This window comes from Paeniclostridium hominis, assembly GCF_014306135.1.
GTDB lineage: Bacteria > Bacillota > Clostridia > Peptostreptococcales > Peptostreptococcaceae > Paraclostridium > Paraclostridium hominis.
Genome location: NZ_JACRWD010000003.1, coordinates 115,343 through 173,013 on the forward strand (window position 1 = coordinate 115,343; position 57,671 = coordinate 173,013).

The 57,671-nt window shown below is 28.3% G+C and carries 48 protein-coding genes (1 of these 48 cut by a window edge); 10 read left to right on the top strand and 38 right to left on the bottom strand.

Annotated elements, in window-relative coordinates:
* A protein-coding gene (gene feoB, locus H8891_RS10280; RefSeq protein ID WP_187006386.1) for a ferrous iron transport protein B crosses the window boundary here: on the top strand, window positions 1–896 show its 3' portion. The gene continues 1,033 nt to the left of window position 1, outside the view; the window shows 896 of its 1,929 coding nt (coding positions 1,034–1,929); the start codon falls outside the window, past its left edge; it ends in the stop codon at window positions 894–896.
* Window positions 897–937: 41 nt separating this feature from the next.
* Here feoB and htrA read toward each other — a convergent pair whose 3' ends face one another.
* The 16 genes from htrA to lon all read right to left on the bottom strand — a co-directional run bounded on the left by htrA (window position 938) and on the right by lon (window position 18,665).
* Window positions 938–2,029 carry a serine protease HtrA gene (gene htrA / locus H8891_RS10285; RefSeq protein ID WP_243207833.1) on the bottom strand — a complete coding sequence of 364 codons (1,092 nt, stop codon included), beginning with the start codon at window positions 2,027–2,029 and terminating at the stop codon, window positions 938–940.
* A 158-nt stretch (window positions 2,030–2,187) separates the two neighbouring features.
* On the bottom strand, window positions 2,188–3,537 hold the full coding sequence (locus tag H8891_RS10290) for a glucose-6-phosphate isomerase (RefSeq protein ID WP_187006387.1): 1,350 nt from the start codon (window positions 3,535–3,537) through the stop codon (window positions 2,188–2,190).
* 180 nt (window positions 3,538–3,717) lie between these two features.
* Entirely contained in the window at window positions 3,718–5,340 is a 1,623-nt protein-coding gene (locus tag H8891_RS10295) for a Na/Pi cotransporter family protein (protein ID WP_187006388.1), read from the bottom strand.
* 135 nt (window positions 5,341–5,475) lie between these two features.
* Entirely contained in the window at window positions 5,476–7,080 is a 1,605-nt protein-coding gene (locus H8891_RS10300) for an NAD(P)/FAD-dependent oxidoreductase (RefSeq protein WP_187006389.1), read from the bottom strand.
* Between the two features lie 94 nt (window positions 7,081–7,174).
* Window positions 7,175–7,552, bottom strand: coding sequence for a hypothetical protein (locus tag H8891_RS10305; RefSeq protein ID WP_147546819.1), 378 nt, complete (start codon window positions 7,550–7,552; stop codon window positions 7,175–7,177).
* A gap of 41 nt (window positions 7,553–7,593) precedes the next feature.
* On the bottom strand, window positions 7,594–8,631 hold the full coding sequence (locus H8891_RS15505; RefSeq protein ID WP_187006390.1) for an SEC-C metal-binding domain-containing protein: 1,038 nt from the start codon (window positions 8,629–8,631) through the stop codon (window positions 7,594–7,596).
* Window positions 8,632–8,706: 75 nt separating this feature from the next.
* Window positions 8,707–9,369: a hypothetical protein gene (locus H8891_RS10315; protein WP_187006391.1), complete on the bottom strand. Its 663-nt coding sequence runs from the start codon at window positions 9,367–9,369 to the stop codon at window positions 8,707–8,709.
* An 80-nt stretch (window positions 9,370–9,449) separates the two neighbouring features.
* The gene (locus H8891_RS10320; protein ID WP_187006392.1) at window positions 9,450–9,878 is read right to left on the bottom strand and encodes a hypothetical protein; all 429 of its coding nucleotides are present in this window, start codon (window positions 9,876–9,878) and stop codon (window positions 9,450–9,452) included.
* Window positions 9,868–10,335, bottom strand: a complete 468-nt coding sequence (locus tag H8891_RS10325; protein WP_187006393.1) for a PilN domain-containing protein — start codon at window positions 10,333–10,335, stop codon at window positions 9,868–9,870. The genes H8891_RS10320 and H8891_RS10325 overlap by 11 nt, the downstream gene beginning before the upstream one ends.
* Window positions 10,335–11,141 (bottom strand): pilus assembly protein PilM, encoded by an 807-nt coding sequence (locus H8891_RS10330; protein WP_187006394.1) that lies wholly within the window; start codon window positions 11,139–11,141, stop codon window positions 10,335–10,337. Before H8891_RS10330 ends, H8891_RS10325 begins: the two co-directional genes overlap by 1 nt.
* 44 nt (window positions 11,142–11,185) lie before the next feature.
* Complete coding sequence (locus H8891_RS10335) at window positions 11,186–11,563, bottom strand: pilus assembly FimT family protein (protein WP_187006395.1); 378 nt, start codon at window positions 11,561–11,563, stop codon at window positions 11,186–11,188.
* Window positions 11,564–11,587: 24 nt separating this feature from the next.
* Window positions 11,588–12,772: a type II secretion system F family protein gene (locus H8891_RS10340; RefSeq protein WP_187006396.1), complete on the bottom strand. Its 1,185-nt coding sequence runs from the start codon at window positions 12,770–12,772 to the stop codon at window positions 11,588–11,590.
* Between the two features lie 10 nt (window positions 12,773–12,782).
* A complete protein-coding gene (locus H8891_RS10345; RefSeq protein ID WP_187006397.1) occupies window positions 12,783–14,147 on the bottom strand; it encodes a GspE/PulE family protein in 1,365 nt (454 codons plus the stop codon).
* Between the two features lie 267 nt (window positions 14,148–14,414).
* Entirely contained in the window at window positions 14,415–15,491 is a 1,077-nt protein-coding gene (locus H8891_RS10350; protein WP_187006398.1) for an ATP-binding protein, read from the bottom strand.
* 215 nt (window positions 15,492–15,706) lie between these two features.
* Window positions 15,707–16,318 (bottom strand): ribosome biogenesis GTP-binding protein YihA/YsxC, encoded by a 612-nt coding sequence (gene yihA / locus H8891_RS10355; protein WP_187006399.1) that lies wholly within the window; start codon window positions 16,316–16,318, stop codon window positions 15,707–15,709.
* A complete protein-coding gene (gene lon / locus H8891_RS10360; protein ID WP_187006400.1) occupies window positions 16,308–18,665 on the bottom strand; it encodes an endopeptidase La in 2,358 nt (785 codons plus the stop codon). The genes yihA and lon overlap by 11 nt, the downstream gene beginning before the upstream one ends.
* A 168-nt stretch (window positions 18,666–18,833) precedes the next feature.
* On the opposite strand from lon, the gene H8891_RS10365 reads away from it, so the two are divergent.
* Entirely contained in the window at window positions 18,834–19,349 is a 516-nt protein-coding gene (locus tag H8891_RS10365) for a chromate transporter (protein ID WP_147546846.1), read from the top strand.
* Window positions 19,334–19,861: a chromate transporter gene (locus H8891_RS10370; protein ID WP_187006401.1), complete on the top strand. Its 528-nt coding sequence runs from the start codon at window positions 19,334–19,336 to the stop codon at window positions 19,859–19,861. The genes H8891_RS10365 and H8891_RS10370 overlap by 16 nt, the downstream gene beginning before the upstream one ends.
* Before the next feature lie 41 nt (window positions 19,862–19,902).
* Here the strand turns inward: H8891_RS10370 and clpX are convergent, their stop codons facing one another.
* From clpX to ligA, 7 genes are all read right to left on the bottom strand, one after another.
* Window positions 19,903–21,153: an ATP-dependent Clp protease ATP-binding subunit ClpX gene (gene clpX / locus H8891_RS10375; RefSeq protein ID WP_147546850.1), complete on the bottom strand. Its 1,251-nt coding sequence runs from the start codon at window positions 21,151–21,153 to the stop codon at window positions 19,903–19,905.
* A gap of 17 nt (window positions 21,154–21,170) precedes the next feature.
* Entirely contained in the window at window positions 21,171–21,755 is a 585-nt protein-coding gene (gene clpP, locus H8891_RS10380; protein WP_147546853.1) for an ATP-dependent Clp endopeptidase proteolytic subunit ClpP, read from the bottom strand.
* A gap of 81 nt (window positions 21,756–21,836) precedes the next feature.
* Window positions 21,837–23,123: a trigger factor gene (gene tig, locus H8891_RS10385; protein WP_147546855.1), complete on the bottom strand. Its 1,287-nt coding sequence runs from the start codon at window positions 23,121–23,123 to the stop codon at window positions 21,837–21,839.
* A gap of 145 nt (window positions 23,124–23,268) precedes the next feature.
* Window positions 23,269–23,790: a DUF2179 domain-containing protein gene (locus H8891_RS10390; protein ID WP_147546857.1), complete on the bottom strand. Its 522-nt coding sequence runs from the start codon at window positions 23,788–23,790 to the stop codon at window positions 23,269–23,271.
* Between the two features lie 24 nt (window positions 23,791–23,814).
* Window positions 23,815–24,285: a metallophosphoesterase family protein gene (locus tag H8891_RS10395; RefSeq protein ID WP_147546860.1), complete on the bottom strand. Its 471-nt coding sequence runs from the start codon at window positions 24,283–24,285 to the stop codon at window positions 23,815–23,817.
* Window positions 24,285–25,634, bottom strand: a complete 1,350-nt coding sequence (rph, locus tag H8891_RS10400) for a ribonuclease PH (RefSeq protein WP_187006402.1) — start codon at window positions 25,632–25,634, stop codon at window positions 24,285–24,287. The genes H8891_RS10395 and rph overlap by 1 nt, the downstream gene beginning before the upstream one ends.
* 150 nt (window positions 25,635–25,784) lie before the next feature.
* Window positions 25,785–27,806 (bottom strand): NAD-dependent DNA ligase LigA, encoded by a 2,022-nt coding sequence (gene ligA / locus H8891_RS10405; RefSeq protein ID WP_187006403.1) that lies wholly within the window; start codon window positions 27,804–27,806, stop codon window positions 25,785–25,787.
* 378 nt (window positions 27,807–28,184) lie between these two features.
* Here ligA and H8891_RS10410 point away from each other — a divergent pair, with 378 nt between their 5' ends.
* Together H8891_RS10410 and H8891_RS10415 are read left to right on the top strand one after the other, a co-directional pair.
* Window positions 28,185–28,646 (top strand): cyclic nucleotide-binding domain-containing protein, encoded by a 462-nt coding sequence (locus H8891_RS10410; RefSeq protein WP_187006404.1) that lies wholly within the window; start codon window positions 28,185–28,187, stop codon window positions 28,644–28,646.
* Between the two features lie 934 nt (window positions 28,647–29,580).
* Window positions 29,581–29,739: a hypothetical protein gene (locus H8891_RS10415; RefSeq protein WP_187006405.1), complete on the top strand. Its 159-nt coding sequence runs from the start codon at window positions 29,581–29,583 to the stop codon at window positions 29,737–29,739.
* Between the two features lie 261 nt (window positions 29,740–30,000).
* Here H8891_RS10415 and H8891_RS10420 read toward each other — a convergent pair whose 3' ends face one another.
* The 12 genes from H8891_RS10420 to H8891_RS10475 form a co-directional block, all read right to left on the bottom strand.
* Window positions 30,001–30,852 carry a 2-oxo acid dehydrogenase subunit E2 gene (locus H8891_RS10420; RefSeq protein ID WP_187006406.1) on the bottom strand — a complete coding sequence of 284 codons (852 nt, stop codon included), beginning with the start codon at window positions 30,850–30,852 and terminating at the stop codon, window positions 30,001–30,003.
* A 1,056-nt stretch (window positions 30,853–31,908) separates the two neighbouring features.
* Complete coding sequence (gene rlmD / locus H8891_RS10425) at window positions 31,909–33,267, bottom strand: 23S rRNA (uracil(1939)-C(5))-methyltransferase RlmD (RefSeq protein WP_187006407.1); 1,359 nt, start codon at window positions 33,265–33,267, stop codon at window positions 31,909–31,911.
* Window positions 33,268–33,379: 112 nt separating this feature from the next.
* On the bottom strand, window positions 33,380–35,140 hold the full coding sequence (gene pyk, locus H8891_RS10430) for a pyruvate kinase (protein WP_187006408.1): 1,761 nt from the start codon (window positions 35,138–35,140) through the stop codon (window positions 33,380–33,382).
* A gap of 16 nt (window positions 35,141–35,156) precedes the next feature.
* On the bottom strand, window positions 35,157–36,116 hold the full coding sequence (pfkA, locus tag H8891_RS10435; RefSeq protein WP_147546874.1) for a 6-phosphofructokinase: 960 nt from the start codon (window positions 36,114–36,116) through the stop codon (window positions 35,157–35,159).
* A 177-nt stretch (window positions 36,117–36,293) separates the two neighbouring features.
* On the bottom strand, window positions 36,294–39,779 hold the full coding sequence (locus H8891_RS10440; protein ID WP_187006409.1) for a DNA polymerase III subunit alpha: 3,486 nt from the start codon (window positions 39,777–39,779) through the stop codon (window positions 36,294–36,296).
* Window positions 39,780–39,892: 113 nt separating this feature from the next.
* Window positions 39,893–40,843, bottom strand: a complete 951-nt coding sequence (whiA, locus tag H8891_RS10445; protein WP_147546879.1) for a DNA-binding protein WhiA — start codon at window positions 40,841–40,843, stop codon at window positions 39,893–39,895.
* A 16-nt stretch (window positions 40,844–40,859) separates the two neighbouring features.
* A complete protein-coding gene (locus H8891_RS10450) occupies window positions 40,860–41,285 on the bottom strand; it encodes an NUDIX hydrolase (protein WP_147546881.1) in 426 nt (141 codons plus the stop codon).
* 64 nt (window positions 41,286–41,349) lie between these two features.
* Entirely contained in the window at window positions 41,350–42,459 is a 1,110-nt protein-coding gene (locus H8891_RS10455) for a gluconeogenesis factor YvcK family protein (protein ID WP_187006410.1), read from the bottom strand.
* A gap of 15 nt (window positions 42,460–42,474) precedes the next feature.
* A complete protein-coding gene (rapZ, locus tag H8891_RS10460) occupies window positions 42,475–43,332 on the bottom strand; it encodes an RNase adapter RapZ (protein ID WP_147546885.1) in 858 nt (285 codons plus the stop codon).
* Between the two features lie 15 nt (window positions 43,333–43,347).
* Window positions 43,348–44,061 carry a PHP domain-containing protein gene (locus H8891_RS10465; protein ID WP_187006411.1) on the bottom strand — a complete coding sequence of 238 codons (714 nt, stop codon included), beginning with the start codon at window positions 44,059–44,061 and terminating at the stop codon, window positions 43,348–43,350.
* A gap of 4 nt (window positions 44,062–44,065) precedes the next feature.
* Complete coding sequence (gene murB, locus H8891_RS10470) at window positions 44,066–44,980, bottom strand: UDP-N-acetylmuramate dehydrogenase (protein ID WP_187006412.1); 915 nt, start codon at window positions 44,978–44,980, stop codon at window positions 44,066–44,068.
* A 170-nt stretch (window positions 44,981–45,150) separates the two neighbouring features.
* Complete coding sequence (locus H8891_RS10475; RefSeq protein ID WP_187006413.1) at window positions 45,151–45,924, bottom strand: formate/nitrite transporter family protein; 774 nt, start codon at window positions 45,922–45,924, stop codon at window positions 45,151–45,153.
* A 234-nt stretch (window positions 45,925–46,158) separates the two neighbouring features.
* Here H8891_RS10475 and H8891_RS10480 point away from each other — a divergent pair, with 234 nt between their 5' ends.
* The 5 genes from H8891_RS10480 to H8891_RS10500 all read left to right on the top strand — a co-directional run bounded on the left by H8891_RS10480 (window position 46,159) and on the right by H8891_RS10500 (window position 52,979).
* Complete coding sequence (locus H8891_RS10480; RefSeq protein ID WP_187006414.1) at window positions 46,159–47,001, top strand: formate/nitrite transporter family protein; 843 nt, start codon at window positions 46,159–46,161, stop codon at window positions 46,999–47,001.
* 177 nt (window positions 47,002–47,178) lie between these two features.
* Window positions 47,179–48,597 (top strand): cardiolipin synthase, encoded by a 1,419-nt coding sequence (gene cls, locus H8891_RS10485; protein ID WP_330606237.1) that lies wholly within the window; start codon window positions 47,179–47,181, stop codon window positions 48,595–48,597.
* Window positions 48,598–48,800: 203 nt separating this feature from the next.
* The gene (locus H8891_RS10490) at window positions 48,801–49,298 is read left to right on the top strand and encodes an NADH-quinone oxidoreductase subunit NuoE family protein (protein WP_147546898.1); all 498 of its coding nucleotides are present in this window, start codon (window positions 48,801–48,803) and stop codon (window positions 49,296–49,298) included.
* A 21-nt stretch (window positions 49,299–49,319) separates the two neighbouring features.
* Window positions 49,320–51,194 (top strand): NADH-quinone oxidoreductase subunit NuoF, encoded by a 1,875-nt coding sequence (locus tag H8891_RS10495; RefSeq protein ID WP_187006416.1) that lies wholly within the window; start codon window positions 49,320–49,322, stop codon window positions 51,192–51,194.
* Between the two features lie 12 nt (window positions 51,195–51,206).
* Window positions 51,207–52,979 (top strand): NADH-dependent [FeFe] hydrogenase, group A6, encoded by a 1,773-nt coding sequence (locus H8891_RS10500; RefSeq protein WP_187006417.1) that lies wholly within the window; start codon window positions 51,207–51,209, stop codon window positions 52,977–52,979.
* Window positions 52,980–53,012: 33 nt separating this feature from the next.
* On the opposite strand, the gene hprK is transcribed toward H8891_RS10500, so the two are convergent.
* The 3 genes from hprK to H8891_RS10515 all read right to left on the bottom strand — a co-directional run bounded on the left by hprK (window position 53,013) and on the right by H8891_RS10515 (window position 57,572).
* Entirely contained in the window at window positions 53,013–53,957 is a 945-nt protein-coding gene (gene hprK, locus H8891_RS10505) for an HPr(Ser) kinase/phosphatase (protein WP_187006418.1), read from the bottom strand.
* 29 nt (window positions 53,958–53,986) lie between these two features.
* Entirely contained in the window at window positions 53,987–55,795 is a 1,809-nt protein-coding gene (uvrC, locus tag H8891_RS10510; protein ID WP_187006419.1) for an excinuclease ABC subunit UvrC, read from the bottom strand.
* A 118-nt stretch (window positions 55,796–55,913) separates the two neighbouring features.
* The gene (locus H8891_RS10515) at window positions 55,914–57,572 is read right to left on the bottom strand and encodes an ABC transporter substrate-binding protein (RefSeq protein ID WP_187006420.1); all 1,659 of its coding nucleotides are present in this window, start codon (window positions 57,570–57,572) and stop codon (window positions 55,914–55,916) included.
* Window positions 57,573–57,671: the final 99 nt, after the last annotated feature.

Below are 57,671 nucleotides of genomic sequence, written 5' to 3' on the forward strand. Positions count from 1 at the left end.
GAAAAATAACTGCACTTATCGCACCTCTTATGACTTGTGGTGCTAAATTACCAGTTTATGCATTATTTGTTTCTATATTCTTCCGTAAAAATGCAGCAATTGTAACTACATCACTTTATTTATTAGGTATAGTAGTTGCTATAATAATAGCATTAGTATTAAATAAAACAGTTTATAAAACTGAAATAGAGCCTTTTGTTCTTGAACTTCCAGAATATAAAATGCCAACACTTAATGCATTACTTAAAAATACTTGGAATAAAGCTAAAGGTTTCTTAATAAAAGTTTGTACAATAATGTTTGCTATGTCTGTTGTTATATGGGCATTATCATCATTTAATTTCTCAGGTTTTACTGAAAATATAAATGAAAGTTTCTTAGCTTCATTAGGTCACTTAATAGCTCCTATATTTGCTCCTTTAGGATTTGGTGATTGGAGAGCCGGAGTTTCTATATTAACTGGTATAAGCGCAAAAGAAGTTGTTATAAGTACAATGGAAATAGTTTACGGTAATTTAAATACTACTTTACCTCAATCATTTACAAGTGTAACTGCTTATGGTTTCCTAGTATTCTCTGCATTATACACTCCATGTATAGCAGCTCTTTCTACAATGAGAAAAGAATACGGTAGTAAAATGATGTTTATATCTGCAACTTATCAATTTGCAGTAGCTTGGGTTGCTGCTTTCATAGTTAAGATTGTAGGTTCATTAATATTTGAAGGTTCATCTATATCTTCATTATTAGAATTAGTTATAGGTGGTATAATAGTACTTACAGCACTTATAATACTTTATAAAAATATGAAAGCTAAAAGCAATGGATGCTCTGGTTGTTCAGGATGTTCTAGTCAAGGATCTTGTCCTAGCAGCAAAAGTAAAATTGCAGACTAAAAAAGATGGGAATTAATTCCCATCTTTTTTTTATGTCAATATTAGAATTTAACATTTACACTTATATCTTTTCCACCTCTATTTATTGAAACTTTTGCAGTATTTCCTACAGAGTATTTGTATAAAGCTTTATTTAAATCACTCATTGATGTTATATTTGTATCTCCTACTTTAGTTATAACATCTCCTGCTTGTATCTTAGCTTTTTGAGCTGGTGTATTATCTAAAACTTCTGCTACATAAACACCTTCATTTGCTTCTAAATCTGTACCAGTCATAGCTTCAAATGTTTGAACATCTATTCCTTTAATTCCTAATGTTACTTTTTCAAATTTACCACCTTTTATTATTTGATCCACTATAGGTTTTGCTGTATTTATTGGAATTGCAAATCCTAAACCTTCAGCCCCTGATGCTTTAGCTGTATTTATTCCTATTACTTGCCCTTTATCATTTAATAATGGTCCTCCACTATTTCCAGGATTTATACTTGCATCAGTTTGTATAAGACCTGTCATACTAGTTCCTTTACCTGTATCAATGCTTCTATCAAGTCCACTTATTATACCTTGAGTTACACTTTTTTGGAATTCTAATCCTAAAGGATTTCCAATAGCTATAGATATATCTCCAGTTCTCACCTTATCACTATTTCCTAAATCAGCTGCAGTAAGTCCTGTTTTATCTACTTTTACAATAGCTAAATCTATAGTTGGGTCGTTCCATAAAACCTTACCTTTTGTAGTCGATCCATCATTAAATAATACATTTACATCAGAAGCTTTCCCATCTGAAACAACATGTGAGTTAGTTAATATGTATCCTTTTGAATCTACAATAAATCCAGTCCCTACTCCTTGTGATTCTTGTGGTATTGCAAACATATTGTTTGTATCTACAGTAGTTGTAGTTATTCCCACTACTGAAGGCATGGCTTTATCTGTAACCGCATGATATACATTTTGACTCTTACCACTTTCATTAACAACTATATTTTGTTTACTAGCTTCACTTTGTTCTTTTCCAATTCTATCTCCAAGTACAAATACTGTCATAAAACTTCCGATCATTGCACTTATTATACTCACAATTACAATCAGCGCTATGCTCGTCTTCTTTCCATTTTCGCTCATATTCTTCCCTCCTGATTTTTATTTCTTTTTAAGTTATACCCAAATTTTAATGATATTATTTGATAATTATTACTTCAATATACCTAAAATAAAAACACTATATAGGAATTACTCTATATAGTGTTAATTATATTATACTATCCTTAATTAAACCTTAACTATTTTAATCTTTTTTCAAGCTCTTCTTTTTCTTTTTCAAATCCTGGTTTACCTAAAAGTGCAAACATGTTTTTCTTGTATGCTTCTACTCCTGGTTGGTTAAATGGATTTACACCTAATAAATATCCACTTAAAGCACATGCTTTTTCAAAGAAATATACTAAGTATCCAAAGTTATACTCATTTAATTTTGGTATATTTACTATTAAGTTTGGAACTGACCCATCTGTATGTGCTAATAGAGTTCCTTGAAATGCTTTTTTATTTACAAAATCTACTGTTTTATTAGCTAAATAATTTAATCCATCTAAATCTATTTTTTCTTCATTTATAGTTATTTCTCTTCTAGGTTCTTCAACATTTAAAACTGTCTCAAATAATATTCTTTTTCCTTCTTGAATATATTGTCCCATAGAATGTAAGTCTGTTGAAAAATCTACTGAAGCTGGATATATACCTTTATTATCTTTTCCTTCACTTTCTCCATATAATTGTTTCCACCATTCACCAACATAATGTAAGCTTGGTTCATAGTTAACCATTAATTCTACATCTTTGCCTTTTCTATGAAGTATATTTCTAGTTACTGCATATTGGTAGCTATAGTTTTCACATAAATTAGGATTATTAAAATCATCCATAGAATCTTTAGCACCTTGCATAATAGCATCTATGTCTATATCCGCTACAGCTATTGGTAATAATCCAACTGGAGTTAACACAGAGAAGCGTCCACCTACATCATCAGGTATTATAAATGTTTCATATCCTTCTTCATCAGCTAACATTCTTAATGCGCCTTTTTTAGCATCAGTTGTAGCATATATTCTTTTACTAGCTTCTTCTTTTCCATATTTTTTTTCTAAGAAATCCTTAAATATTCTAAATGCTATAGCAGGTTCTGTAGTAGTTCCTGATTTTGATATAACATTTATAGATACATCTTTATCTTTTATAACATCTAATAAATCAAGCATATAAGTAGAACTTATATTTTGACCTACAAAATATATTTCTGGAGATTTTCTATCTTCTTTAGCTAAGTTATTTCTAAAAGAATGACCTAACATTTCTATAGCAGCTCTCGCTCCTAGATAAGACCCACCTATACCTATAACTAATAATACATCTGAATCTTTTTTTATTTTCTGAGCAGCAGCTTTAATTCTACTAAACTCTTCTTTATCATAATCATTAGGCAAATTGACCCATCCTAAGAAATCGTTACCTTCCCCACTTTTATTATGTATCATGTTATGTGCAACTTTTACATATTCACTCATACAATCGATTTCTTGTTGATTAAAGAAACCAATAGAATTGCTATAATCAAAACTTAACTTTTTCATAGTATATCCCTTCCTCATTGTTAAAATTTTATTATACAATAAAAATTATATCAAACAATAAAACTTTTTCCAATTAATTGTAAGTATTTTTTATAATATAATTATAATATTTTCATTTAAATAATTATATATACAAAACTCCTGTATATTTTTTATACAGGAGTTTTGTCACTTATCATATTATTTTGAATCTGTTCTATTAGCTATGACTTGTTGAGCTATATTAACAGCATGATCTGAAACTCTTTCTAAATTAGATATTAAGTCTAAGAAAATTATTCCAGTATCGATGCTACATAAATTGTTATTTAACCTATGCATATGATTAGCTCTACATGATTTTTCCATCGCATCAACTTGTTCTTCCATCTTTATAACTCTATAAGCTAAATCTAAATCATTATTTTTCATAGCTTCAAGAGCATATGAATATGTTGATATAACTTTGTTATATAACTCTTTAACTTCTTCTTTTCCTTGCTCTGATAATTTTAAATCAACATCTATTATATCTTGAGCTAACTCTGCGATGTTTTCCGCATGATCTCCAATTCTTTCTATATCATTAACTGTATTGAATAGTGAATCAATTAGATCTCTAGAATCATCATCTAATTTAGCTTTTGATAATTTTAATAAATAATTTAATATACCTTTTTGTAATTCATTTATAGTCTTTTCTCTTTTAAATGATTTATCAATTTTTTCTTGAGATTTTTCCATAATCCCTTGCATTGCATAATCTAAACTTTCTTTAGCTTTTTTACCCATTCTTAAAGTTTCTTTTAATGTACTTGCAACTGCTATAGATGGAGTCTCAACCATTCTATCATCAAGGTATTTTATAGCCTTATGATCATCATCTTCACCTTGCTTTTCTGGAACAAGTTTTATTGCAAGTTTTATTATAAATTTAGTAAATGGTAATAAAATTATAACTGATATTATATTAAATAATGTATGTGTATTTGCTATTTGTCTTGCTACATCTCCTGGATTCATACTAGTTACAAAACTAACCACAGGTTTATTTAATACTAATAAGAATACTATTGTTCCTAAAACATTAAAAATTAAATGCATTACTGCAGCTCTTTTTGCATTACTAGATGCTCCAACACTTGATATTAGTGATGTAACACAAGTTCCTATATTTTGTCCATATAGTATAGGTAACCCTGCACTTAAAGGTATTAAACCTTGAGATGCTAATGCTATAAGCATACCCATAGATGCACTTGAACTTTGAACTATAGCTGTTATTCCAAATCCTAGTAAAAGTCCAAGTAATGGATAATCTCCAAAAGTTACTAACATATCTGTGAATCCTTGATATTTTGATAGAGGTTCAACTGCTTCCTTCATAAAATCCATACCAGTAAATAATATACCAAAACCTATAAGTATTTCTGCTATATTCTTAGTCTTTGGCTTAGATGCAAATAAATATAAAATTATACCAATTCCTAATGCAACTGGTGCCATTCCATCTAAATTAAATGATACAAGTTGTGCTGTTACAGTTGTTCCTATATTAGCACCCATTATAACTCCAATTGCTTGTGTTAAATTCATTATACCTGCATTAACAAATCCAACTACCATTACAGTAGTCGCACTACTACTTTGTATAATGGCCGTAACAAATGCCCCTACAAGTACACCCATAAATATATTACTAGTAAGAAGCTCAACTATCTTTTTAAGTCTAGAGCCTGCTGATTTTTCTAGGCCTTCTGCCATTAAGTTCATTCCATATAAGAACAAACCTAGCCCTCCCATAAGGCTAATTACTATATCCAATTTCATTTCCTCCTTGAATATTTATAATATTAGTCTTTAAATATATTGCCTTAATCATTTTATCAAACTATCGTCATATTTTTGTTAAATTCGTGTTAAATATTAAAAATATATTAAATTTTTATTAAATTTGTGTTAAATATTTATTTCAGAATATTTCGTAATTATCCTTTCAGCACACTTGATTCCATCTACCGCCGCTGTTACTATTCCCCCTGCATATCCTGCTCCTTCTCCACTAGGATAAAGACCTTTTACGTTAGCAGATTCTAAAGTCTCCTCATCCCTAACTATTCTTATAGGTGCAGATGATCTTGTTTCAACTCCTGTTAAAATTGCATCTTCCATAGCAAATCCTTTTAATTTATTATCTAATAAAATTAGTCCTTCTTTCATAGTTTCACATACAAATTCAGGTAAACACTGTCTTAAATCAACAAATTTGTATCCAGGCTTATATGACGGATTTACACTTCCTAGCTTAGTACTTACTCTATTATTTAGGAAGTCTCCAACTAATTGAATTGGAGCTTTATAATTTCTTCCACCACATTCAAAAGCTAACTTTTCATATTTTTCTTGGAAGTAAATACCTGCTAATGGATGTTCACTGCCAAAATCTTCTGGAGTAACATTTACTAATACAGCACTATTTGCATTTTCTTTATCCCTTGCATGTTCACTCATACCATTTGTAACAACTTGTCCTTCTTCTGATGCAGAAGCTATCACACTACCTCCTGGACACATACAAAACGTATATATAGTTCTTCCATTTGAAGTATGTTCAACTAATCTATAATCAGCTGCACCTAGTCTAGGATGATTATAAAACTCTTTATACTGAGATTTATTTATTAAGCTTTGAGGATGTTCAATTCTAGCACCTATTGCAAAAGGTTTTTGAATAACTTTAACTCCTCTTTCATAAAGCATTTTATAAGTATCTCTCGCACTATGACCTATAGCAAGTATAACTACTTCTGTTTTTAATATTTCTTTATCATTTATAGTTATAGATTCTATTTTTTCATTATTTATACTTATGTCTGTAACTTTAGAGTCAAATTTAACTTCTCCACCTAATCTAATTATTTCTTTTCTTATATTCTTGACTACTTCTTTTAATATATCAGTTCCTACATGCGGCTTATGTGAATACAATATTTCTTCTGGAGCACCAAAGTTTACAAGTTCCTCAAGAACTTTTCTACATCTAATATCTTTTATTCTAGTTGTTAATTTTCCATCAGAAAAAGTTCCTGCTCCACCTTCACCAAATTGTACATTTGATTTAGGATTAAACTTACCATCTTCCCAAAACTTTCTTATATCTTCAGTTCTTGTATCTACATCTAATCCTCTCTCTAATAAAATAGGATTATATCCTCTTTGAGCTAATAATAAAGATGCAAATAATCCAGCAGGTCCACTACCTACTATAACTGGTCTATTACATAACTTTTCATCGCCACTTTTAATATCTTTATATTTATTTTGCTTAACTTCAACAACATCTTTTAATCTTGATTTTTTTAATATATTTTTTTCATTTTTTAATTCAACATCTACAGTGTAAACAAAATCTATCTTTCCTTTTTTTCTAGCATCTATAGATTCTTTGTATATATTGTAACTTACTAACTCTTTTTCACTTATTTTTAATTTCTTTAATAATAAGCTTTTTATATTGTCTATGTTTTCATTTATATCTAATTTTATATTAGAAACTCTTAACATCTTTATGTCCCTTTCATAATTAAAATTTTATTTAAAACAAAAGCTAGGCTTTATAGGGCCTAGCTTTATAGTTAAATTCTAATTTTATTGTTACTTAATCTCTTTGAGTTATTAACCCTCTTATAACTTTCATGTTGTTAAATACTTTTTCTAAGAAATTCTCTGCCTCTTCATTATCTAGTAATGCTATTTGAGTTTGCTCATCATCTTTTATACCATTTTGTTCACAGTATTTTTTAGCTACATCCACTAACTCAGCCTTGGCACTATCACATAATTCAAACTCTTTATAATCTATTATTATGTATTGCATTGCCTTTTCTAAACTTTTTTCATTATACCCTATCTCAATATGGTATATTACTGCATATAAGTTTTCTGGAGTTTCCTCCCCCTTATATACTGGTACTGCTGGATTAGATTTTATATAACTTGTTGATACAGCAATTGCTTTTCCTAAATTAAGACCCATGTGTATACCTCTTTCTGTATATTTTAAAATTAAGTTTTATACTACATTTTTAAGTCTTTATGTCTCTTACCTAAAGTACTTGGACTTATATCGTATTTTTTAGATATTTGAGATTGAGTTACAGCTTGTCCATTTTCTTTTTTAATATGATATTCCACAGCTGCAGCCCATCCATTTTCAGAACCTTTTATTTCATTATTATTTGATTTGTAAGTGTTCCAGAAATCTAAACATTTTTCTAAGATATCACTTTCAACTTGAGATTTAAGTAAAGCTGATACTTTGCATTCATCTTCAGCTATCATTTCTTTTACTTCTTCTTGCTTTTTAGCGCTAGCTTCTTTTTGATTTTTAAGATATTCAGCAATCTTTGGATCTAATAATTGTTGAATATACTTGTATAATATGTGAGTATGATATATTAAGAAAGTTTTTATATCTTTATATAAATCTTCATATTGGTTAAAGAAGTGATTTATATCATTTACTATTATATCCTTTACAGCTTCTGATATGCTTACTGTAACATCTAATAATAAATGTGAACCTCCTACTTCAACTATTCTAGCTATTATACAATCACCTTGATTAAATCCATTTAATAGATTTATATCTTCAGTGTATATCTCATCACCTGTTATAGCATCCTTTAATAAAATTTTGTCTTCTAATTTTTCTTTTATAACATATACACTTACATAAGATTCAAATAAACTCTTTAATGTATCTACTTCTGCTTTAGTTAAGCTATTTTTATTTTCTTCAAAAAAGTCAACAGTTATAACTTTTTTGTTTTCCATTATATGATCTTGTATAAAGTATGTATTAAAGAAACTTTCAAACTTGCTATTTATATTTTGATCTTCTAATATATAAAACATTTCTTGTGCTTTTTTATACTCTTCATTAAATTTTGGCTGTCTTGAATATTCATACAGTTTTGAGTACAGTTGTGAATATTGTTTTTGTGAAAGTACAATTTTTCTACTAGCTCTCTCCGACACAACATCTTTATTTAAACAGCATTTTTTATATTTCTTCCCACTTCCGCATGGGCATAACTCGTTTCTCCCTAACACTGTTACTTTCACTCCTTTATTTCTAAATTTAAATACAATTTATAATTATATCATCTTTTTTTCAATCATTCTATACTATATGTTCATTTTATCGTTTTTCCACGCTTTTTTATTAATTTTCTGTGTTATCCCGTGTAAAATACCTTCATTATATTTATTTATTACATCTTTTTCCATTAATTCTTTGGTAATACTTAATATTTTGTACTTATCATTCTCAGAACTTATATTTAATAATTTATTTTCAATAGATTTAAGATAATAAATTTCAATATTTTGTATTAATAGTTTTATACTTTCTTTATTTAATTCACTTTCTCTTATAATATTTAGATATTTATCTATATCTTTGTTTTCTTTTAAGTCATCATTAGATATGGATTTTATATTATCATTAAGCATGATGCTTTTTATCTCTTTTACCAACCTATAATTATTGTATCCAAATACATGTCCCTTTAAATATGCATATAAAACTAATTTTTTCCTATCTTCTTTTACTAATTCATATATTTCTTTTGATATTACTTTTATATTATGTATATTTTCACAATTTTTTATTATATTATCTCTGAATTGATCCATGATATGCAATGTCCAAATATATATACTTATTTTTTCTAGATTAGCTCCATAAAACTTTTTACATATATCTATATATTTTTTATCTCCAGTTTCAAGGAAATTTTTTTCAATATCATCAATATATTTATTAATACATAATATATTATTGTTCATTAAAATCCTCCTTAAGAATATGTAGAATAAATCAATATATCAATTTATTCTACATACATTTCAGGAAAACCTTTTAATTATCAATTCATATTAAGCTCTAAACTACACTCTATGTTATTTTCATCTATTCTATTTATGTTTATTTCTTGTAAAAATGTATTTTTACTTAAATCATCTATATTTTTTAATTTTTCTGATATTGAATTTTTATCTCCAGTTACATTTAATTCTATCTTCGTAAAATTTTTATCATTACTTGATTTTATGTATTGCACTAAAGATACATCTTTGAAATAGTTTTCTATATTTATAATTAAATCTTTTTTATTTTCATTACACTCCTCATTTTTTAATTTATCATCTTGTAATATATTTATAACTTTTACCTGATTTAATAATCTCTCTTCTTTTTTATTTAACGGCTTATATATTAATATTACATTTGAAAAAACAAGTAATACTATTATAACCACAGTTATTTTCCATTTATCTATTTTTTTAACCTTCATTCTTTACTCCTATACGAGCAGTTATTTCAAATTTATATAATTCACCTTCTCTATTTATAGAATTTATATTTGGTTCTATTTTTAAATCTTTTATGTTCTGTAGTAATTTAACATAGTATTTTATCTCTTGTGAACTGCTTACTTTACCTTTTAGCTTTAAAATATTATTATCTATTTCAATATTTTCTATATTATCATTTTGTATTAGTTGAATAATGTTATTTACTTTTTTTATATGTAACCCATTAACATTTGTTGTATTTACACCATCTAAATTATCTATAGCTTTTTTACTCTCATTAACATAAATTTCTAAATCATTTAATTCATAAACTTTTATAGCATCTAATAAAAGCATAATTAGTATAGTTCCTAATACTATTAAATTTAATATATTTACATCTTTCTTGTATTTTTCTTTTTCATTAAAGAAATTAATACTTTTTATATTATCCATCAATATGCCAACCCTATATTCCCAATAAAATCATTTAAGCCATCGTAATTGGAGCAATTTATATTGTATAAAGACAATTTACTTATATCCATTTCACCATACAGTGAATTTATAAGTTTATCATTAGAAGTTCCGCAGTAGTAAATATTTTTAAATTCTTTTATATTAGTATTTATAAATTCTAAGACGTTGTTGTTTTTTACACTATGTGAACTAATTACTAACTTATCTTTTATTATATTTACATTAGTTATATTATTTTTTATATCTAATAGTATGTTTAAATTATTATCAATACATATTATTTCTTTATCTATTAGTGTTTGTAATATATTAAAATTTACACCTAACTTGATAGGCCTTAATTTTAATGATTTTGATAATTCTTTATAATTTTGTGATATTATTTTAGGCATGAGTATGACTTGAATATTTATTTTATCTTCTTCAATTCCTAGGAACCTATATTTTAAAATATAGTCATCTATATTTATTGGCATGTACTGATTTAACTCATATTTTATTAATCCTTGTATATCTTCTTTGTGATCTGTATTAATTATTTTTATATTACGATTTATTATGCTTTCATTTTGAACTAAATATGCGACTCTACTAAAAGGTAACTTTATATTACTTATCTCATTTTTTATAAGTTTACTTACTTTCTCAATATTTGTAATTGTATTTATACTAGATATCTCTTCACACTCTAATATTTTTGATAGTCTAATATTTAATTTTCCAAAATAATTATCTATAACTACTAACTTTATTAATCCTGCATCTATGTCCAATGTTATCAATCTTATAATACCACCTCTATATACATTAATTATTTTTCTTCATGCTATTTTTGTCCAGATACATTTTTTATTTCTCTAGGATAAAAAGTTTCTTGATCTATTTTGACTGTTACATCACCATTGCTTACATGTACCTCAAACTCTTTACCATCAACACTTTGTGGTTTGGGTATGCTTTCTAAATATTTTTCATCAACTAAATAATTTAAATTAATTTTACCCTCGTCTACATTACTATTTAATGCTAACTTTGCTGCAGTTGCTATATTACTAGCAGTAACATAGTCGGAATTTACTTTACTATCTTTACCTACATCCGTAAATTTCACTAAAGCTATACTAGATAATGTCCCTAATATAGCAACTACCATCACTAATTCTATAAGAGTAAATCCTCTTCTTTTTTTCATTTTATTATTCATAAATAAGCTCCTTTTTAATTATTTTTATTGAAATGATGTCACTGCATCAAATATAGGTATCATCATAGATATAACTATTGCTCCTATGGAAATTCCCATAATACTTATAATAATTGGTTCAATTGATTTAACTATCTTATTTATAAAATTGTCTAAGTCATTATCATAATTAGTAGTTATACTATGCAAACATTTTTCTAACCTACCTGTTTCTTCTCCTACTTCTATCATAGATATAACTATTTTTGGAAATACCTGTGACACTTTTAATGAGTTAGTTATAGTATTTCCCCTTTGTATAAAATCTTTAGATAAATATAATCTTTGTTGTATGTATCTATTCTTTATGACACTGGACGATATCTCTAGAGCATTAACAACTTGAATTCCACTACTTATTAAAATATAAAAGCACCTTATAAACTTACTAATCTCTATTGTTTGTATTATTATTTTCGTACATCTAAATTTGAATACTTTTTCATCGAAGTAATATTTTAATTTATCAGATTTAGATATAAGTTTATACCCAATCAATAACAAAATCATTCCTAAAATAATTATTAATTCATAGTAGCTCCTAAAAAAACTAGATATTTCTATTAAGATTTTTGTACTTATAGGCAAATTTCTTTCATTACTAATAAATGACGCTTGCAAGCTTGGAACTGCATATATAAGCATAAATAAGATTACAAGTACACATACAACCACCAATAACAATGGATATATCATAGCTGTTAATAATTTATTTTTAAACTCATACTCTTTTTTATAATAAGTTGCTAAACTCACAAGTATTTCATCTAATTTTCCACTTACTTCTCCTGCTTTTATCATATTTATAAAAAAGGTTGAAAACATGCTCGTATCTTGAAATGATGTTGAAATAGAGTTCCCTTTTTGTAGGTTGTAATTAACTTTTTTTAGAATAGATTTTAATTTATGACTACAATTAGATTGAATTGTATTTAGTGAATTTGTAATTTCACACCCTGAAGATATTAACATTCCTAATTGATTACACATAATTGATAATTCCTTGTTTTTTACTTTATTTATACTTTTTTCTTTTATTAATTTTGTATCTGCTATTTTAAATTCATTTTCTAAAGCATATGAATTTAAGTCTTTTTCTGAATCAAACTCTAATTTTATACTTTTTCGATTGCCTTCTTTATCGTATATTACGCATTCATATATAGCCACATACTCACCTCTAATCATTAAAAAAATCTACTGATAAACATTCATTTACTGTAGTTATTTTTTCCTTTAGTAAGTATGTACAACTATCTTCAAATTTAATCATATTACTTTCTTTAGCAATATTATAAATTTCCTCTATGTTCTTACACTCTATTATAGCCTGTCTTAAATATTTATTTATTTCTACAACTTCATTTAATGCTATTCTCCCTTTATACCCAGTATTACTACACTCGTTACACCCTTTTTCTAATTTTACTTTAGTATTTAATTCCATTTTTAAGTTGCTAGCAAACTCTTTATCTATAATAGTTTCTATACTGCAATTTTTACACACTCTTCTTACCAACCTCTGAGAAACTATGCCTTTTAAGCAAGATGCTATTAAGTATCTAGGTATATCCATATCTAATAGTATATTTATTGCTTCTACTGCATTGTTAGTGTGCATAGTGCTTATAACTAGATGACCCGTGGATGCTGCTCTCATTGCAATTTTAGCAGTTTCGATGTCTCTTATTTCTCCAACCATAATTATATCTGGATCCTGACGTAAAATAGCTCTTAATCCACTAGCAAAATCTAGTCCTATTTTAGTATTTAAAGGTATTTGGTTTATTCCTTCTATTTTGTATTCCACTGGATCTTCTATAGTTACAATATTTTTATCCATACTTTTAAAATCATTTAATATAGAATATAACGTAGTAGTTTTTCCACTTCCTGTTGGGCCTGTTATGAGTAAAATCCCGCTCATATTATGTATCATTTTATTAATTTTATTTATAGCTTTTTCTGAAAATCCAAGTTCTTCTTTATTTCTTAAAAACTTATTTCGGTTTAATAACCTAATTACAGCTTTTTCTCCATGTATAGTTGGAATAGTTGATATTCTAAGGTCTATAATCTCTCCATTTATATTTTTATCTATCCTTCCATCCTGAGGTAATCTTTTTTCTGCTATATCAATTCCCGCTAATAGTTTTATAACTGTAACTAATTGCATATGAATATTGATAGGATAACTATAAATTTCTTTTAAATATCCATCTATTCTCATCCTTATTTTTAATGTATTTTCAAAAGGTTCTATATGTATGTCACTAGAATTAAATTCTAATGATTTATTCAAAATCTTATCTAATATAGACTTTGAATATTCCTCCTTGTCTAAAAGGTTTTTAGAATAATATTTATCAATACTTTCATTTATATATTTTTCATCTTCTATCTTTAAAATTATATTTTTACCAGTTGCTAGTTTAAAATCTTCTATTGCATATATATTTTCTTCAGATATAGCTACAGTTAAATTATCATTATTACTATCTATAGGTATTGCTTTATATTTTAAAGCTAACTTCTTAGGCACCATAAGTGGTGCTTTATTATCTAATACTAAAATATTATCTACTCTCCCTTAAAATAATTTAATTTATTTTCTACTTATAGTTCTAGCATATTTATACTTTTATTTATAATGCTATCTTTATTAATACAAGCTTTTCTCATTGTATAAACAATCTAGCTATAATTCTAACTTACATTATTAACATATATGATATCTTCATTCATATTTTTTAATGAAATTATATAAAAAAGAGCCTCACGGCTCTTTTTTATATAGTACCTAATATTTTGTTTAATTATATGTCAAAATTTTACTTATTAATAAATCTTTCAATTTATTTACCTCATTGAAATTCATATAAGGTATATAATATTGTTCTAATTTATCATGTTGCTCTTTTGCTTTCTTTATGTTTAATAATCCATAATTAATTAATTCATCTAACATCTTATTGCTAAATTCTAATTCCTCTTTATATTTTTCATGCTTATTACTATCCATAAATTCGTTTAAATTTATTGTTTTAAGATTACTATCCTTAAATAACTTACTAGTTGTTATAGCTATATCTAAGTCTTTTATAACTATTGTTTCTATTTTTTCTGGCAACAACGGTGCATGAAAAATTTCTACTTCTATTCCATTTTCAGTAGCTTCACTTGCAACTTTATTTAATAAACTTGATTTTCCAGTACCTAAATCTCCTTCTAAATAATAAACTTTTCTTATATCTTTTAATAAAGTATCTGTATACTCTACATGTCCTATAGGAGATAAAGCACTTCCAAATAAATGTATTGGAGATTTGTATTCACCATTAGCTTCTACATCTTTAAATATTTCTTTGATTAAATTTGAAGTAACTAAGTTAACTTTTCCAAATTCCATACAATCTAAATTTTTAGATTCTATTTCATAAGCTATAGGTGCAGCTGCTTTAAAATATTTAAATCCTATTTGAAAAAATCTACTTACTTCTTTATTGCACGCTAAAATATCTTTCTTATTTTTCTCTATTTCTTTTCTATCCCAAAATCTTCCTAGATCTAATATCTCATCTACTGCTCCTGGATTTTTAGGATCTACTATATGAGGTGCTGTTGCATCCAACATAACTGCTCCTAATTTTTTTACAACTATAGCATCTAGTGAATCTGGATCAGATGAACATGGATATAAATCTACATCATAACCTTTAGATATCATTTCTTGCGCTACTTTTTTCATTAAAGATGATTTTCCTACTCCAGGACCACCTTTCATACAAAATACTATATTTACATTTTTAGGTATTACATAATCAAAAAACGACTTAAATCCATTAGATGTATTTCCACCTGGAAACATCTTTCTTGTTTTACCATCCATAAACTAATTCCCTCCAAACATCTTTTATCGCCTGTATTAAATTATTAAACTATTATAGTATTTGTGTTTGTCCAATAATTATTAATAAAGTTTTTTACTTTATTTATATACTTCTATATGTTGGAACTTCTGTATTTTTTATATAATTTTGAGCTTAAATATATTTTCTTTATAATAAAAAAGTAGCTAAACTTTAAAAGTTTAGCTACTTTTTATTAATCAACTCTTATTTCATATCCTTTTTCAGTGTATTGTGAAATTAACTCATCCCATAATTCATCAACACCTGTTTTCTTTAATGATGATATAGGGTAAATTTTCTCTTCTTTTGATAATCCTAATTTTTTTCTAATCATGCTAAAGTGTTTTTGATATTGCCCTCTAGATATTTTATCTGCCTTAGTAGCAACAACAACACAATCATAACCATAATGCTTTATCCAATCATACATCATTTTATCATCATTTGAAGGTTCATGTCTTATATCTACAAGTAAGCAAATAGCACATAACTCATCTCTTTCTTGTAAATATCTTTCCATTATAACTCCCCATTTTTCCTTTTCAGATTTAGATAATTTTGCGTATCCATAACCTGGTAAATCAACGAAATAAAATTCTTGATTTATTAAATAGAAATTTATAGTTCTAGTCTTTCCTGGAGTCTGACTTGTTCTTGCAAAATTTCTTCTATTTAATAAAGTATTCACTGTTGATGATTTTCCAACATTTGATCTTCCAACTAAAGCTATTTCTGGTATACCTTCTGCTGGATATTGACTTTTATTTACTGCACTCATTGTAATTTCAGCACTTCTAATTTTCATTTATTTCACCGTTCCTTAATAATGCATGTTCTAATACTTCGTCCATATGGCTAACTAAAACGAATTCCATTTCATCCTTAACCTTTTGTGGTATATCATCTAAATCTGCTTCACATTCCTTAGGAAGTAAAACTTTAGTTATACCTGCTCTATGAGCTGCAAGAAGCTTCTCTTTAACTCCTCCAACTGCAAGTACTCTACCTCTTAAAGTTATTTCTCCTGTCATAGCAACATTATTTCTAACTGGTATATTAGTTAATGCTGATATAACACCTAGCGCCATAGTTATACCTGCAGATGGTCCATCTTTAGGTACTGCTCCTTCTGGTAAATGTATGTGTATATCATTTTCCTTATAGAAATTCGGATTTATATCGAATTTATCTGCTATAGATCTTATATAAGATATACCTGTTTGAGCAGATTCTTTCATTACATCTCCTAGTTTTCCTGTTAATACAATTTGACCTTTCCCTTTTAAAACATTAACCTCTGTAGTTAAAGTTTCTCCTCCAACTGCAGTCCAAGCAAGTCCTGTAACAACACCAACCTCTGGTTCTTTTCCTGCAACTTGATGTCTTACTTTTTGCTTTCCTAAATAATCTTCTAAATCTTTTTTAGTTACAACTATTTCTTCTATACTTTCATCTTCAACATACTTTCTCGCTGCTTTTCTGCATATAGTTCCAATAGTTCTTTCTAACCCTCTGACTCCAGCTTCCCTTGTATAACTATTTATTATTTCAAGCATAGTTTCATCATCTATCTTAACAAACCCTTCTTTAAGAGCATGTTCTTTTATTTGTTTAGGTAAAAGATATTTTTTAGCTATATTTAGCTTTTCTTCTTCTATATATCCAGATATCTCTATTATTTCCATTCTATCAAGTAAAGGTCTAGGTATAGTACTTAATGTATTTGCTGTTGTAACAAATAAAATTTTAGATAAATCAAAAGGAACCTCTAAATAGTGATCCACAAAGTCTTTATTTTGCTCCGGGTCTAAAACTTCTAGCATAGCTGCAGAAGGGTCTCCTTTAAAATCAGATGCCATCTTATCTATTTCATCTAATAAAAATACAGGATTTTTACTTTTAGCCTCTTTAAGACCATTTACAATTCTACCTGGTATAGATCCTACATAAGTTCTTCTATGTCCTCTTATTTCAGCTTCATCTCTAACTCCACCTAGTGATATTCTTACAAATTTTCTATCTAAAGAATTTGCTATAGATTTAGCTATAGATGTTTTACCTACACCTGGAGGTCCAACTAAACATAATATTGGCCCTTTTAAACTTTTAGATAATTTTCTTATAGCTAAATATTCTATTATTCTTTCTTTTACTTTATCAAGTCCGTAATGCTCAGCATTTAATATTTCTTCTGCTCTTTTTATATCTAGCTTGTCCTTAGTTTCTTTATTCCAAGGTAGTGAGAAAATAGTATCTAAATAGTTTCTGCTTACAGATAAATCTGGAGCCATAGGAGATATTTTAGAGAATTTATCTATTTCTTTTGATATTTTTTCTTTAGTTTCTTTAGGAGCTTTTAATTTCTTAAGTTGTTTTCTATATGTATCAACCTCTGAATCTATATCTTCATCTTCTCCTAATTCTTTTTGTATAGCTTTAAGTTGTTCCCTAAGATAATATTCTTTTTGAACTTTGTTCATACTTTTCTTTACTTTTAAAGCTATTTTTTTCTCTATCTTTAATAATTCAATTTCTTCTAATAATGTTTTTAATATTAATTCTAGTCTTGCTTGAATATCAAACTCATCTAAAATTGCTTGTTTTTGTTCTGGTTTTAAGAACATATTAGCTGCTATAGTATCTACAAATCTATCTTCATTATCCATCTCAGCTAAATTTATAAGTATTTCTGGTGATACCCTGTTACTTATATTTATATATTCTTCAAAAGCATCAAACACGTTTCTAACTGTAGCTTGTACTTCTTTATCATCATTTATACTTTCAATATCATAAACAACTTCTTCTACTGATACTCTTATACAAGGTTCATCTTGATTAAATTCAGTTATTACCCCTCTTGATATTCCTTCAACTAATACCCTTACCCCTTCTCCAGGTAATTTCACTAACTGTTTTATTTTACATATAGTACCTGTATGATAATAATCATCTTGAGTAGGCATGTCTATTGCTGAATCTTTTTGAGCTGTTAAAAATATCATTTCATCATCAGCCATAGCTTCATCTATTGCCTTTAAAGATTTCTCTCTCCCTACATCAAAGCTTAATATCATATATGGGAATATAGCTAATCCTCTAAGAGGAACTAGTGGTAATTCACGTTCAATTTTAGTATAATTTTTATCCATGCTAACATCACTCCTTCCAAATGCTAGATTGCGTCACTTTATTTATTATATATTTACATAATTGAATTTTCAATAATATTAGATATTTATTAATCATTAATATCCATTTATTACTATTATGTTATAATGTTATTACTTGTATACTAAATTTTAAATATGGAGGATTCTATGCTTAAACTTTTTCTAACCTTTTTAAAAATAGGTGCCTTTACATTTGGTGGTGGCTATGCCATGGTTCCACTCATAGAAGATGAGTTAGTTCATAAACAACAACTTTTAACCCAGCAAGAATTTATCGACTACCTATCTATTGCACAAAGTTATCCAGGTGTTTTAGCTGTAAATATATCTATTCTTTTAGGATATAAAACATATAAAATCCCCGGTGTATTAATTTGTACATTAGGTTCTATACTTCCATCATTTTGTATAGTATTAGTGTTATCATACTTTTATTTTCATAACCAAAGCTCCAATATCTTAAATGGTTTCTTTAAAGGCGTAAGCCCAGTAGTTATAGCTCTAATACTTTATTCATTTGTAAGTATGTTTAATAAATTACCCAAATCTAAGAAAAATATATCATTTTTAATTATATCATTCTTTTGCGTTGGTGTACTTAATATAAGTCCAATATATTTAATAGTATTAGGAGGTGTTTGTGCTTTATGCCAAAAATCTTAATGCTCTTCCTAACATTTTTTAAAATAGGTAGTTTTAGTTTCGGTGGAGGTTATGCAATGCTTCCTTTCATTCAACAAGAGTTTATACATAAGCATAATTTTATATCCAACCAACAATTTTTAGATTTATTAGCACTTTCTCAATCTACTCCTGGTCCTATAGCTATAAATAGTGCCACTTTTGTAGGTTATAAAATTTCTGGATTTTGGGGATCCTTGGCTGCAAGTATAGGTGTTATAATATTTTCATTAATAGGACTTACAATAATCTCAAAATTATTTGATAAGTTCAAAGAAAATGAAAAAGTAGAAAAAGTTCTTTCTAATTTACGCCCTATAACATTAGGATTTATACTAGCTGCGGTATATTCTTCAGCTACTGATATTCACTGGGGTATATATGAGTTAATAGCGTTTATATCTGCATTTTATTTATTATATACAAAAAGACTTGGATCCATATCTATAGTATTCATATACGGATGCATTGGAATATTATTATCTTTGATTTAAATATATTTAAATTAAAAAGGAGCTTAATAGCTCCTTTTTAATTACGCACTTTCTTCTTCACCTTTTAATACTATTACTGGCTGTGCTTCTTCTTTTACAGATTCTTCTGTAAGTATTATCTTCTTAACATCATCTCTAGATGGTATTTCATACATTATATCCATCATTATATTTTCGACAATACTTCTTAGCCCTCTAGCACCAGTATTTCTTTCGATAGCTTTTTTTGCTATTGCTCTAAGTGCTGAATCTTCAAACTCAAGTTCAACTCCATCTAACTCTAAAAGTTTTTGGAATTGTTTTACTAAAGAATTCTTAGGTTCTTTTAATATGCTTATTAAAGCATCTTCATCTAATAATTCTAAAGTAGCAACTACTGGTATTCTACCTATAAATTCTGGAATTATACCAAATTTAAGTAAGTCCTCAGTTTGAACTTGCGCATATATTTTACCAAGATCCATATCTTTCTTACTTTCAATTTTAGCTCCAAATCCTAGAGTTTTTTCTCCACCTCTTCTTTGGATTATTCTTTCTATTCCATCAAAGGCTCCACCTAATATAAATAATATATTAGTAGTGTCTAATTTTAAAAACTCTTGATGTGGATGTTTTCTTCCACCTTGAGGTGGAACATTAGCTACAGTTCCTTCTAGTATCTTTAGTAGAGCTTGTTGAACACCTTCTCCACTAACATCTCTTGTTATAGATGGGTTTTCTGATTTTCTAGCTATTTTATCTATCTCATCTATATATATTATTCCTCTTTCAGCCTTTTCTATATCAAAATCAGCTGCTTGAATAAGTTTTAATAATATATTTTCAACATCTTCCCCAACATATCCAGCTTCAGTTAAAGATGTAGCATCCGCCATTGCAAATGGTACATTTAACGTTTTAGCTAATGTTTGAGCAAGAAGAGTCTTTCCAGATCCAGTAGGTCCTAATAAAAGTATATTACTCTTTTGTATTTCAACATCTTTATTAGATCCTTTATTTTTACCATATATTCTCTTATAGTGATTGTACACTGCCACTGATAAAGCTTTTTTAGCTTTCTCTTGACCTATTACATAATCATTAAGAGTCTCCATTATTTCTTTTGGTTTAGGTAAATTTACAGCTTCTTCTTCAGTTATTTCTTCTACTTCTTCTTGAATTATTTCATCACATAATTCAACACATTCATCACATATATATACATTTGGCCCTGCAATAAGTCTTCTAACTTGTTCTTGATTTTTACCGCAGAATGAACATTTTAATTGTCTTTTATCTTCATACTTTGACATATTAACACCTCTCTTATCTACGGCCTTTTAGTAATTACTTCATCTACTAAGCCATATTTCATAGCTTCATCAGCGCTCATAAAGTTATCACGTTCAGTATCCACTTGAATTTTTTCTATAGGCTGACCTGTTCTTTCAGCTAATATAGAATTTAACTTATTTTTCATACTTATTATTCTTTTTGCATGTATCTCTATATCTGTTGCTTGCCCTCTAGTACCTCCTAGTGGTTGATGTATCATTATCTCACTATTTGGAAGTGCCAATCTTTTTCCTTTTGCTCCTGCTGCTAATAAAAATGCTCCCATAGATGCTGCCATTCCTATACATATTGTAGAAACATCTGGCTTAATGTATTGCATAGTATCATATATTGCCATTCCAGCAGTTATACTTCCTCCTGGAGAATTTATATATAAATGTATATCTTTATCTGGGTCCTCTGATTCTAGGAATAATAATTGAGCTACTACAAGTCCTGCTGTAGCATCATTTACTTCATCTCCTAAAAATATTATTCTATCTTTAAGAAGTTTTGAATATATATCGTAAGATCTTTCTCCTCTTCCTGTTTGTTCTACTACTACAGGTACTAATGCCATGGATTATACCCCCTATCATAATTATCTATATATACAATATACAGTAGCTGAAACAGCTACTGTATGAATATACTTAAATGATTAAACTAATTTAGCACTATCAACTAATAAATCTATTGTTTTTCTTATTTTTAATTGACCTTTTATATCTTCTAAATCTGTTGGTCTCATTGCTGATTTTATTTTTTCAAGTTCCATGTTGTACATTTTAGCCATTTTAGCAACTTCAGCATCAACTTCTTCTTCTGAAACTTCTACATTTTCAGCCTTAGCTATAGCTTCTAATATTAAAGATGATTTAACTAATTTAGTAGCTTCTTCTCTTTTTTCATTTCTTAATTCTTCTATTGATCTTCCAGTCATTTGTAATAATTGCTCTAATTGTAATCCTTGGTATTGTAATTGGTAGTTAAGTTCCATTAACATGTTGTCTATTTGAGTTTCAACCATTGCAGTTGGAACTTCTAATTCAGTACCTTCAGATATTTTCTCAACTAAAGAATTTCTCATTTCAGCATCTGCTCTATGTTTAGCTTCTTCTTCTACTTTAGCTTTTAAATCTTTCTTTAATTCTTCTAATGTATTGAATTCAGTTGTGTCAGCTGCGAACTCATCATTTAATTCTGGTAACTCTTTCTTTTGAACATTTTTCACAGTAACTTTAAAAGTTGCTGGCTTTCCTGCTAAGTTTTCAGCATGATATTCAGCTGGGAACTCTACATTAACTTCAACTTCTTCACCTTTATTTTTACCTATTAATTGCTCTTCAAATCCTGGTATGAATGTATTTGATCCTATAACTAAGCTATAGTCTTCTCCTTTTCCACCTTCAAAAGCAACTCCGTCTACAAATCCTTCAAAGTCTATAACAGCAGTATCTCCACTTTCTATAGCTCTTCCTTCAACATCTACTAATCTAGAAGCTTTATTTCTCATTTCTTCTAATCTTAATTTTACTTCATCTTCATTTACAGTATAGTCAGGTTTTGCTATTTCTATACCTTTGTATTCTCCAAGATTAACATCAGGCTTAACTTCTACATTAACAACCATAACTAATCCGTTGTCTTTGCTTATTTCTTCTATATCTAAGTCAGGTCTATCTATTGGATCTATGCTTAATTCATCTAAAGCTGTTGGGTATATTTCTGGGAATAACATATCTATAGCATCGTTATAGAATACGCCTTTTCCGTATTGAGATTCTATTATTTGTTTAGGTGCTTTACCTTTTCTAAATCCTGGTATATTGAATTTACCTTTGTTTTTGTTATAAGCTTTTGTTACTGCACCTTCAAATTTATCATTATCAACTGTTATTTTAAAAGTAACTTTGTTACCATCTCTCTTAAGTAATTCTGCTTTCATTATTATAATCCTCCTATTGGTTATGTATTCTTTTTTATATATAGTATAATAGATATCGTTACTATAATTTTACTATTTTATTATAACACATTCTTTTTTTTATTTACAAGTGTTCCATTTATATGAAATAATGATGCTAAATCACTTATTTCATAGCATTTCTACCAAAATATCCACCTCTGACATTCTTTATTTCAGTTACTGCCACGAATGCTCTAGAATCATAGTCATTTATAGTTTTTTGGAAGTTTTGTAAGTGCTTTCTGTCTAATACTACTTGTAGTATATATTTGATACCCTCTCTTCCTTTACCTTCTATAACTGTAACTCCAAAACCATGGCTTCTTAGATAATCTGCAAAGTCATCTACATCTTCACCTGTAAAAACTTGAGCTGTTATAATCCCTATAGCAAGTTTTTCCTCCAAAGTAATTCCTACTACATTTCCTGTTGCAAAACCAAGTGCATATGAAACCACTTTTACAAGGTCGCCCATATCTCCTAATACTTTATCCATAGCAAATAAATATATTAAGATTTCAAGAAACCCCACACAAAATGCAAGTTTTTTCTTCCCCTTTACTACAAAAATAGTTCTGACTGTAGCTAATGTAACATCTGCACATTTAGCTAGAAATATGAGTAAATACCCCAAGACAAATTCCATTTAAATAATCCCCCAAAAATTTTTTTATATTCTTATTTCCTTAACACTCATATTGTCATCACTTATGTCTATTATAACAAAACTCCTATAATCTACACCTCTTGGCAAAGATACACTACCAGGATTTATATAGATTATATTATCCTTTTCTTTTATTAAAGGTGTATGCGTATGCCCAAATATCACAATATCTGCATCTACTTCTTTAGCTTTCTTTTGTAATTGCTCAAGCCCATATTTAACACCATATCTGTCCCCATGACATACAAAAATATTTTTATTTTCTACTTCAAACTCTAATTCTTCTTCTACATTCTCAAAATCACAATTTCCCCTAACTGCCATCATTCCAACATTAGTCATTTTATGAATATATTTTGAATCTACAAAATTATCTCCAGCATGTATAATTAAATCACATTCCTTTAAATAAGGTATCACTTTATCGATAAAACGATTCATTCTATGAGTATCACTTATTACCCCTATTTTCATTATCTCACTATCCTTTTGTTAAATTCATCTCTCATAAGTTTTAATGAGTTAGCTCTATGACTTATAGAATTTTTTATTGAACTAGGTAACTCTCCAAAAGTTTTGTTGTAATTATCTACTATAAATAACGGATCATATCCAAATCCATTATTTCCTTTTTCTTCAAAACCAATCATACCTTCACAAGTACCTCTTACTACGAACTCTTTTCCACTAGGGAATACTACCGCTATAGCTGATACAAATCTTCCTGTTCTTTGACTCATAGGTACATTTTTCATAGCTTTTACAAGCTTTTCTCTGTTTTGTTCATCTGTAGCATTTTCTCCAGCATATCTAGCTGAATAAACTCCTGGCTTTTTACCTAAAGCATCAACCTCAAGCCCTGAATCATCTGCTATAGTTACCATATTAGTAGCTTTTGCTATAGTTCTTGCTTTTATTAGTGCATTATGTTCAAATGTGTGACCATCTTCTACTATTTCTATTCCATCTAAGTTAACATCTTTAAGAGAGTATATGTTACAATCAAAATCTTCTAATATAGCTGATATTTCTTCTAATTTGTGTGCATTATTTGTAGCTATAACAATTTCATTTGGCTCTTCCTCTCCAAGAACTTCACTAGAAATTTTTCCTAATGCTTTTCTTTGAGCTTTTATAAGCTCCTTATTTCCTTTTTCACCAAGCTCAAGTAGTGCATTTAAATCCTTTCTACTAAATGGAGATTCTTCTCCTGTTCCTTGAACTTCTACAAACTCACCCTTATCAGTCATTATTATATTCATATCAACATGAGCATTAGAATCTTCTTCATAACATAAATCTAGAACATGCTCTCCATTTACTATCCCAACACTTATAGCTGATACAAAATTTCTTATAGGTAAAGTTTTTATTTGTTTTTTTTCATATAATGAGTATATCGCATCTGCTACAGCTACGAATGCTCCCGTTATAGATGCTGTTCTTGTTCCCCCATCAGCTTGAATTACATCACAATCTACCCATATAGTTCTTTCACCTATTTTAGATAAATCTATTACTGATCTTATAGCTCTACCTATTAATCTTTGTATTTCTTGTGTTCTTCCATCTACTTTACCTCTAGATGATTCTCTTACTTTTCTTTGATGAGTTGCTCTTGGTAACATAGAATATTCTGCATTTATCCATCCTGTTCCACTATTTCTTAAAAAAGGAGGTACTTTGTCTTCTATAGATGCTGTACATATAACTTTAGTTTCTCCCATTTCAATTAATACAGATCCTTCTGCATATCTAGTAAAATTTCTAGTTATTTTAACTGATCTTATTTCATCATTTTTTCTGCCATCAATTCTTGTCATATATCTTACCTCACTTAAACATTTTTTATATCAAATCAATATTATCTAACTTAACTAAACTCTTAATATAACAGTACGTTCACTCTAATATATTAGCACCATTTAATACTAATTAGTAGTAATTTATTAAGATAATTTTCCCATTATTTCTTACTTTATCATCATCTCAACATCTTCTTTAGAAGTATGCTCTATCATTTCTAAAAACTCATTTTCATCAATTACTGGTATTCCTAATTCATTAGCTTTTGTAAGCTTTGATCCAGCTTCTTCTCCCGCTAAAATAAATGTTGTAGATTTGCTTACACTTGATGTAGCTTTTCCACCTCTTGCTTCTATCATTTCCTTTGCATCATTTCTTTTTAGAGTAGGCAAAGTTCCAGTTAAAACAATCTTCATACCTTCAAAGATATTTACTAAACCTTTATCTTCAGAAACAATAGATTTTGTATTCACTCCAGCATCTTCTAATTTTTTTATAACACCTATATTTTTTTCTTCTTTGAAAAATTGTATAACACTATTAGCCATTATATCTCCAAATTCTTCTAAATTGATTAACTCACTCATATCTGCATTTATTATTTCATCTAGACTCTTGAAGTTTTTAGCTAATACCTTAGCTCCCTTAACACCTATATATTTAATTCCTAATCCATTTATCAATCTATATAAATCATTTTGCTTAGATTTTTCAATTGCATTTACTAAATTGCTAGCTGATTTTTCTCCCATTCTTTCTAGGTTAATTAGATCTTCTTTATTTATATAATATAAATCAGCTATATCTTTTATTATTTTATTATCTAACAATAATGTTACTATAGATTCTCCTAATCCTTCTATATTCATTGCATCCCTAGATGCAAAATGAATTATTCCTCTTCTTATTTGGGCTGGGCAACTTATATTTATGCATTTAACTGCAGCTTCGCCTTCTAATCTTACCGTTGGTTCTGAACATACAGGACATTTTTCAGGTAATTTGAATATAATCTCATCTCCAGTACGTTCATCTTTCACAACCTCTACAACTTGAGGTATTATATCTCCTGCTTTTTGTACTATTACAGTATCTCCTATACGAATGTCTTTCTCATTTATATAATCTTCATTATGTAAAGTTGCACGAGAAACTGTAGTCCCAGCCAGTCTAACAGGCTCTAGTATAGCTGTTGGAGTTATAGTACCTGTTCTTCCTACCTCTACAATAATATCTATAAGTTTAGTTTTCTTCTGTTCTGCTGGGAACTTATATGCAATAGCCCATCTAGGACTCTTAGCAGTATAACCCATTTTTTCCCTTTGAGATAAGTTGTTTACTTTTATAACCATTCCATCTATTTCAAAAGGAAGGTTAGATCTGTTAACCGTCCAATAATCTATATGTTTAATAATTTCATCCATATCACTAAATACTTTATAATTAGGACTCACTTTAAACCCTAGTTTATTTAGGTATTCTAGTGATTCACTGTGAGTTTTCAGTTCAGTGTTTTCTATGTACTCTAAATTAAATATAAATATATCTAAAGGTCTCTTAGCTGTTAACTTAGAATCTAATTGTCTTAAAGTTCCTGCTGCTAAGTTTCTTGGATTTGCAAATAATTGTAATCCTTCTTCCTCTTGAATTTTATTTATAGTCTCAAAGTTTTCCTTTGATATATATACCTCTCCCCTTACAACAATTTCTTCATTATCTTCTACTTTTAATGGTATAGTTTTAACAGTCTTTAAATTTTGAGTTATATCTTCACCTATAATTCCATTTCCTCTAGTAGCACCTTTTTCAAAAATACCATTATTATATGTTAATCCTACTGATAATCCATCTATTTTAAATTCAACTACATATTCTACTCCTTCATTTATAGAATCTCTAACTCTTTTATCAAAATCTCTAAGGTCTTGCGCTGAATATGCATTTGATAAACTAAGCATTGGGATTTTATGAGTTACTTGATTAAATTTATCAAGTGGCTTTCCACCTACTCTACTGCTAGGAGAATCTGCTCTTTTTAATTTAGGATTTTCTTCTTCTAATTTTATAAGTTCTTTCATTAATTTATCATATTCAAAATCTGATATTTCAGGAGAATCCTCATTATAATATCTATTGTTATGATAATTTATTAAATCTATTAATTCACTAATTCTATTTTTAGCATCCATATATATCACCTCTTATAAAAATACATATAAAATATTATTACCATTTTTGTATATATTAACTTAATATGTAACACTATCTTAGTATACCATAATTTACTTTTTAAAATTATAACTTAACCTCTAATTAAAGCGTGTTTTAGATATGTATAATATTTTACTTATAAAAACAAAAGTCCTTTAATCATCAATAATTAAAGGACTTTAATCTATTTAATATAAATACACTATTAATTTGTGTCATTACTGAGGTGTTTTGTGTATTTATTTAATATTATATTGTCCAATTTTTTATTTTTTATTTATAAATTTAAAGTTTATATTTATTAAGTTAGTTAATAATTACAGTTATATAGATTTAAATTTTATAGGGGTGGTTATATGTTAAAACTACATCATGAACAAACATTAAAATACTATATAGATAAATGTAATATAAATGATATCTTTGATGTAAATTTCATTAAAAACATGGAATTGCATTGTTTTAATAAAAATGAATTTATAACTTGTAAAAATAGTACACCTGATTACCTATATTTTTTAGTTGATGGTACTATTGTCAAATTTGAAGATTCATATAGTTTACAAAATAATTCAAGTGATATATATAATGAATTTCATATAATAGGAGCTTTAGAAATTTTTACTCATAGCAATTTTGATTATAACTTAAAGGCATTAGATGATTGTATATGCATAGGAATACCCATTTATATAATTAAAAATATAGCTTTCAAAGATGCTCATTTTTTAAAATATTTTTGTGAATTTTTTAGTTCTAAAATTTACAACAATAACTTTAAATCAAATTTTTTTAATAAAGAAAAAGATGCTATATAGCATCTTCACAATAAAAGGGAATAGATAGTTTTTATATCTATCTATTGATATAGAGTTTAAATTTTGTACAATTATATAGCAAAAAAGCCGTGAAGGATTTATAAAACCTTCATGGCTTTTTTGTATCATATGTACTTTATACTATGATGATATCAGAATTATTTAGCATTCGCAACTAAATAATTTATTTTTTTATTAACTTTGCTACACATTCAACATGTCTCATTCTTCGTATGTAAACACTGATTTTTATTATCGTTGTTACCTTTTAAATACGCTTCTAATGGATTCTTATTTATAAATTTATTTACATCTTGTTTATCATCAAATCCAGTTTTATAAACAAAAGTTATTTTATAAGGATCAACTGTACCATCTTCATTAGTAGCTCCAACTATTTAAATTGCAAAATCCAGTCAATAAAGTTGTTGTTACTGCCGTTGTAATTAAAACCTTTCTTTTTAAATTAAATTTAATTTCAAAATAATTTTTAAAAATGAAAACTAAAGAAAATAGAATAAATTTATGATATTTATATATATTACCTAAAAAGTAATAGTATGGTTATTAAATTCAATAAAATATTAACATTCTATGATAACCTTTTTAATTAATGCATTCACATTTAACAAAATATTAAGTATACTTTATTTGTGAAAACCACTTCTTACTCAAATGTATTCAGATAAGTTAAGTGTTACTGGTAATTATTAAAAAAGTATTCAAATGATATAAAAATTTAAATACTATTTAATATATTTATTTAGTATGTTTGCTACATATTGAGCTGTTTTAATTGAAAAAATCTCACTAAAATAATGAAATAGTGAATACATATCAAAATATAGAAGATATTTTCAGAATAAGAACTTAGTTAGAATACTGTAATATAGTATTTAGCTATTCCTATTATTCTAATTATCAATAGTATTGTTTGATATATAAAACAAATGTAAATACAAAAGAAACTTCATTAATAAATAATTTATTCGAAAGAGATATTACTATATTTGGTAGATTAGCAGCGTTAGATAAAACAATAAATCCAGAAGCAGAAGTTGTTGTAAGAATAAGAGGATTTATCATACGTTGATGTAATAGTAAATTACAAAAATTGGATAGCAAGCGTAAAAGGAGTGAGAGTAATTAGCTGTGGTAAACCATCTACAGAATATATTATAGGAGTACAAGCTAGATATTAATATATTATATAAAAATAGTAGCTAAATTTTAAAATTTAACTACTATTTTTATTTTTAGGAGTAAATTATAAAGTCCATAACATATACTCTTTCTTTAATTCAATTTTATTTTTTCTATATATCTTGTTACTATGAAAATATCATAATAAGGATTAAAAACTTTTTAGTATATTTGGATTTTCAAATATGCTATCTAATTTTTTTATAAAAGGTATAATTTCTCCAAAATCTAATGCACGATGATCAAAAGCTAAACATATTGGTAATACTTTACGAATACCAATAGCCTTTTCTCCATTTTCGTCAATATATACACCCGGTTTTTCTAAAATTGCACCAAAGCCTATTACACAAACTTGTGGAGGTATAATATCTAACAAAGCAATAGCACCTCTTTGTTCTCTATATGTAGAACCAATATTTGATATAGTTATAGTCCCAATTTCTAAAGGTATTTTTGATTTATCCTCATTATTATCTTCAGACATTTTATGTTCTCCACTTATTATACTGTTTATAATATTATAGTTTATTTTATCTGAAAATGATTTAGATAAACACCCTGAATCTATACTTGAAATTTTCTGATCTAAATCTTTAATATATTTATTAATTTCATATAAAGACATTTCTTCAATATTATTTATACTTATTGTCATCATTTTTCCACTTGGTAAAATCCAAGGCATATTTACATTAATATCTTTAATTGTATGAATTTCTCCTTCACCAGTACTTTGATTATACGATATGTGAGCATTTAGCTTTGGTGCAAATTTCAATCCTTCAGAAAATACTTTTAACATTAATGAATTAATTGAAACATTTTTTAATGATTTATCTTCTTCTTTTAATTTTTTAAATTCGTCAATAAAATTTGTAATATCAGGTTCATACATATAAGATACATGTGGTATAGTTTGCCAAGATTTCGTTGTCATATAAGATATAATTTTTCTTTCAGTTGAGAATTTTTCTATATTAATGGTTGTTAATTTACTCATAATAGACCTCCTATATTTTAAAATATGTGTTATTCTTACTATATAAAAATTGTGAATTTTAATTGTATTTTGCATAATATTTAATTATTTTTTAATATTCTACTAATTTGAAGTTAAATATCCTATTTTAGATAACACCCTAATAATTCATTTACAAACTTTGATTCAACCATTGAGTGAACTAAATCTATAAGTAAGGATACAATTCCTACTAGTTATTTTTATATATAAGTATTTTTCATATTTTGTTCCTTATTGTCATTACAATGCTATTTTATCCTCTTTAAGAGAAATCACATATTTATTTATCTTTCATATGTATTACAATTTTGTAAGAAAAGCTCTTAACTAGTTATTTTTTATTTAAGATTATTTTTAATTTTTAATATTCTGCTTCATTTAATCCTGTTGATCAAATTATAATATTTATGTCTACATTGGTAATTAAAGTTTTTTAACACTTATAATTTTTCTCCTAACTCATCTTAGATTTCACCTGCAATTTTCTCTTTAGGTTCATAATTTTGTAGGACTTATATTCTTTCATAGATAGCCTTTTCTCTTAATTAATACTTTTCATCAAAATATGGATTTTTCATTTTATATATATTCTATAACCATAATTCAACTTCTTTATTTTTACGAAATCATGATTCAAATAATAAAAATATTGGTATTTATCTAATTTACTTGCTAATTTTTTTATTATTTAATTACTTTAAGCTATTCTGTGACTAACTTTTAAAAAGCTAGTCACACTTTAAATCATTGAAATTACTAGCTTGTGTCAGATTTTATTAAACTTCGCCTATTTTTCACTTACTATATATATAATTTAATAAATGTATTTTTTATATTCATTTTAATATTCCCTATTATATAAAATAAAAAACCCTCTAAAAGCTCTCTTTTTCTGCTTTCAAAGGGTTATTCTCTAATATGTTTTATTCTTTTTATTTCCTTTTAATCAATCCTTTGTGAACCTATTTTAGTTAGATTTTCTTTGTTCCGATTGAGCTTTCAAGGTGTTTTTTCGAGTTTAATGTAACTTTACAATTATTTTCTTATTAACTTTGCTACACATTCAACATGCATAGTATGAGGGAACATATCAACAGGTTGAACTTCCTCACATCTATACCCTCTCTCATTTAAATAAGCTAAATCTCTTGCTAATGTCGAAGGGTTACAAGATACATAAACAACTTTATCTGGTTGCATTGAAACTATAGTATCTAAGACAGATTCATCACAGCCCTTTCTAGGTGGGTCTACAACCACTACATTAGCTGTCTTACCTTCTTTATATAATTTAGGAACTACTTCTTCTGCTTTTCCTACATAAAACTCAGTATTATCTAAATTATTTAATTTAGCATTTATTTTAGCATCTTTTATAGCATCTTCAACTATCTCTACTCCATAAACTTTTTTAGCTTTTTGAGCTAAAAATAAAGATATAGTACCTATTCCACAATAAATATCAAATACCGTATCATTTTCTTTTAAGTCTGCATATTCTAATGCCTTATTATATAAAACTTCAGTTTGTAGAGGATTTACCTGGAAAAATGATAATGGAGATATTTCAAATACTAATTCTCCTATATAATCATTTATTTTTCCATCTCCATATATAACCTTATTTTCTTTACCTAATATAACATTTGTCTTTTCTCTGTTAGTATTTACAACTAAAGTTTTAAATCCTGGTACGTTTTCTTTTAATACAGAAGCTAATTCATTTAGGTATGGTAATTTTTTTCCGTTCGCAACTAATACAACCATAACCTCTTTAGTTTTAAAACCAACCTTAGTTACTAAATGTCTTAATACTCCTGTATGACTTTTCTCATCATATATACTTACGTTATATGCTTTTATATATGTCTTTATTATTTTTATTATCTTATCATTTACATCATGTTGAATTATACAAGTATCCGTAGAAATTACATCATGACTTTTCTTTTTATAAAATCCTATTACTATCTTATCTTCTAGTTTTTGTATTGGAAACTGAGCTTTGTTTCTATATCTAAAAGGATTCACCATTCCTAATGTAGGATGAATTACAACATCATTTAACTTGCCGATTCTACTTATAGTTTGTTTTACTTCATTAGTTTTAATTTCTAATTGTTTTTCATAGTCTAATTCCTGTATTTGACATCCACCACAATTAGATAAATGCTCTGCACATTCTCTTTTAACTCTAAATGGTGATTTTTCTATAATTTCAACAATATCTCCAACTGCATAATTTTTTTTAGATTTATTTATTCTTACTTTTAACTTATCTTCAATTAATCCGCCATCTACAAAAACTGTAAATCCATCATGCTTACCAATTCCAACTCCACCTTGTCCTATATCAACAATGTCTACTATATAATCTCTGTCTTTTAATAACATAGGCTTTTCCTCCGAACATAATAATTAAACTACAAAAACTTATTTTACCAAAAAAATAGGAGCTTATAAAGCCCCTATCTTAAATATAGTAACAATTTTAATAATTTATTTATTATAATACTCTAGTTGATCCTCTATATATAACACCTCTAGCTGCATCAACAGTTATAATTTCTCCGTCTTTTACTAATTTTGTTATATCTTTAGCTGAAACAACTACTGGTTTATCTAAGTTTAACCCTACTATAGCTGCATGACATGTCATTCCGCCATCTTCAGTAACTATAGCTCCACATTTTTCTAAATATGCATTCATATCTGCATCAGTCATATGAGTGATTACTATGTCACCTTCTTCAAAATCTATAACTTCATTAGCATTTTCAACTATTCTAACTTTACCTTCTACAGTTTTACTTCCTACACCTATACCATTAGTTATTTCTTCACTTATAACGTGTACTTTTATTAGGTTGGTAGTTCCACTAACACCTACAGGAACACCTGCAGTTACAACTACTAATTCTCCATTTTCTAAGTAAGAAGCTTCCTTAGCTGCATTTATAGAGTTTTCTACAACTTCATCTGTATTTGTAGCTTCTTTTGCTATTATAGGATATACACCCCAAGTTAAAGCTAATCTTCTCATAACTTTATCATCATTTGTTGCAGCAATTATTGGACATGCTGGTCTAAACTTAGATACCATTCTTGCTGTATGTCCTGAAGATGTTGATGTTATTATAGCTGATGCATTTAAATCTATTGCAGTAGTACATGTAGCATGACTTATAGCATCTGTAACATTTACCCCATTAAGTTTTTTGCTCTTTAATAATTCATTGTAGTTTAATGTTTCTTCTGTTCTTTTTGCTATTGTAGCCATTGTTTTAACAGCTTCTACTGGATATTTACCTGCAGCAGTTTCTCCTGATAACATTATTGCATCTGTTCCATCATATATAGCATTTGCAACGTCTGTTACTTCTGCTCTTGTTGGTCTAGGATTTCTTATCATAGAATCTAACATTTGAGTTGCTGTAACAACTGGTTTTCCTAACTCATTACATTTTCTTATCATCATTTTTTGAACTATAGGTATTTCTTCTGTTGGTATTTCAACCCCTAAGTCACCTCTTGCAACCATTATACCATCAGAAACTTTTAGTATCTCATCTATGTTATCTACACCCTCTTGGTTTTCTATCTTAGATATAATTTGTACATCTGTTGCATTATTTTTTTCTAATACTTCTCTTATTGCTAGAACATCTGATGCTTTTCTAACAAATGAAGCAGCTATGTAATCTATTCCTTGAGATATACCAAATTCTATATCCTTTACATCCTTTTCAGTTAATGCCGGTAAATTTATTTTTACTCTAGGAACATTAACACCTTTATGATTTTTGACTATTCCAGAGTTTTCAACCACACAGTGAATATCTTCTCCTTTAACTTCTTCTACCTTAAGTCCTACTAATCCATCATCTATTAATATAGTATCTCCAGCAACAACATCTTCAGCAAGACCTTTGTAGCTAACTGTACATATATCCTTTGTCCCTAAAACGTCTTTCATTGTTATAGTAAATTTTTGACCTTCTTCTAATAAAACTTCTGGTGCATCAAAGTTACCAGTTCTTATTTCTGGCCCTTTAGTATCTAATAATATTGCTACTGGCTTGTTTAGTTTTTCTCTTACTTTTTTAGCCATATCGAATCTTTCTTTATGCTCTTCATGAGAACCATGAGAGAAGTTAAATCTACATACATTTAATCCACTTTCTACAAGTTGAGTTAAAACTTCTTCGCTTTGTGATGCTGGTCCTAGTGTACAAACTATTTTAGTCTTTTTTATCCCTTTTAACATGTTAACTCCTCCTAATTTATATAGATAATATTTTTACCATTTCATAAGTTTCATCATCAAATTTTCTTTCCATAGATAAAGCTTCATGTATATCCATGTCAATTATTTTATTATCTTTTATACCAACTACTCTAGCAGATTTACCATCTAGTAATAATTCTACAGCACGTACACCCATTTTACTTGCAAGTATTCTATCAAATGCACTTGGGCTTCCACCTCTTTGAACGTGTCCTAATACTGTTATTCTTAAATCTGCTCCTGTTCTAGCAACTATTTGGTCTCCTAATTCTCTAGCATTTCCAACACCTTCTGCTAAAACTATTATGCTATGTCTCTTTCCTCTTTTTTGAGTTGTCTTTAATCTTTTACAAACATCATCAATTTTAAAATCAATTTCAGGTACTATAACGGTTTCAGCACCACCTGCAAGACCTGCATATAAAGCTAAATCTCCACAATGTCTTCCCATAACTTCAACTATGTTAACCCTTTCATGAGATGAAGAAGTATCCCTTATCTTACCTATTGCATCTATTATCGTGTTCATAGTTGTATCAAACCCTATGGTATAATCTGTATATGGTAAATCGTTATCTATAGTCCCTGGTATTCCTATAGCTGGAAATCCTAATTCACTTAATTTTTGAGCTCCATTAAATGAACCATCTCCGCCTATAACAACAAGACAATCTATCTTATATTTTTTAAGTATTTTTACTCCTATAGCTCTTCCTTCTTCTGTCTTAAATTCTTCACATCTTGAAGACTTTAGTATAGTTCCTCCTCTATGTATTATATCTCCAACTGAAGATAAATTCATTTCTTGTATATCTTCTTCTATTAATCCTTTATATCCTCTATTTATTCCATAAACCTTACATCCATAGTATATAGCAGATCTAACAACAGCTCTTATGGCTGCATTCATACCAGGTGCATCTCCTCCACTAGTTAATATACCTATAGTTTTCATTATATTTACCTCCTAGTTGATTATTATATTTAATCAAACTTAAGGGACATATTTTGTCCCTATATTGTTTTTTTATCCCAGTAAAATTAAAAAAATTCAATAGAAGCGAAATTATCTATTTTTTGTTATTATATCATAATTTCGCTATCTTTTTATATAATAAAATTTTAAAAAGTGTTAAATTTTTACTTTTATACTTGTTCTAGGTAATATATTTTGTAACTCATTAATTAAATTTTCATTTATATTAACTTTTATGTGATTCCATTTATACATCTGTTTTATATTCTCTGCATATATATATATATCATTATCACCTTTGTATTTAGTAACAACAGATATTAAATCATTTACTAAATCTTTATTTTCTATAGAATTTATTTTTAAGTATAATGTAGGTTTCTCTTGATTTATACTTTCATTCATATCAATTATCTCTCTAGCTATAAGTTTTGCATTTTCATCTTCTTTTATACTTAATCTTCCTTTTATATATATGATCTTATCTTCCTGAATTATAGTATTATATTTTTGAAGCACCTGAGGAAATACAATAACTTCTATAACTCCATATAAATCTTCTAATTCTATTATAGCCATTAAATCATTTCTTTTAGTCGTTCTTATAGTTTTATTTATTACTATTCCACCCATTGTCACTTCTTTTTCATTTAAATTTAAGTAGCTAACGTAATCTTCTTTTATATCATTTAGATCTGCATTGTTAATTGTAGTATTTTTCTTAAGTTTATCTTTATACTGAGATAATGGATGTCCACTTACATACATACCTAAAACTTCTTTTTCTAGATATAATTTTTCTTTTTCTTCTAACTCTTTTACTTGAGGTAATTTGTACATATTTTGTATATCATTATTTATTGCTGCATCCATTTCAAATCCATCAAATAACGATACTTGTCCAACTAAATTTTTCTTTCTATCCAAAGCTATACTTTCTAGTAATTTTTCATATCCAAGAAGTAAACTTGCTCTATTATTTCCCATCTCATCAAATGCTCCACACTTGATAAGACTTTCAATTATACGTTTATTAGAATCTTTAGAGTCTAATCTTTTACAAAATTCATTAAAATCTTTAAATTCACCGCCATTTTCTCTTTCTGCGATAATATTATTTAACACATTTACTCCTACATTTTTAACTGCTGCTAATCCAAACCTTATACTCTTACCTTCAACCGAAAATTTAGTAAAACTTTTATTTATATCAGGCTTTAAGATATCTATTTTAAGATTATTACATTCTCTTATATACTCTACAACTTTATCTGTATTTCCCATAACACTAGTTATAAGAGCTGCCATAAATTCTACTGGATAATGAGCCTTTAAATATGCTGTTTGATATGCTAATACTCCATATGCAGCTGCATGACTTTTATTAAATGCATACTTTGCAAAATCTATCATATCATCAAATATTTTATTTCCTATTTCTTCTGGAACTCCATTTCTAACACAACCTGCTATTTCAAGTTCCCCATTATCATCAAATTTACCATGAATAAAATATTGTCTTTCCTTTTCCATGACATCCATCTTTTTCTTACCCATAGCTCTTCTAACTAAATCACTACGTCCATAACTATATCCACCTAAATCTCTAACAACCTGCATTACTTGTTCTTGATAAACTAAACACCCATATGTAACTTCCATTATAGGCTTTAATTTTTCATGTAAATACTCTACATGTCCAGGATTATTTTTATTATTAATATAGTTAGGAATAGAGTCCATAGGTCCTGGTCTATAAAGAGAAATTCCAGCTACTATATCTTCGAAATTATCTGGTTTTAACTGCTTCATGAAACTTCTCATACCACCACTTTCTAGTTGGAATACTCCTAGTGTATTCCCTGAAGAAAGTAATTCATATACTTTAGGATCATCATATTCCATAGCAGAAAAATTAAGTTTTATATTATGATTTTTTTCTATTAAATCTAAAGCATCTCTTATAACAGTTAAAGTTCTAAGCCCTAAGAAATCCATCTTTAATAGCCCTAATTCCTCTAAGGTTGTCATTGTAAATTGGGTAGTTATAGCATCTTGATGTTTATATAATGGAACATATTCATCTATTGACTTTTTAGATATAACAACACCAGCTGCATGTGTAGATGCATGTCTTAACATTCCCTCTATTTTTCTAGATACATCTATTATTTCTTTAGTTTCATTATCTTCTTCATATAATTTTCTTAAATTAGGATTTGTATCTAACGCTTTATCTATTGTCATTCCTAATGCAAAAGGTATTTCTTTTGCTATATTATCTACTTTGTTATAACTTATATCTAAAACTCTACCAACATCTCTTATTGCCGCTTTTGCCCCCATTGTTCCAAAAGTTATTATTTGAGCAACATGATCTTCACCATATTTACGCTTTACATAATCAATAACTTCTTCTCTTCTTTCATAACAAAAGTCTATATCTATATCGGGCATAGATATACGCTCAGGGTTAAGAAATCTTTCAAATAATAGTGAATACTTTATAGGATCTATATCTGTTATATATAACGTGTAAGAAACTATTGATCCAGCGGCACTACCTCTTCCTGGTCCAACCATGATGTTATTCTCTCTTGCGAAATTTATAAAATCCCAAGTTATAAGGAAATATTCTACATATCCCATCTTTTCTATTACGCCTAATTCATACTCTAACCTATCAGTTATTTCAGGCGACGGATTTTTATATCTTTCCTCTAATCCTTTAAAGCATAACATCCTTAGATACTCCCTTGGTGTATAACCGTCTGGAACATCATATTTTGGTAAATGTATAGTGTTAAAATCAAATTCCACATTACACATATCCGCAATTTTAACTGTGTTATCTAAAGCTTCTTGCACTTCAGGAAATACAGTTTCCATCTCTTCTCTAGATTTTAAATAAAATTCATCACTACCAAATCTCATTCTAGTCGGATCGTTAACTGTTTTTCCCATTTGTATGCACATTAAAATATCATGTATCTTAGAATCTTCTTTTCTAACATAATGAACATCATTTGTAGCAACTAGACCTACATCTATTTCTTTTGAAAGTCTTATTAATTCTCTATTTACCTCTTTTTGTTCTGGTAAGTTATGATCTTGTATTTCTATATAATAATTATCTTTGCCAAATATTTCTTTATATTTTAATGCTATATTTTTAGCTTTATCATAATTTCTATTCATTAATGCTTGAGAAACATCTCCTGCTAAACAAGCTGATAATGCAATAATCCCTTTACTATGCTTTCTTATTTCATCTATATCCACTCTAGGCTTGTAGTAAAATCCTTGTACATATGCCTTTGAAACTAACTTTATAAGGTTTTGATATCCTTCTGTATCTTTAGCTAGAAGTATTAAATGCCCCTGAGACTTATCATAATTTGGGTCTTTATCCCTCATGCTTCTAGGTGCTGTATAAACCTCACATCCTATTATAGGCTTTATGCCTTCCTTTTTTGCAACTTTGAAAAAATCTATCGCACCAAACATGCAACCATGATCAGTTATTGCAACAGCACTCATATTTAACTCTTTAGCTCTACTTACTAAGTTTTTGACTCTAGAAAAACCATCTAGTAAACTATATTCTGTATGAACATGTAAATGAACAAAATCTTTACTCAAAGACTTCACCTCCTGCTTATAAAAGTAATTTTACCACAATAAATACGTGTTAATCAAAATCCAATATTTATAATTTTAATAATTATTGAAAATAAAAAGAGGCTTAACGCCTCTTATTCATATTTCGCTCTTAAATCATCCGCTATTTGTTCTATTTTTCTTAATCTGTGATTTACCGCTGACTTACTTAGTTCTGGTTTTGCCATTTCACCTAATTCTTTTAAAGTCAAATCTTCATACTCTATTCTTAACATAGCTATTTCTCTTAGATTTGGTGGCAAATGGTTTAACCCTATTTTTTCTTCGATATATTTTATATTTTCTATTTGCCTAACTGCTGCATTTACAGTCTTTGATAAGTTTGCTGTTTCACAATTAACAAGTCTGTTTACATTATTTCTCATTTCTTTGACTATCTTCGTGCTTTCAAGGCTAAGTAGGGCTTGATGTGCTCCTATAATATTTAATAAATCTGATATCTGTTCACTTTCTTTTAAGTAAACTACATAGTTATTTTTTCTAGATACTGTTTTAGAATTAAATCCTAATGAATTTATAAGGTCTTTTAGAGACTCTGCAAAATCTTCATTGTTTGTCACAAATTCTAAGTGATAATTTTTTTCAGGATCACTTATAGACCCACCACCTAAAAATGCACCTCTTATAAAAGCTCTAACACATTCATTGTCTTTTACAAGATTTTCAGGCACTTTATTCATAGTTAAAAAACCTTCTTCTTCTGATAATATACCTAACTCTCTTAATAAATCTTTAGCACCCATGTCATTAGTTATCATTAATACATAACTACTATTTCTCTTTAACATTTGATTTTTATTTACTGATATCTCTGTATTAATTCCAAAGTTTGATTTTAGTAGTTTGAAGACTTTTCTAGCTGTTGAATTTAATTCTGTACTTATTTTTAAGTTTAATTTCTTATATCCAGCAATTTGTATACTTCCTGATAATCTAACTATCGCAGAAAGTTCACTTATGTTACAACATTTATTATCCGAGAAAACTCTTGCCAATTCATTTTTCGTTTCTGCTGAAAAAGACATATTCTATCACCTATAGTTAATTCTTCTTTAATCTTTTTTTTATTTCATCTAAAGCTACTTTTATAATTTCCTTTTCATCATCATATCTAGCTAAATCAACAACCCTGTCTAGATGTACAAATTTAGCATCTATGAATCCCTCTTCCTTTTGAGGAATTGTATCCATGCTTCTCGCTTGCATAAGATACCAATATACTGTTTTGTGGACTGCTCTATTTTCATCCCAGTTTTCTTTAAAGGTATAATGAATTTCACCTAGATACTTTAATATATCAGCTTTAACACCAGTTTCTTCCAAAACTTCTCTAAGAGCTGCGTCTTCTCTATTTTCTCCAATCTCCACTTTGCCTTTAGGTAATACCCAGTCTCCATTAAATTTTCTAAGTAAGAGCACTGCATTACCAAATAATACTACGCCCCCGGCACTAACCTCTTCTCTCATTGGTGTTCACTCCTTAAAATAACATAATAATAAGGATTTCTACATAAACTTTTAAAATCCTTTTTTACTTCTCATTATCATAACTATGACTTAGTGCCAAATTGACAACTATATTAGATATATAATCAGCATCATGCCTTATATAGTTGCTCTTTATTTCTACTAAATTACATTCTATCACTTTTATTCCTATATCTTCCAGTATATGTTTTTGATTTTTGTCTAATAATACTTGACTTGCTCCATCTTTGCTATATATATCAAATACAGGCTTAGGTAATACTTCATTGTTAGCTATAACTATATCAATTATATTTTCTCCACAATGTTTATTTATTGCTTTTACATGATCTAAAACATTGTAGTTATCAGTTTCTCCAGGTTGTGTCATTATATTAGCTATATATATCTTAGGTGCCTTAGATTTTTTTATAGCTTCTACGACACCATCAACTAATAAATTAGGCATTATGCTAGTATATAAACTTCCTGGTCCTATGACAATCTTATCTGCGTCATATATAGATTTAATAACATCATCTAATGGCTTTGCACTTTCTGGTTCTAATTGAATTTTGCTAATACGTGTATTTTGAGATTTCACATGTTTTGGTATATTAGACTCTCCTTTTACTAAGTTTCCATTTTCAAGGTGAGCAATTAAATTTATATCCTCAAGCGTTACAGGTAGTACTCTACCTGTTATAGCAAATATCTCACTCATTTTATAAACTGCAGTTTCAAAATTTCCATAAACACCATTCATAGCAGCTAAAAAGAGATTTCCAAAACTTTGACCTTTTAAAACACCATCTGTAAATCTATACTTCATAACCTCACTCATAGTAGGTTCTATATTTGCTAGGGATAATAAGCAGTTTCTTATGTCTCCGGGAGGTAACATACCTAAATCTTCCCTTAGTACTCCTGAACCTCCCCCATCATCAGCAACTGTTACTATAGCTGTTATATTAGGAGTATAGTACTTTAATCCTCTTAAAAAAACTGACTGTCCAGTTCCCCCTCCTATTACAACAACTTTAGATTTTTCTTCTCTTACGTCATTTTTTATAGTTTTAGTATTGTCTTCTTTTTTTATCTTAAGATATCTTAAAATTGATATTAATAATAAAATCCACCCTACTACTCCTATAAAAATCATTACTGATGTCATAATTCCCTCCATATTTTATCTAAGAGTGTAATCCCTATGTTTTTTTACAGCTCTATAACCCTTTTTAATTAATTCATCATATATTAAGTTAGAAATTGTTACAGATCTATGTCGTCCACCTGTACATCCAATTGCTATAACTAAGTGGCTTTTTCCTTCTTCAATGTAATGAGGTATTAAAAAATCAATCATATCTTTTAGCTTGGCAAAAAATTCTTTACTAACATCTGAATTCATGACATAATCCCTTACTTCTTGGTCATCTCCTGTTTTAGGTCTTAAATCTTCTACATAATATGGATTAGGTAAAAATCTAACATCAAATACTAAATCTGCATCTATAGGAATTCCATGTTTAAAACCAAATGACACTACAGATATTGTAAGTTTAGGATTTTCTTCTCCTTCTAAGTATAACTTACTTATTTCTTCCTTTAAATCCCTAGGCTTCATATTACTAGTATCTATTATGCTATCAGCTTTTTCTCTTAAAGTTTGTAATATTGCTCTTTCTTCTTTTATACCTTCCGTTATTTGTGTAGATTTAGCTAATGGGTGATTTCTTCTAGTCATTTTATATCTCTTAACTAAAACATCATCTGCACAGTCTAAAAATAAAACTTCATATTTATAATTTTCTTTTTCTAAATAACTTAGACTTTCATGTAAAGTCTCGAAAAACTCTCTACCTCTTATATCTATACCCAAAGCTACCTTATCTATATTAGAATTTCCTTGATAACATAATTCTGCAAATTTTGTTATAAGAGTTGGAGGTAAATTATCTATACAATAAAATCCAATATCTTCTAAAGATTTCATAGCTTCACTTTTACCAGATCCAGATAATCCTGTTACTATTATAAACCTCATATCATATCCCCTCACTTAAAGTTTAATATTTTTTATAAGATTAAAATCTAACTCTGCTTCTTTAGCTATCTTTATAGCCTTATCAAAATTTCCAACATGCTCTGGTCTATGTGCATCAGAACCTATCATAAATTTGACACCTGTATCTTTTATTTTTTTTAATTGTTCACTATTTAAGTACCCATGGTGAGAATTTATTTCTAAGAATGTATTATTTTTTACTGCTGCTTTAGCAACTTCTTCTATATATACATCTCCCTTATCTCCTGGGTGTGTTACTATAAAAAGATTATTATTTTTTATAGCATTTACTACTGCATTAGTGTTATAGTCCTTACAATGATTCTTAAACTTTAGATAATTAAATGCATGGTTAAGTGCACTTTTTATAGATGAAGGCATTGATCCAAAATGATAACCAGCCATTGTGTAATCTAACATAGACAATATTTTATCATCTACATCTATATTACCTTTATCATCTAGTATATTACACTCCATACCTAATAGTATTTCTATATCTTTATATTTTTCATTAAGTATATCTATTTCTTCTCTCATTTTAGCTATACTATCATATTTTACTCCATATGCAATATGCTTATATCCATGATCTGATATACCTATTTTTTTTATATTTTTTTGAATAGCTACTTTTACATTATCTTCTATAGTTCCTTTTCCGTGACTATACACAGTATGTGTATGATAATCAGCTATTATTTCCATAATATTATTCATCTCCTAGTATCTTGACTTCCTCTTCTAACATAACTCCAAACTTGGAATATACTGTGCTTTTAACTACATCTATTAAATCTAATATATCTTTAGCTTTTGCATTCCCAAGATTAACTACAAATCCTGCATGTTTATCTGAAACTTGAGCTTTTCCTAATGTTAATCCCTTCAGTCCACTATCCTCTATTAATTTAGCTGCAAAATGACCCTCCGGTCTTTTGAATGTACTTCCTGCACTAGGTAAATTTAGAGGTTGTTTTGTAACTCTACTTTTTGTCAGTTCCCTCATACGATTTTTTATTTCGTCATGGTTACCTTCTTGTAATTCTAATATTGCTGATAAAACTATATAATCCTTTTTACTTAATATACTTTTTCTATATCCAAATTCCATTTCCTCATTTTTTAACTCAAATATATTTCCTTCTTCATCCATTAATCTTACAGACTTAACCATATCTTTCATTTCTCCGCCATAGGCTCCTGCATTCATAGCTATAGCTCCACCTAATGTACCTGGTATACCTGCTGCAAATTCAAATCCAGTTAAATTATTATTTAATACTGCCTTTCCCATAAAAGAAAGTAACGCTCCAGATTGTGCAAATACAGTTGTATCTTTTACCTCAAAATGATTAAAGTTATCAGCTATTTTTATAACTACACCTCTAATACCTCCATCTTTAACTAAAAGATTTGATCCATTACCAACTATTATATAAGGTATGTTTTCTTCCTTTAACAAAGTTACTAATTTTTTTATTTGTTCTTCATTTTTAGGTTTAACCAAAAAATCAGCAGGCCCTCCAACTTTAAATGATATATGATTTTTCATAGGCTCATCTAAAAAGATTTCTTCTTTATCTAATATATCTAATAAACTTTTATATATAAATTTCTTATCCATTATATTTCCTCCTAATTCATGTCATTTATTCACTTTATAAATTATTTATTTACTTTAAAATTATACATATACTATAATAATGTATTAAAACCAAAATAACAATATACAAACACCTTGAAAAAAACCTAAAAAACGTTGATATAACTATCAACGTCCATTTTATTATATATTTAATTGCTTTTCCCTTTACTTGCATAACAATTGTAATATATATAAGGTATTAATATTGCACCTCCAACTATATTCCCAAGTGTAACAGTAACCAAATTAAATACTAATTGACAAATATTTATATCAGCACCTAAAACCATTCCCATAGGAATAAAAAACATATTTGCTATACTATGTTCAAAGCCACATAATACAAATAGCATAATAGGAAACCAACATGCGAATATCTTAGAAATTATGTCTTTGCCAGATGTTGCAAACCACACTGCTAAAACAACAAGAATATTACACATTATACCTCTCAAAAAAGCTTGAATAAAGTCTAATGATGCTTTACTTTCTGCAACATTAATAGCCTTAATAGCTGCATCTTGAGTTAAAATTCCACTAAAACAAATAAAAATTACAAGAATAATAGCTCCTATAAAATTAGCCAAATACACAAATCCCCAGTTTCTTAACATCTGCTTAATTGTAATTTTTTTGTCCATAAGGGCTATTGTCATAAGATTATTACCTGTAAATAACTCTGCTCCACAAACAACAACTAACATAAGTCCTACTGGAAATACACAAGCACCAGCAAATTTAGATAAGCCAATATCTGATACGGTTTGACTTATTAATATATTTCCTAGCCCTCCTAATCCTATAAATAATCCTGCTAAAATCCCAAGAAGTATCATTTTCTTTGTAGATAAGTGAGCTTTTTTTATCCCGGACTCTATAGTAGCCTTAGTTATCTCTACAGGTGTAAGAAAGTTTGTATACATGTTATTTCCTCCCAACTATTTTTACTTAATTATATGAATCTAAATTAAATTAATTGACTCAAATCCATTAGAATACGTTTACTTAGTTTGATTTTTTGAGTAATTAAAATAGTATGTTTTTTGTATGTCGTTTTTTGTATACAAAATGTATATTTTGTTGTATACTTATTAACGGTGTATATAAATGATAAATTTTTGACTAAATTGTATATTATTTTACGGGAGGAATTATAAATGAGTGACAAAAAAATGCTTACGCCTGCTGAAGTAGCTGAGTACACATTAAATGCAGGTATCAAAAAAGCAACTACTCCAACTAAAAAAGTTTTAGTATCTGCATTCTTAGCTGGAATGTATATAGCTTTAGGTGCTTTAGGTTCTATTGCAGCATCTTATAATTTATTAGCTAACCCTGCTACTTACGGATTAGGAAAAATGGTAGCTGGACTTATGTTCCCTGCTGGTCTTGTACTTATCTTAATTGCAGGTGGAGATTTATTTACAAGTAACATACTTATAACTTTAGCAGCTCTTAAGAAAAAAGTTTCTTGGGGACAAGCTGGTAAAAACTGGGCCTTAGTTTGGATAGGAAACTTAATAGGTGCAGCATTTGCGGCTGCTTTAGTTGCTAACTCTGGTGTATTTGATTGGAGTAATGGTTTATACGGTGGAGTTGTTATAAAAAATGCTGTCGGTAAAACAAATATAGGATTTGTGGCTGCTGTGGCTTCAGGTGTAGTATGTAACTTATTAGTTTGTGCTACTGTATGGGCATCATATGCTGCTAAAAATGTTTCAGGAAAAGTAATCATGGGTTGGTTAGGTATATTCGTATTCGTATGTATCGGAGTTGAACACGTTGTTGCAAATATGGGATACTTATTAGCTGGTTTAATGGTTAAATTAAATCCAATGTATTTAGAAGCTGCTCATAAAACTTTAGCTGATGTTGCTAACTTAAATATAGGAAATATATTATTACACAACTTTTTACCTGTTACTATAGGTAATATATTAGGTGGTATGATAATAGCAGGTTCTTATTACTTCTTATTTATGAGTAAAAATGAAAAATAATTAATTAAATATAAAATAGATTAAACCCTCTTATTTTTAATAAGGGGGTTTTTATATAGAGAAATATATCCCTTTTTGTTATAATAAATATAATTATTCAATTGATTAAAATATATTTGCGAGGGGGCGACTAATATTTTATCTGAAATTTTTTCATATCAATTTGCAGTAACTGCTATATATATAATTAACTTTTTAGTTATGTTAAATCTTATATTCAGAGAACGAAGAAGTATAGATTCTACAGTTGCATGGATTTTAATACTAACAATAGTTCCTGCTGCAGGATTTGTTTTATACATAGTATTTGGTAGACGTATGAACAAATACAATATGTTTAAATTAAAGAAAGAAGAAGATGAAAAACTAAAAAGTAGAATGTTAGATTCTAGTGATTTCTTACAATACTCCGAAAAATTTGAACCTAGTATAGTTGAACATAAGGATATGATTAATTCTTTAGCTACTTTAAATAGTTCACCATACACTACAAATAACAAAGTTTCCATTTATACTGATGGTAATGAGTTTTTTGATGAGCTTAAATTGCAACTAAAAAAAGCTAAAAAATATATTCACATCGAATTTTATATTTTCAAAGATGACGAAATTGGTAATGAAATTTTAGACATTCTTATTGATAAAATCTCTGAAGGTGTAGAGGTTAGACTTTTATATGATACAGTTGGAAGTAGACTACTATCTGAAAAAGGAATTCACAGGTTTAAAAAAGCAGGCGGAAAAATTGGAGGTTTCTTCCCTTCATTTTTAAAAATTATAAATTTCAACTTAAATTATAGAAATCATCGCAAAGTTGTTGTAATAGATGGTGAAGTTGGATTTGTCGGAGGATTTAATGTTGGAGATGAATATTTAGGTAAAGACCCTAAATTTGGTTATTGGAGAGATACTCATACTAAAATTATAGGATCTGCTGTTAATGACTTAAACCTTAGATTTATGATGGATTGGAGATATACAACTCGTGAAGATATTAATTTTACAAAATATCTAAATGATGATATAAATCCTTATAATGGAAATACCGGTATTCAAATTGTATCTAGTGGACCTGACTTATCAGAGATAGATGAAATAAAGTATGGATATCTTAAAATGATTCAAAAATCTAGAAAATACATATATATTCAATCACCATATCTTATATTAGATAGTTCACTACTTGATGCTCTTAAAATAGCTTGTTTGTCAGGAGTAGATGTTAGAATTATGATTCCATCTAAACCTGACCATCCTTTCGTTTATTGGGCTTCATATTCATATGCAGGAGAACTTTTAAAGTTTGGTGCTAAGATTTATACTTATGATAAAAATGCCTTTTTACATTCTAAAACAGTAGTTATGGATGATTCTATTTGTTCAATAGGTACTGCTAATATGGATATACGTAGTTTTGAGCTTAACTTTGAAGTAAATGCATTTATGTACTGTCGTGATATAGCCATAAAACAAAAAGAAATTTTTGAAGCTGATATCGAAAAATGTATTCAAGTTACTCAAGAAATGTATGATAATAGACCTCAAATAATAAAATTTAAAGAGTCTATATCAAGACTTTTATCACCTGTTTTATAAATTATTTTTAAAATACCTCAAGTAATAAAAATATTATTTGAGGTATTTTTTTAAGTTTTTTTATAAATGTTAATATTTTATTTTTTGAAAATTTAGTAAACTTTCAAAAATATTTAAAATAAATAAGTTATAATATTAATAAGATGATAAATATAATAAATAATAGATTATAAAATTTTATATTTAATATAAGGAGGTTGTATATGTGTAATTGTTCTCAATGTAATAACAAGTTGTTTGAAGAATTAGATGAATTTATTGATGCTCTTCCAACTAAAAAGGGAGCATTAATTCAAGTCCTACATCATGCTCAAGGTTTATTTGGCTACTTACCTAAAGAAGTTCAGCTTCATATCTCAAAAAAATTAGATGTTTCACCTGCTAAAGTTTACGGAGTTGTAAGCTTCTATTCTTACTTTACTACTGAACAAAAAGGTAAATATAAAATAAGTGTTTGTTTAGGAACTGTATGTTTTGTCAAAGGTGCCGATAAAATCCTTGCTGAGTTTGAAAAGCAATTAGGTATAAAATCTGGTGAAACAACACCTGATCTTAAATATTCTCTTGAAGGTTTAAGATGTGTTGGGGCTTGTGGTTTAGCTCCAGTAGTTGTTGTAAATGGAAAAGTCTATGGACAAGTTACAGTTGACCAAGTAAAAGATATTTTAGATGAATATAACCAAATAGAAGTTACTTGTTAATATAAAAAAGGGGGGGAATATATGAATAAAATAAGATCATTTGGTGAGCTTAAATATCTAATTAATAAATTAAAACCAAACCTATATTTAAGAGACAATAATTGCCAAGAAAAAAACAAAAAAGAGTTGTTAGTTTGTGGAGACACTGGATGTAGAGCTGCAAATAGTTTACCTATAATCGATAATTTAAAAAAAGAAATTAAAAATGCAGGACTTGAAGATTCTGTATCTGTTTCTCTAACAGGATGTTTTGGATTTTGTGCTCAAGGACCAATAGTTAGAGTTTGTCCTGATGATATTTTTTATATAAAAGTATCATCTGATGATGCAAAAGAAATTGTGCAAGAACATTTAGTTAATGGTAATTTAGTTGATAGATTATTATTTTTAGAAGCCTCTGAAAGAAAAAAAGTTTCTAAACTAGAAGATATGTCATTTTATAAACAACAAATGCGTATAGCTCTTCATAAGTGTGGTTACATGAATCCTGAGAAAGTTGAAGATTATATAGCTAATAATGGTTATGCTAATCTTGGTAAATGTCTAACTGAACTTTCTCCTGAAGAAGTCATCGAAGAAGTTAAACTTTCAGGATTAAGAGGTAGAGGTGGTGCAGGATTCCCTACAGGTATAAAGTGGGAAGCTACTAGAAAATCAAAATCTAATCAAAAATATGTTGTTTGTAATGCCGATGAGGGTGACCCAGGTGCATTTATGGATAGATCCATACTTGAAGGATGTCCTCATAAAGTACTTGAAGCAATGGCGATTTGTGGATATGCTGTTGGTGCAGACACTGGTTATATTTACATAAGAGCTGAATATCCTCTTGCTATAGAAAGATTAAACTTAGCTATTAGTCAAGCTGAAAAACTAGGATTATTAGGTGAAAATATATTAGGTACTGGATTTAATTTTAAAATAGAACTTAAATATGGTGCTGGGGCTTTTGTTTGTGGTGAAGGTACCGCTCTAATGCGTTCAATAGAAGGTAATCGTGGTGAACCTCGTATGAAAACTTATAGCTCAACTAAAAAAGGTCTTTGGGATGTACCTACATGTTCAAACAATGTTGAAACTTTCGCAAATATACCTCCAATAATAGAAAATGGTGGTCAATGGTATAAAAATATTGGAACTGAAAATTCATCAGGTACTAAAGTCTTTGCATTAGGTGGAAAAATTAATAATGTTGGTCTTGTTGAAATACCTATGGGGACCACATTAAAAGATATTGTTTATAACATAGGTGGAGGTATTCCAGATAACAAAAAATTTAAAGCTGTTTTAACTGGAGGTCCATCTGGTGGATGTGTTCCTATAGATTATCTTGATACGCCTATAGATTTTGATAATTTAAGTAATCTTGGTTCTATGATGGGTTCAGGTGGTATGCTTGTTTTAGATGAAACAGATTGTATGGTAGATATAGCTAAATTCTTCCTAGAGTTTACAGTTGAAGAGTCATGTGGTAAATGTACTCCTTGTCGTATAGGAAATAAACGTTTGCTTGAAATACTAACAAAAATAACAGATGGCAAAGGTTGTGAACAAGATTTATTAGACTTAGAAAATCTTTCTAAAACCATAGCTACTACCTCTTTATGTGGTCTAGGTAAATCAGCACCTAACCCAGTTTTAAGTACACTTAATTATTTTTATGATGAATATAAAGCTCATGTTATTGATAAAAAATGTCCTTCTGGTAAATGTCAGGCACTATTAAACTTTGTTATAACAGATAATTGTATAGGTTGTACAAAATGTTCTAGAATTTGCCCTGCAGGATGTATATCTGGAAATGTTAAAGAAAAACATGAAATCGATACAACTAAGTGTTTAAAATGTGGTGCTTGTATGGATAACTGTAAGTTTAATGCAATAATTAAGAAATAAGGGGGATAATCAATGAGTTTAGTTAATTTAACTATAAACGGTAAAGCAGTATCTGTTGAGAGCGAAACTACAATCCTTGATGCTGCTAAAAAGCTAAATATTAAAATTCCAACACTTTGTCACCTTCATATGGACGAAATAAATATGAATAATAAATGTGCATCTTGCCGTATATGTATGGTTGATACAAAAAAAGGGTTAGTTCCGGCTTGTGCAACGAATGTGCGTGAAGGTATGGAAGTTCAAACTAATACACCTCGTGCTCTGAATGCTCGTAAAACAGTAGTTGAACTTTTACTATCAGACCACCCTCAAGACTGCCTTGTTTGCGAAAAAAATGGTAATTGTGAACTTCAAATTATAGCTCAGGATTTAGGAGTAAGAGAAGTAACTTATAAAGGTGTAAAATCAGATTTAGGAATAGACACTTCAAGTAAGTCTATAATTAAAGACCATAATAAATGCATACTTTGCAGAAGATGTGAAACAATGTGCACAGAAATACAAAAAGTAGGAGTTTTGTCTGGTGTTAATCGTGGTTTTGAAACAATGGTATCTACTTTTTTTAATGAAGATATTGATAAAACTAACTGTTCTTTCTGTGGTCAATGTGTAGCAGTATGCCCTACTGGAGCATTAACAGAAGTTAATAATACAGGATTAGTTTGGGATGAACTTAATAAAGCTGATAAAACAGTTGTTGTCCAAGTTGCTCCTGCTGTTAGAGTTGCTTTAGGTGAAGAATTTGGATTAAATCCAGGAGTAATTACAACTGGGAAAATTGTAGCAGCCCTTAAACTATTAGGCTTTAAATATGTGTTTGATACTAACTTTGCAGCAGATATAACTATTCTTGAAGAAGCATCTGAATTTATTCATAGATTAAAAGAAGGTAAAGACTTGCCAATTTTAACTAGCTGTTGTCCAGCTTGGGTAAATTATTTAGAGCATCACTATCCTACTCTATTAAACTTAGTTTCTAGCTGTAAATCTCCTCAAAATATGTTTGGTTCCATAGCTAAAAATTACTTTTCTTCAAAAATTGGAATAAAGCCAAAAGATATTACTGTTGTTTCCATCATGCCTTGTATAGCTAAAAAATATGAAATATCTAGAGAAGAATTAGGAAATGATGATTTCTTAGATGTTGATATATCTATAACTACTAGAGAATTAGCTAAAATGATTAATCAAGCAGGTATAGATTTTCTTAATTTAGATGATGAATCTTTTGATAATCCAATGGGAGAATCAACTGGTGCCGCTAATATATTTGGTGCTACTGGTGGTGTTTTAGAAGCTGCTCTTCGTACATCTTATGAATGGCTTACTAATGAAAATTTAGAGAACATTGATTTTAAATCAGTTAGAGGTATTGATGGAATAAAAGAATTTAAAGTAAATATAGGCGGCACAATTATCAATGCCTGTGCCGTTAATGGCTTAGGAAACGCTCAAAAAGTAATGGATGAAGTAAAATCAGGAAAATCTAATTATCATATAATTGAGGTTATGGCCTGTCCAGGAGGTTGTGTAGCTGGTGGAGGTCAGCCTTACCACTATGGAGATTATGATAAAATAAAAGCTCGTGCTAATGCTCTTTATCATATTGATAAACATTCAGAAGTACGTAAACCTCATAAAAACCCTTCTGTAAATAACCTATATAATGAATTTTTAGGTGAACCTTATGGCGACTTAGCTCACAGATATCTTCATACTTATTATTTTGACAGAAGTAATTTCTTTGAGTGCGAAGAAAATTTAGCAGAAGCTACTGAATAATTAAAAAGGTGTGACAAACATTGTCACACCTTTTTAATTATTATTTTTATCTATTAATGTAGCTAATTTTTTTGTAAATTCCTTAGCAGAATCATAACCCATTCGTTTTTGTCTAAAGTTCATAGCTGCGACTTCTAAAATCATAGCTGTATTTCTTCCTGGCTTTACTGGAACTACTAACTTCTCTACATCTATTCCAAGTATTTCTTCATACTCTTTATCTAAACCTAATCTATCATAGTAAGTGTTATCATCCCAAAACTCTAGTCTTATTATTAAATCTATAACCTTAGAATCTTTAACAGCTCCTATACCATACATACTTCTAACATCTATTATTCCTATACCTCTTATCTCCATAAAATGTTTTAAAACTTCAGGAGCTTGCCCCATAAGTAAATTTTCATCAATTTTAGTTATTTCAACAGCATCATCTGCTATTAATCTATGACCTCTTTGAACAAGTTCAAGAGCTGTCTCTGATTTACCTACACTACTTTCCCCTCTTATTAAAACACCTACTCCAAATACATCTACTAAAACTCCATGTATACTAATTGTAGGTGACAGTTTAGAATCTAAGTAATTAGACAATTTGTTTATTAATCTTGTTGTATTTCCTTTTGTTGCCAATACTACTCTATTATGTTTTTTAGCCATTTCAATAACATCTTCATTAACTGTAAGGCCTCTAGTTACTATTAGTGCTGGAACTTCATAGCTAAAAAATTTATCTAATACAATTTTTCTTATTTCTGAATCCATATGGCTAAAATAAGTGTATTCAGTTCTACCTACAATCTGAATTCTATCGTAAGTAAAATGTTCAAAATATCCTGAAAATTGTAACCCTGGTCTATGAATATCTTGATAATGCACGTAATACTCAACATCATCAGGCATATAAACTACATCTAATCCTATATCCTTAACTAATTCTCTAATTGAAACTGACCTTTCACTTCTTTCACTATCCATAATGTCTTTTACTCCTTTATAAATATTAATTATGATTTAAAAAAATTATATACATTTTCAGCTGAAGTTTTATTCATTCCTTCAACTTCTAATAATTCTTCAAAAGTAGCTGTCTTTATTTCTTCTATATTTTTAAAGTGAGTTAATAATGCTTTCTTTCTTTTCTCACCTACTCCTTGTATATCATCTAATACAGATTTTGTCAAAGATTTATTTCTTAAACTTCTATGATATGAAATTGCATAATTATGAACTTCTTCTTGTATACTAGCCACAAATCTATACAAATTTGATGTTTTATCGAGTTCTATCTCCTTTTCCTGGGAAATTAATCCCTTTGTTTTATGTTTATCATCTTTATACATCCCCCATAGAGGAATATTGACATTATACTTATCTAAAACTTTTTTTACTGAGCTTACCTGACCTTTTCCCCCATCTAATAATATTAAATCTGGTAAATCTCCATATTTTAGCCTTCTTTCCACTATTTCTGCCATTGAATCATAATCATTAGGCCCAACAACAGTTTTTATTTTATATCTTCTATACTCTTTTTTATCCTTTTTCCCATCTGTAAAAACTACCATTGAACCTATAGAGTCAACACCTTGAATATTTGAAATATCGAAAGACTCAATTCTTTTAGGTATATTTTCTAAACCTATTAAAGTTTTTAACTCTTCTAAAGCACCTATACTTTTTTGATATTTTAGCTTGTTCATATTAGAAAACTTCTCAAGATATTCAACAGCATTTTTTCTAACCATTTCTACTAAACTCTTTTTTTCACCTTTTTGAGGAACTTTTATAATAACCTTTTGGCCTTTTTTAGATGATAACCACTCTTCAAGTACAAAACTATCTTCTACTTCATCTTCTATGATGATTTCCTTAGGTATATAATCTTGTGCCATATAAAATTGTTTTAAAAATGATGATAAAATAGACTCTCGTGAACTGTCCATTACTCCTTCTAGTATATAATGTTCTCTTCCAACTATCTTTCCATTTCTTATAAAAAATACTTGTACACAAGCTTCATCGTGAGCCCTAGCCATTGCAATAACATCTTGATTTAAATCCGAACTACCTAAATCTATTTTTTGTTTTTGAATCATATCTTCTAAACTTTTAATTTTATCTCTATACATAGCTGCATCTTCAAAATTAAAATCCGCAGCACATTTATTCATCTTTTCTTTTAAAAGCTCTATTAATTTTTCTTCTTTTCCCGAAAGAAATAATATTATTTCATCTATCATCTTACCGTAATCTTCTTTACTAACTTCGCCAGTACACGGGCCTACACATTTTTTAATATGCTTATTTAAACATGGTCTTACCTTGTTTTTTATAGCTTTTTCTATATCTATATTACAAGTTCTAATTGGGTAAATATTTCTTATTATTTCTAAGGTATCATTTACTGCTGTTGTATTTGTATATGGACCAAAATACTTAGCTTTATCTTTTATTACTTGTCTTACTTTTAAGACTCTTGGATAATCTTCATTTAATGTTACCTTTATATATGGATAAGTCTTATCATCTCTAAGTAATACATTGTACTTAGGTCTGTATTGTTTTATTAAATTACATTCTAATATCAATGCTTCTAATTCTGAATCAGTTATTATATATTCAAACTTATATATGTTTTTAACCATGGATTTAACTTTAGATGTATGGTTTTTTGACGACTGGAAATACTGTCTAACCCTATTTTTTAAAGATATAGCTTTCCCTACATATATAACTTTATCATTTTCATCTTTCATTAAATAAACTCCAGGTTCTGCTGGGAGTTTTTTTAATTGCTCTTGAATATCAAACATTCTTTCACCTCGATATTTAAAGTTTATATCTAAATTATACCCTAGTTTAATATTTAATAAATTAAAAAAAATAAAAGAAATGATGCTTATATAAGCCTCATTTCTTTTACTTTTTTAACTATTTTCCTTTTCCACCATTAACCATCAAGAAGAATGTTCCTGCATCTTTTCTTGTGTTAAACTCAGGAGAATCTTTATATTTATCAACATTTTCTGAGTTCAATCCTACTATATCTATTTGTCCTGTTTCATATAAATTAAGCGCTGCATTTGGATCTTTAACTATCTTAGTATTTACTTTATCTATTTTAACTGAGCTAGCATCCCAATAACTAGGATTTTTACTCATTGTATATATATCTTCAATCTTCCAATCACTTAATGTAAATGGTCCATTATAAACCATCTTATCATGTGCTGTTCCATATTCACTTCCAAATTGTTCTACTACTTTTTGATTTTGTGGCAAGAATGATTTAAAGAACATTAAGCTGTCAAAATAGTGCACTGGTCTTACTAATTCAACTTGTAATGTATAGTCATCTACCGCTTTTATTCCTACATTATCTGCATTATCAACTTTACCTAAATTATAATCCTTAGCTCCTTTTATATCATACATAATGAATCCATATGTTGATGCTGTTGCTGAATCTAATGTTCTTTTCCATGAGTATTCAAAATCTTTAGCTGTTACAGGATCTCCGTTTGACCATTTAGCATCTTTTCTTAAATTAAAAGTCCAAGTCTTTCCATCTTCTGATTTTTCCCATTTTTCTGCTATTCCTGGAGCAAGTTTACCATCTTTATCTAACTTAGTTAACCCTTCCATAGTATTCATTAATACTTCTGATGAAACTGTATCTGATGCTTTACTTGGATCTAAAGTTGGTATATCTGATGCTCCCGTAATATTTAATTCTTTTTTACCTTCTCCAAGTTCTACCCAGTTATATATATACTGAACTCCAAATGCCGGAGTAAGCCTTCCACTTACATACGGTTTTTGTAGATATGAAGCTCCTGACTGAATAAGAGGTGATAAAAATCCATCTTCTAACATTATTTTTTCAGCCTTAGCAAATTTATCCCAACTTTCTTCTTGGCTAGATGCAGTTTTAGCTTCTTCTATAAGCTTATCGTATTCTGGGTTACTATATCCAGTATTTGAAGCATATTTCACTCCTGTTTGCATAGTCTCTAAGAATGTTAATGGATCTGGATAATCTGGTGACCATCCTGAATGTGATAAATGGAAATCTCCTTTTTCTTCTAATTCTAGTTTTTGTTTAAATGGCTGTGATTTTACTTCTACCTTTAATCCTGGCAATGCAGTTTGAAGTTCTGCTTGCATAAACTCTGCCTGTCTTTTACCAGTTTCAGAGTCAAATGATAACAATTCTAATGTTACTTTATCAAATCCAACTTCTTCCTTAGCTTTTTCCCATAATTTTGTAGCTTCTTCTTTATTATAATGATATCCCATTTCTCCAGCTGCTTCTCTATAATCCTTTCCTTGATCATTAACCGCTAAACTTTCAGCTACAATATAATCTGCTGGAATCGTTCCATTGTTTATTATAGTATCGCACATTGTTTTTTTGTCTATAGCCATTGATATAGCTGCTCTTGCATTTTTATTTGCAAGAACTTTATACGGATCTCCAGTAGTTCCACCTGAACTTTGGCTTGATCCACTATTTCCACATCCAACCATCGTCATTATAGTTATTGCTACAGTTGTAGTCATAAAAGCCATTTTCTTTTTTAAAACCATAAGTTACTCCCCCTTAAACAACTGAATTTTATAATTAATAAAATTAGAATAATAATATATGTTTTTTTATTATATGCACTATAATTTGTCCTTAATGAT

Bases quoted from the DNA above. Each gene is read 5' to 3' on its own strand.
- htrA (WP_243207833.1), bottom strand. From the start codon at position 2,029: ATGAGCGAAAATGGAAAGAAGACGAGCATAGCGCTGATTGTAATTGTG.
- H8891_RS10290 (WP_187006387.1), bottom strand. From the start codon at position 3,537: ATGAAAAAGTTAAGTTTTGATTATAGCAATTCTATTGGTTTCTTTAAT.
- H8891_RS10300 (WP_187006389.1), bottom strand. From the start codon at position 7,080: ATGTTAAGAGTTTCTAATATAAAATTAGATATAAATGAAAACATAGAC.
- H8891_RS10305 (WP_147546819.1), bottom strand. From the start codon at position 7,552: ATGGGTCTTAATTTAGGAAAAGCAATTGCTGTATCAACAAGTTATATA.
- H8891_RS10315 (WP_187006391.1), bottom strand. From the start codon at position 9,369: ATGAACAATAATATATTATGTATTAATAAATATATTGATGATATTGAA.
- H8891_RS10320 (WP_187006392.1), bottom strand. From the start codon at position 9,878: ATGAAGGTTAAAAAAATAGATAAATGGAAAATAACTGTGGTTATAATA.
- H8891_RS10325 (WP_187006393.1), bottom strand. From the start codon at position 10,335: ATGGATAATATAAAAAGTATTAATTTCTTTAATGAAAAAGAAAAATAC.
- H8891_RS10335 (WP_187006395.1), bottom strand. From the start codon at position 11,563: ATGAATAATAAAATGAAAAAAAGAAGAGGATTTACTCTTATAGAATTA.
- H8891_RS10345 (WP_187006397.1), bottom strand. From the start codon at position 14,147: ATGGTGCCTAAGAAGTTAGCTTTAAAATATAAAGCAATACCTATAGAT.
- H8891_RS10350 (WP_187006398.1), bottom strand. From the start codon at position 15,491: ATGGATGGTAAAACAAGAAAGATGTTTCCAGGTGGAAATACATCTAAT.
- yihA (WP_187006399.1), bottom strand. From the start codon at position 16,318: ATGAAAATTAGAAGTGCTGAAATTACAATGAGTGCAGTAAATAAAAGT.
- lon (WP_187006400.1), bottom strand. From the start codon at position 18,665: ATGGATAAAAATTATACTAAAATTGAACGTGAATTACCACTAGTTCCT.
- H8891_RS10365 (WP_147546846.1), top strand. From the start codon at position 18,834: ATGCTTAAACTTTTTCTAACCTTTTTAAAAATAGGTGCCTTTACATTT.
- H8891_RS10370 (WP_187006401.1), top strand. From the start codon at position 19,334: ATGCCAAAAATCTTAATGCTCTTCCTAACATTTTTTAAAATAGGTAGT.
- clpX (WP_147546850.1), bottom strand. From the start codon at position 21,153: ATGTCAAAGTATGAAGATAAAAGACAATTAAAATGTTCATTCTGCGGT.
- clpP (WP_147546853.1), bottom strand. From the start codon at position 21,755: ATGGCATTAGTACCTGTAGTAGTAGAACAAACAGGAAGAGGAGAAAGA.
- tig (WP_147546855.1), bottom strand. From the start codon at position 23,123: ATGAAAGCAGAATTACTTAAGAGAGATGGTAACAAAGTTACTTTTAAA.
- H8891_RS10390 (WP_147546857.1), bottom strand. From the start codon at position 23,790: ATGGAATTTGTCTTGGGGTATTTACTCATATTTCTAGCTAAATGTGCA.
- H8891_RS10395 (WP_147546860.1), bottom strand. From the start codon at position 24,285: ATGAAAATAGGGGTAATAAGTGATACTCATAGAATGAATCGTTTTATC.
- rph (WP_187006402.1), bottom strand. From the start codon at position 25,634: ATGACAAGAATTGATGGCAGAAAAAATGATGAAATAAGATCAGTTAAA.
- ligA (WP_187006403.1), bottom strand. From the start codon at position 27,806: ATGGATGCTAAAAATAGAATTAGTGAATTAATAGATTTAATAAATTAT.
- H8891_RS10410 (WP_187006404.1), top strand. From the start codon at position 28,185: ATGTTAAAACTACATCATGAACAAACATTAAAATACTATATAGATAAA.
- H8891_RS10420 (WP_187006406.1), bottom strand. From the start codon at position 30,852: ATGAGTAAATTAACAACCATTAATATAGAAAAATTCTCAACTGAAAGA.
- rlmD (WP_187006407.1), bottom strand. From the start codon at position 33,267: ATGTTATTAAAAGACAGAGATTATATAGTAGACATTGTTGATATAGGA.
- pyk (WP_187006408.1), bottom strand. From the start codon at position 35,140: ATGTTAAAAGGGATAAAAAAGACTAAAATAGTTTGTACACTAGGACCA.
- pfkA (WP_147546874.1), bottom strand. From the start codon at position 36,116: ATGAAAACTATAGGTATATTAACTAGTGGAGGAGATGCACCTGGTATG.
- whiA (WP_147546879.1), bottom strand. From the start codon at position 40,843: ATGTCTTTTTCAGCAGAAACGAAAAATGAATTGGCAAGAGTTTTCTCG.
- H8891_RS10450 (WP_147546881.1), bottom strand. From the start codon at position 41,285: ATGAGAGAAGAGGTTAGTGCCGGGGGCGTAGTATTATTTGGTAATGCA.
- H8891_RS10455 (WP_187006410.1), bottom strand. From the start codon at position 42,459: ATGACATCAGTAATGATTTTTATAGGAGTAGTAGGGTGGATTTTATTA.
- rapZ (WP_147546885.1), bottom strand. From the start codon at position 43,332: ATGAGGTTTATAATAGTAACAGGATTATCTGGATCTGGTAAAAGTGAA.
- H8891_RS10465 (WP_187006411.1), bottom strand. From the start codon at position 44,061: ATGGAAATAATAGCTGATTATCATACACATACTGTGTATAGTCACGGA.
- murB (WP_187006412.1), bottom strand. From the start codon at position 44,980: ATGGATAAGAAATTTATATATAAAAGTTTATTAGATATATTAGATAAA.
- H8891_RS10475 (WP_187006413.1), bottom strand. From the start codon at position 45,924: ATGTATACAAACTTTCTTACACCTGTAGAGATAACTAAGGCTACTATA.
- H8891_RS10480 (WP_187006414.1), top strand. From the start codon at position 46,159: ATGAGTGACAAAAAAATGCTTACGCCTGCTGAAGTAGCTGAGTACACA.
- H8891_RS10490 (WP_147546898.1), top strand. From the start codon at position 48,801: ATGTGTAATTGTTCTCAATGTAATAACAAGTTGTTTGAAGAATTAGAT.
- H8891_RS10495 (WP_187006416.1), top strand. From the start codon at position 49,320: ATGAATAAAATAAGATCATTTGGTGAGCTTAAATATCTAATTAATAAA.
- H8891_RS10500 (WP_187006417.1), top strand. From the start codon at position 51,207: ATGAGTTTAGTTAATTTAACTATAAACGGTAAAGCAGTATCTGTTGAG.
- hprK (WP_187006418.1), bottom strand. From the start codon at position 53,957: ATGGATAGTGAAAGAAGTGAAAGGTCAGTTTCAATTAGAGAATTAGTT.
- uvrC (WP_187006419.1), bottom strand. From the start codon at position 55,795: ATGTTTGATATTCAAGAGCAATTAAAAAAACTCCCAGCAGAACCTGGA.
- H8891_RS10515 (WP_187006420.1), bottom strand. From the start codon at position 57,572: ATGGTTTTAAAAAAGAAAATGGCTTTTATGACTACAACTGTAGCAATA.